The sequence below is a fragment of the Pseudomonas sp. 3HC3 genome (genome assembly GCF_044904505.1).
GTDB lineage: Bacteria > Pseudomonadota > Gammaproteobacteria > Pseudomonadales > Pseudomonadaceae > Aquipseudomonas > Aquipseudomonas putida_Y.
This window is the reverse complement of the sequence record NZ_JADDRH010000024.1, coordinates 1-56332: the sequence shown is the minus strand read 5'-3', so window position 1 is coordinate 56332 and position 56332 is coordinate 1. Positions and strand designations below refer to the sequence as shown.

Sequence of the window (56332 nt, the reverse complement as noted above, 5' to 3'; positions counted from 1 at the left end):
TCGCGAGGTCCAGGCCGAACACGCCCGCCGTTTGCGCGCTGAAGGCTGGACCCTGTTGGGTGTTGCAGGGTTCTTCGTTCCGGGCATCGGCGCGGTGTTGCTGGGGGTGATGGCCTGGGAACTGCTTGAGCAGACGTTCCAGGTTGTAGGGGACTGGCAGGACAACGAACGCAATGCAGCACTGGCGCACCTGCTGAATGTAGGCAAGGGGCTGCTGGCTGTCGGGGCAACCGTTGCCGTCGTTGCCACGGCCCGGCGCGCCTGGAGCGTGGTGGACAAGCTGGTGCCCGCGCAGCTGGAAAACGGTGAGGAAAAACTGTGGAACGCAGACCTCAGCCCCTATCGCTGCGAAAGCCCGCCAGACACGGCGGAGCCGGACATGGAGGGTATGCACCGCCTGGGCGAGCGCCGCTGGATCAGCATGGACGGCCACTGGTATGAGATGACCTGGCACGACCACGATGAACAGTGGCAATTGCTCCCTTATCAGGGCTATGCGCCGCCGCTGCGTCACAATGGGGCCGGTGCCTGGCGGCTGTGGTGCGAGCAGCCCGCCGAGTGGGGCGACACACGCCAGTTGTTCCGCCGCCTGGGCGGGCCATTCAGCGACCTTGACGATGCGCAGATCGACCGGTCGCTGGCGATCCATGGCCTCGATGATCAGCACCTGCGAGCTTGGCATGTGTATGGCCGACCGCCGGAGGCAGCGTTGGCCGACACCGTCACGCGCGTGCGGCTCGCTGGCAGGATTGATACGTTGGTCAACCATTTGCGCGAGGGCGGTGTAACCGCAGACCCGCAACTGCTGCAGCGGGTCATGAGCCTTCCACAGGCGGCCGGCAAGGACGGGGCAGCGTTGGCCGATGTGGCGTGGGCCGGGCGCCGAGAACTGCTACAGGCGATGTACGAGGAGCAGAATCCCGACACGGACACTGGCCGCCTCTTACGACAGAATTTTGCCAGCCTGCACCGCTTGGCCGCTGATGAGGTGTTGCGCGATGCCAGCGAGGATGACCTGCAGCTTTTACGTGAGACGGGGCGCGTGCCGTTGCTGGTGGCTGAGGCTGCAAGGTTGCAGGTTGCGCGAATCCGAATGGCGCGGGTGTATGAGGCGCTGTGCATCGATACGCCGCAAAACCTCGACCTGGCGCGTGTGGTCTTGAATATGCTGGTGCATGTGCCGGGGGCTGGCGGGCCGGGGTGGCGGTTGTTCGACGGTGATGCTGGCGAGCCGTTGTTGACGGTCGAGGGATCGGGGCAGACATTTGACGTGCTTCATCGTCATGGGCTGTTCCGCCTGCGTGCCCGAACGCAAACGGATATTGGTGAGACAGGCGAGTTGTTCGAGACCTTGGCCGCAGCCTATGACGGCGCCTCGCAAGCGGCCATCGGTCAAGGCCAGCCCTTTGTGCCTGCGCTGCGCCAGGCGCTGACCAACCTGGCTTTCGACCAACGCCAGACTGTGGTGAATCTGCTCAGGCTGGAGCAGCCGAGCGGCTCGTTTCTCGCGCCGCAACGTCTGGCTGATGGCCGGATTGGTTACCCCATGGCGGGCGGCAGGCTCTGGGGGGCGTTAGGGCGAAACAGGCCAAGGGCGCTTCAGGCCCGGTTGCGAGACCTGTATCCGGCCTTTACCGACGAACAGATCGGCCGCTGGTTGGCCTCAAGTGACGCGCAGGCCAGGTTATCTATGCTGGAGCAGCAATATGGGGTGCTCAAGAGACACTTGACCCAGTGGGCACGCAGTGCCTTGCTGTCACCAGAACTGGCCGCCCGGCGTGAGTTCAGAAAGGGGCTGATCAACTGCTGGCGCTGTCTTGTGCCGGAATTGCAAGGGCAAGCAGCACTGGAGGACGGGCGCTTCATGCTGACCCAGACCATCAGCCGCTTGCGCCAGCTGCCGGTCCTGCCCGCGCAAGTGGGCTTTCCCCACGTCTCGATCCTGGCCTTGCGCGCCATGCGCGTGGAGCACGTTCCGGACGAGTTTCTGCGGGCGTTTCCCAACTTGCGCAACCTGGAAATCACCAACTGCCGACTCACGCGTTTGCCATTGCCTCTGATGCTTGTCCAGAGGCTGGAGGTACTCGACTTGTCTGGTAACCAGATCACGCTCGACCAAGGCCAGGCGTTGGTCTTGGCAGATTGCCGGTCCCTGGTGTACCTGAACCTTTCGGACAACCCGTTGCGCAGGGCATTTTCCGTCCAGGCAATGATCGAGCTGAATGCCCTCTACCTGTCGAACACTCAGTTACCCGAGTGCCCCTACGGGCTGATGGACGCGCCAGAACTGCACACCCTGAACCTCAGCGACAACCGTATTTCTGAACTGCCCGAGGGATTTCATCAGTCGCAGTTGTGGCGTTCGGGCAGGGTCGAGCTTTCCGGCAATCCGCTGGGGGCAGCATATGACGGGGTTTCAACCTGGCATTTGCTTGAGGCCAGTCGCGTGCCTTACCGGTTGCGCATTCTGGATGCGTTGCCTGGCGAACGTCGAGATGAAATGGCGGCACTGTGGGCCCATCTGGAGGCCGAGGAGCAATCGGAAGAGTTTTTCAATACCCTGTCGATGCTGACAGAATCCGGCGCCTTCAGTTTCTCATCGACGGCATCCGCGTTGGCGGCCCGTGTGTTCGACATGCTCCAGGCGATGTCTGAGCATGATGCCCTCAGGCAAGAGCTGTTCGAGCACGCAGCTGCGACCGGTTGCCAGGATAATGCCACCGCGCGTTTCGCCGACCTGGAACTGCGAGTGATGATATGGCGCACGAGGCACAGCGGATCTGCCCGGCCTGAACGTGCCTTGCTGAAGCTCGGTGCCCGGATGTGGCGGTTGGCGGTGCTTGAGCAAATTGCCGCTGAACATGCTTATCGGGTGGGGGCGGGTGCTGAATCGATCGAATTCGCCTTGGCCTATCGAATCGGCTTGCGCAAGTCTCTGGACTTGCCTGCCCAACCCGATGAAATGCTTTATGCAGGGATCCCTGCCTTGAGTAATCAGGACCTTCTCCTGGCCCGTGAAAGGATCTTGGCGCGACAGACTCGGGAGGGCATTGCTGATTACCTGTCACGCCAGTGGTTCTGGCAGGATTACTTGCGCAAGGCCTCGGCGGTTCGCTTGCAAGTGCCCCAATCCATGCACGCGGAGCTGGAACGGCTGATGGCGCTGGGGAATCGGGACGAGGAAATCGCGCGGCTGCAGATCCGCAATCAGCAACGCGAGCATGCGGTGTTGCTGCAGTTGACGCTGGAGGCGCTGGACCGGAACACGGTGCAGCGTCCGCTCCGCTAGCGGGTTGGCGGTTGTCTGAACGCAGGCATTAGCTATATAGCGCCTGGCGGGGAGCAGGCAACTTAGTCTGGCCTCTTTTCATGAAGAGGCCCCCGCTATGGACACCACTTTGCCGTCAGATGCGCAGGCCGCCATCGACGCTTTCCAGGACGGCATCATCGGCAGGCGCCTGCCACCCTGGTTGCGTCATGCACCTGCTGAGCAACTGCCTGAGATCGGCCGGGCATTGGCAAACAGCCTTCGCTGCTGTGAGCAAGTGAACACGGTGTTGCGAGGTATCGAGGGCATCGACAGTTTCGTCGCATCAGCCCTGGGGAAGGCCCTCGACGAGCGTTATGGGCTTGGCCGTAACCCTTACTCGCTCAGGTTTCTGGAAGGCCGCCGGGAAGCTGTGATCAACAGTCAGCCAGTGGGCGCGCACCTGACGGCCGTGGTCTATGAAGAAAGGCCGCTGCTCGAAGTGGCATTGCGCAACTTCACGGCCGCCCAGGCGCAGGAAGGTGGCCAGCCGCGCGGTAACCGATTGCTGCTTCCACGCCACGGTACGGTCAAACCCCCTACGAGCATCGAGTTTGCCGGACTGTGTCGTGAGCTGGACCTGGGTGAGTGCTATCAACGTCATCTGGATGCCATCCTCACGCCCGCTGGCAGTGCCGAGCGCCTGGTATCACAGCTTGTAGATGCCACGCGCTACACCATGCTTGTGGACGCCTACAAAGCCAGGCAGGAGGGAACGCTGGATGCCAGCGAACTCAATGTGATGGTGGCTGTGTGCGAGAAGGGTGAGCTGCCGCGCTTGGCGGGCGACCTTGTGCAGGCCAGGCAACTGAGTTTGCTGGGCTGCCAGATTGAGCAGGTGACTGTGTTCGTTGTGGTTGAGCAGGGCGTTTTGTTCAACACGACGCGTAGGCTGTTGCTTTACGTGCCTGGGGACCCTTTTTCGCCTTGGCGCGCGTTCGAGAGCCTCGACAAACTGAACCGCGAACTGGGCCGCCGCTTGCGAGACAAGGCCTATCAGCGTTTCTTCAGCCGCTTCGTGCTGCGGCGTGACAGCCAGGCTTTTTTTGCCCAGGTCGCGGAGCGCTTCGATGATCTGCCGAGCTGGGCTTTTCGCGATCTCGAACCGCGTTTGCAGGCTTACCCGCAGCCGTTGTTCATCAGCCTGGCGCAGGCACGTATCCACCAGATCAAGGAGGATGCGGCGATGATCGCGGTCCCTGTGGCCAGGCTGGATCGTGAGGTTCAGCGCCAGCATGACCTGCGCCTTGCAGCCGAAGGCTGGGCGCTGCTCAACCTGGCCAGTTTCTTTGTGCCTGGGGTTGGCCTGGCGCTGCTGGCCGTGACGGCCTGCGAACTGCTGGGCGAGGTCTACCATGGCGTCGAGGCCTGGCAGGAAGGCGATCGCCAGGAGGCGCTCGACCATTTGACCCATGTGGCGACAGACCTTGCCGTGCTGGCGACCACGGTCGCCGGGGTGGGTGTGGCTCGACGGGTTTGGGCACGCTCTGCGAAGGTCGATGCCATGGTGCCGGCGCGGCTGGAGGACGGTACTGAGAAACTCTGGCAACAAGACGTGACCCCGTTTCAAAGCCAGGCACCCGTTGCCGCCTCAAGCCCGGACGCCTTGGGTATTCGGCGTCAGGATGGGCGGGCCTGGATCGAAATGGACGGGCATCACTATCGCGTGACCGAGGCAGGTGATGATCAATGGCAGTTGTATCCAGTCGACGGCCACGGGCCGTTGCTGCGCCACAATGGCGCAGGTGCCTGGCGGTTGTGGAGCGAGCAACCGGCTCGGTGGACTGACAGATACCGCATGTTCCGGCGTTTGGGTGAGCCCTTCAATGGGCTGAATGACGAACAGATTGATCAGGTTCTGCTGTTCCATGGCCTTGATGGCGACGATGTGCGGGGCTTGCATGTACACGCCCAGCCTCCGAGCCCCGGGATGATCGACAGTGTGGAGCGGGTCAGGCTTGATCAACGCATCCGCAGCATGATTGGCCGTCTGCGCAGCGGCGAGCCGGTAGAAGATGCAACAGTGCTCGATCACGCTCGGCGCTTGCCAGGCGCGAGTGGCCTGACAGGTCAGGCACTGGCCGCGCTGGCATGGACGCAACGCCGAACACTGCTGCAGCACCTTTTCGAAGCCTTGCAGCCCAGCGACACCCCTGGCAGCGCGGCGCTGCGTCGGGTGTTCCCGGGGCTGAGCGCGCGCACTGCGCAAGCACTGGTACAGGCCGCCAGCAGCATTGATCGCACGCGGCTGCTGTCCAGCGGCAGGGTTGCATTGGGGCTGGCCGAGGCGGCAAGGGGCAGTGTGCTGGCGACACGCCAGGCTCGGGTATTTGAAGCGTTGTACCTTGATACCCCGCAGCAAGCAGACCTGGCACGGGTGGCCTTGGGCTTGCTGCGGTATCTACCCGGAGGCGACCAAGGTGTGTGCTGGCGTCTGTACGAAGGTAGCCTGGGCGGGCCGATGCTGGCGAAGACTGAGCAAGGGCCGCGAGCGTTCGATCTGGTACACCTGAACGGCAGGTTTCAACTGCATGACAGCCAGGGCACGGCGCTGGGTGAGGCAGGTGAGTTGTTCGACGTCATGGCGCCAGCCTATACCGAAGGGCAACGGCAGGCGATGGGGATCGGCGATCCATTCGCGCACAACCTCAGGGTGATGCTGGCGCGCGAAGCGGTACGCCATCGTGATGAGATCAGCCGTTTGCTTGGCGCGGTACGCCCAGGTGCTGTCCGAGGGCCCATGCGCTTGGCCGATGGGCGTATTGGCTACCCGTTGGGTGGTGGCGGAGTAGGTGGTTTCGCATCAAGGGGCAGTGCCCTGAGGGCAACGCTGCGTGATCTCTTTCCGTGGTTGAGTGATGAGCAGGTCGAGACCTTCGCCGATGACGCCAGGCGTTCAGGGCATCAGATTGAACACGTACTGGCTGACCTTCGCAATGAGTTCGCAGTCCTTCGCGCCACATTGAATACCTGGGTGGCACGAGGGCAGGGCGATGTCAGGGAAGACCGAGAGGCTTTACGCCAGACGTTGTTCAATTGCTGGCGGCGGTCGGTAGGCGTGGGGGAACTGCAAATCAATGCACAGGAAAACCTCCATGTCATGTTCTGCAATTTCAGATCGAGCGGCTTGCCCAACATACCCGCACAGGTCAGCTTCAGAGGTGTGACCAGCCTGTCGCTGCTACACCTTGACCTTCTGGAGGTGCCCAGCAGCCTGCTGCTGGCCTTCCCTAACCTGCAAACCCTCGATCTGGGTGGGAACCTGTTGACGCGCCTTCCTCAGCCGTTGCTGCAGATAGCGCAGCTGCGGCATCTGAGCCTGACCAACAACCGGATCGTCCTGAACATTGCACAAACCGCCACGCTGGCCAGTTGCACGAGCCTGCAGTCTCTCGACCTGTCCTACAACCCCCTGGGGAGCAGGTTCACGTTGGCGGGTTTGGCTGAATTGCGTTGGCTGAACTTGCGCGACACACAGATCTCGCAGTTTCCACTGGGCGTGTTCGACAACGCTCAGTTGGTATCCGTTGACTTGCGGGATAACCGGATCAGGCACATTCCAGAGGGTTTCTACCAGTTGCCCGTGTGGCAGCAGCGGCGGTTCCGCTTGAATGCGAACCCCTTGGGCGAGGCCCAGACGTTACGCTTGCAGGCTTCGTTGAGTAGCGTTGATCCGGCCCTCGACGAGGAGCAAGTGCTTCTGCGGCTGCAGCACGCGCGTGAAGTATGGGGGGATGCCGTGGCCCCGGAGCATCGCGGCTTGATGCTTGCTGCCTGGGACTCGCTGGATTCAGGGCAGGACGCCGAGCGTTTCTTCCGGGTGCTTCGCCAGTTGTTGTTGTCCGAAGACTTTCGTGTCAACGCGCGTGCACTGGGCAATCGGGTCATGGCGGTATTGCAAGCGATGGCCATTACGCCAGAGCTGCGGCAGAACTTGCTGTCAGTGGCAAATGATGAGTGGGGGTGCCAGGATGGTGCAACCTGGTGCTTGAGCAACCTTGAACTGAACTTGCTGGTTTGGCAGGTTGAGCACGCGGCTCAGGGAGAAAGCGAACGTGCTTTGCTAGACCTGGGCAGACGTTTATGGCGCCAGGATGCAGTCGACATGTTCGCTACCCGATGGGCGCTACAGCATGGCAGGACGCTGGAAGGAAGCGAGGTGGGGTTGGCTTTCAGGGTCGGGCTGAGGGAGCGTCTCGACTTGCCGCTGCAGGTGGGAGAAATGAGCTTTCTTGCGATCTCAGGCGTCTTGGATGCGGACCTGGCAGAAGCAGAGGCTGCGGTGCGGGATGCGGAAACGCCGGAAGAGATTGCCCGCTCCATGGTTGACCGTGAATTCTGGCAGGCGCACCTGGAGCGTTCTCATCCTGAACGATTCGCTGCGGTCGACCTGCCGTTCAGAAGGCAACTCGAAAGGGTGCTTGACGACGAAGCGCTGAGCGAAGGGGCCAGGATCGACCAGGCGGATGCCATTCGTGATGCGCAGCGCGCTGCACGCAGAGGGCTGATGCTGGATCTGACGATTCAAGCGATGGAAGTGGGACCCAAGGGGCCATCGATCGATGTGCGTTGACATGCGTTCAGGGCAAGGGCTCGCCTGGCCCTGCCACAGCGGCTTTGGGCTATGCTCAATCAAGCTGACAGTAGTTCTACCAGCGCCGTAGTCTTGGCTTCAGGTGGCTCGGAAATCGACAGTTACTTTTGCACACCCCGCTCTGGAACGAAGTGGTTTAGGCTCCCTGTCGGATTTTTCTCCGTGATCTGTAGTCATTGGTATATCGAGACAATAAGGAGATACGCATGCTTGTCCGGTCACTGACCCTCGCAACCTTGCTTGCTGTTGCCGGCCCCCTGTTTGCCGCAGACAGTGATGCGCCTCTAGCCAAGGAACTGGGCAAGGCCAGACCATTGGTGGTTATCGCTCCCAGCAGTGCCGACCCGACGTTGCGAGGGTTGAACAAGGCGCTCGAGGACCCGGCCACTCAGGCTGCGTTCAAGGAGCGCAACCTTGTCCTGTACAGCGTCGCCAACATGATGGGCAAGCGAGAGGACAAGAACCTCGAGCAGCAGACCACAATGGCCCTGATTCGGGAGCTGAAGCTGGGTGCGAGCAAGGGTACCAAGGTGATTCTGGTGGGCAAGGACGGTGAGCGGCACATGCTCAAGGACGACGACAGCGGCGAGGCCATCGACCCGCAGGTGATCTTCAAGGCGGTCGATGAACTGCCCGCCAGTGAAAAGGCACTGGCGGCGCCCGAGCCCGTAGCGGCGACCCCGCAAGCCAAGGCCAAGGACAGCAAGCCGGCCAAGCCCGCAGCCCCGCCCAAACCGCTGGAAGACTAAACACGGCTCATGGCCCCAGGGCACCTTGGGGCCCGTTGCCGGGTGGTGTGTATCGCACTGTATCTGCCTGTGCTGCAGACCTACTGCCATACAAAAGCGCGCCTGGCACGATACATCCCCGACAAACCGCAACGGCCTAATGGCTCCACTTTCCAACCCAGTGGAGCTGCATCATGACTCAAGCAAAAAACACCCTCGGCTTGCTCGGCGCCGCCCTGATCGGCAGCATGGCATTGAGCAACAGTGCGTTCGCCGTCGAGCCGCTGGCCCAAGGTTACCAACTGGCTTCGGCCAAAGTGGCCGGCGAGGGCAAGTGCGGTGAAGGCAAGTGCGGCGGCAGTGGCAAGGCTTCCCAAAGCGAAGGCAAGTGCGGTGAGGGTAAATGCGGCGCCGGCGCCAAGGCCGGGGCTGAGGGCAAGTGTGGTGAAGGCAAGTGTGGCGACGCCTCGTTCGCCAAAACCGACAGCAATCACGATGGCAAGGTCTCGCGCGATGAGTTTTTGGCGGTGGCCAAGGACCGTGCCCGTGATTTCGACACGATCGACCGCAACCATGACGGTTTCATCTCCGAGCAGGAAGCGGCGGATCACCTCAAGGCGATTTATCAGGCCAATGGCAAGGCCATGCCTGATGGCTTGTTCAGCCACCTGACCGGCAAGCCCTGACTTTCTACCTCATGAAACGCCACAACGCTCCTCCTGCTGGCCAGGTGGGGCGTTGTGCCTGTTGGAGAGCTTTTATGTTTCCCGCAATGTTGAACATCGGGCTAGGCCTGCGTCGCGGCCTGTTGCCGGAACTGCTGGCCATGGAGGCGGATGCAGTGGACTTTCTGGAGTGCGCGCCGGAAAACTGGATTGCCGTGGGTGGCGCCTACGGCAAGGGCCTGGCCCAGCTGGCGGAGCGCTTTCCTGTCACCTGTCATGGGCTGTCTTTATCGCTGGGTGGCAGCGCGCCGCTGGACCGCCATTTTCTTGAGCAGACCCGGCAGTTTCTCGACCGATACCAGGTGCGACTGTACAGCGAGCACCTGAGCTATTGCAGTGATGACGGGCACCTGTACGACCTGATGCCCATCCCGTTCACCGATGAAGCCGTACGCCATGTGGCCGCGCGCATACGCCAGGCTCAGGAGCAGCTGGAGCGGCGCATTGCCGTGGAGAACATCAGCTACTATGCCGCGCCGTATCAGGCGATGAGCGAACTCGACTTCATCCGGGCGGTGCTTGATGAAGCCGATTGTGACCTGCTGCTGGACGTCAACAACGTCTATGTCAACGCCTGCAACCATGGTTACGACGCCCGGCAATTCCTTGCAGGCCTGCCCCAGGCGCGCGTGGCCGGGATGCACGTTGCCGGGCATTACGATGAAGCGCCGGACCTCAAAGTGGATACCCACGGGGCCGCCGTGAAGGAAGATGTCTGGACGCTGTACGCCACCGCTTGTGCGCGCTTCGGCGTACGGCCGACGGTGCTGGAGCGTGATTTCAACTACCCGCCCTTGGCCGAACTGTTGGCCGAGACGGCGCGTATGCGTGCTGTGCAATGCGCTGCCGGAGGGCAAGCAGATGAATGAGACCTTGCGTGCGCAGCAGTATGCCTTGGCCCGTCACCTGCGCGACCCGCAGCGCCATGCCCCGCCGCCCGGCGTCGAGGCCCGCCGCCTGAGGGTTTACCGCGAATTGTTCTATGGCGCCATCGAAGGCTTGCTGGCTGGCAGCTTCCCGGTCATGCGCCAGGCGTTGGGCGAGCAGCGCTGGCATGCGCGAGTAGGTGATTTCTACGCCAGTTACCGTTGCCAGACGCCGTTGTTTACCGAAGTTGCCGAAACGTTCGTCGACTACTTGCAAGGTGTGGCGCTGGACACCCCTTGGCAGTTGGAGCTGGCGCATTATGAGTGGGTCGAGGCGCAGCTGTACCTGAGCGACGCCGAGGACCCGGTGCATGACCCTGATGGTGACCTGCTGGATGGGCAGCCGTTGTTGTCTTGTGTGGCGCGCGTGTTGGCCTATCGTTGGCCGGTGGACAGCATTGGCGTGGACTACCAGCCAACGGCTACCCCGGCGTCGCCTACCTTGCTGCTGGTTTATCGCGATGCCCGGTTGCAGGTGCGCTTTGCCCGGTTGGCCCCTATGGCGTATCGGTTGCTGGCGGAGCAGGGGACTGGAAGAGAGCGGCTGCAGGCATTGGGCGGGGATGTGCAGCAAGGGTTGGCATTGTTGCAGGCATTGCGCGAGCAGGGTGTCATTGTCGGAACCGTTTGAAGGCATTGGGGGCTGCGCAGCAGCCCCCGGTCCTTATCTGCCGAACCGCGTGCCAAGCCAATGATCGAGGCTAAGGCGCCCGGCGCCCTTGAGTAGCAGTGGCAGCAACGCTATCAGGTAGATCAGCGGCAATTTGTAATTGCCGAAGCCCTGGTCGGTAATGGCATAGCCTTGGGCCAGCTCCGCCAGGCCCGACCAGTGCGCCGGCCAGTGCACTGCCGCTATCGCTACAACGGTCACCACCATCAAACCCAGCGATGCCAGCCGGGTACCCAAGCCCAGCAACAGCAGCAACGGCAGTACTAACTCGGCCCACATCGACAGCTGCCAGTTCAGCTCTGCGGGCAGCAGGTTGAAGGGGAACGGGAAGCTGGACTGCAGGTCGGCGAACCAGTTGCTGCCGTTGAATTTCTCCAGGCCGGATTCGAAAAACTCCCAGGCCAGAAATACCCGTAATGGCAAGTCGGCGCTCCAGCTGCCGATGCGATCAACGGTGGTCAGGGTACGGGTCAAGGTCGTCATGTGCGGTGCTCTCTTCAGGCAAGGGCGCGGGTGCTGCGGCGTTGTTTACGGGCCACTTTGGCGGTGAGCTTGATGGCGATGGCGCTGAACATCAGGGCGAACGCCAGCGGGTACCAGCCCCCCATGGGGATGCGTTTGTAGAACGACAGGCAGAACACCCCAGCCAGTACCCACATGCCGCTGCTGTGCAGCGCTTGCCAGGCACGGCCGCCCAACAGCCGCATGGGCGCCTTGAACGAGGTGGCGGTGAGCAGCAGCAAGAACAGGTAGCCGACCGTACCGGGCAGGCTGGACGTGAGCGTGCGGCCTGCCCAGAACAGTTCGGGGAACTGCTGGGCGTAGCGATAAATCAGCACGCCATGCACGGTGTGGGAGAACGCGAATGCCAACCCCAGGTAGCGTCGCTCCTGAAGGATGCGGCGGCTTGAGGTGCCAGGCAGCAAGGTCACCAGCGACGAGGCCAGGAACGCCAGCAAGAACAGTGCGAACGAGCTGCGTGCGGTGGCACGAATGGCACTGCGCAAGCCGTCCGGGTCAGGTTGGCTGGCCAGGACCACGGCGCTCATCGCCAGGGTCAGGCCGGCAAGGGCGGCGAACAGCTTCCAGCCGGAGGGCAAGGTGAAGGCTTTCATGAGGGTCTCCCGGGGTGTGGTTGTGTGACCGGGAGTGTCTCGAGGCGGGGTATCTGCAGTGTGTCAGGGGGATGCAGTTGTGTATCTGTTTGTAGAGGCGACCTCGCTTTTTACAGGAGCGGCCCGATCGAGATCCAAGGCCGTTCCTGCCAACGATCGCAGATGCACTTCAGGTGAGTTCGATCTGCGCGCACAATCCGCCCTGTTCGCGGTTGCTCAGTGTCAGCCGCCCCCCCATGGCCTGGATCAGCTGGTGGGCAATGGCCAGTCCCAAGCCGGTGCCACCCGTGCTGCGATTGCGTGAACCTTCCACCCGGTAGAACGGCTTGAGCACTTCATCCAGCTCGTCACCGGGTATCCCTGGCCCGTTGTCGAGCACGCGGATGATGGTGGTACTGCCCTCGCAGGACACATGCAGCTCGGCAGCACCTGCAAACTTCAGGGCATTGTCGACCAGGTTCACCAGTACCCGACGCAGCGCATGCGGGCGGGTTTCCAGCAGGGTACCGCTGTTGCCGTGGCGTTCGACCTGGGCGCCGCTGTCCTGGTAGTCGAATACCAGGCTGTCGAGAAAGGCATCAAGGTTGACCCGGCATGTCGCTTCGGTGCTGCTGTCCATGCTGCGGGCATACGCCACGCCTTCGCGCACCAGGTGTTCCATTTCATCCAGGTCGTTCCAGAACTTGTCCCTTTCGACCCCCTCATCCATCACTTCGACCCGCAACTTCATGCGAGTGATCGGTGTTTGCAGGTCGTGGGAAATGGCCGCCAGCAACTGCATGCGTTCCTTGAGGTGGGCAGCAATGCGCGCCTGCAGGGCGTTAAAGGCCACGGCAGCGTAGCGCACTTCGCGTGGGCCGCTTTCATCCAGTTGCACGCCGGGCTGGTCCGGGTCGAGGTTGTCCACGGCCTGGGCCAGACGGGTTAGCGGGCCGATGGCCAGGCGTACGGCCAGCCAGGTACACAACAACAGCACAGCGAGCTGAATCAGCAGCACCACGGGCAACCATCGGGCTACCGGGACCGGTGCTGGCGTCACGTCGATGGTCAGGGGCGCGCCGTCGGCCAGGTTCAGATGTGCCTGGAAATGTGCATTGGGCCCAGGGATTTCCAGAAAGGTCAGGCGGTAGTCGCTGCCAATGGCCTTGACGATCGACGCGGCGGCCATCGGTGGGTCACTGCTCGGCATCGCTTCGCCGGCCAGGCCTTGGTCGAGGCGATAGCGATAGGTGCGCCGTTCCAGGCGCGGCAGCCAGGCGGCACGCTCGGCTGCGGGCAGGCGGTCAAGGATGGCAACCGAGGTCGCCACGTCCTGCTCGAGGTTGCTGAGCATCATCGAGCGGCTGCTGATATAGCGCTCGTAGGCCTGCAGGCCAAACGACAGACCATAGGCCAACACCAGGCCGGTGAAGAAGATCAGTGCCAGGCGCGAGGCCAGGGTGCGTGGCCATTTCATGAGGGGGACTCGAGCAGTTGCACCGGCAGCGAGAACACGTAGCCCTCGCTGCGCACGGTCTTGATGCAGCTGGGCTCGCGGGCATCGTCACCCAGGCGCTGGCGCAGGCGGCTGACCAGCAAGTCGATGGAGCGGTCGAAGATGTCGGCTTCGCGGCCCTGGGTCAGGTTAAGCAGCTGTTCACGGCTGAGCACCCGCTGCGGGTGGTCGAGGAACACCCGCAGCAGGCGGTATTCGGCGCCGCTCAGGGCCACCAGGGTGCCTTCGCTGTCGAGCAGGTGGCGCGCGGTGGTGTCCAGGCGCCATTGACCGAAACCCAGCAGGCGGCTGCTTTCACTGATGGTCAGGTTGGGTGGCAGCATGCGTGTGCGGCGCAGCACGGCGTTGATGCGGGCGAGCAGTTCGCGGGCCGAGAACGGTTTGGTCAGGTAATCGTCGGCGCCCATTTCCAGGCCGATGATGCGGTCGGTTTCGTCATTGCGGGCGGTCAGCATCAACACCGGCGTGTTGCGGTGCTTGCCGGCGCGCAGCTCGCGGCACAACAGCAGACCGTCGTCGCCGGGCATCATGATGTCGAGCACGATCAGGTCGACGCTGTTGGCTTCGAGAAAGGCGCGCATCTGCCGGCCGTCGGCGACGATGCTGGTGCGCAGGCCGTTCTTCTTCAGGTAGTTGCCGACCAGTTCGCGGATCTCGCGGTCGTCGTCGACGATCAGGATGTGATCGACGTGTTCCATGCGCTGGGTTCCTGTGCAAAGGGGGTTGGGCGCAGTGTACCGAGCGCGTTCGCCCTTGCCTGCGGGAGTTTGTATTGCAGTGTATCTGGCACGGGCAGGGATACAGCAGGAAGCACATCACAACGTTGGGCGACACATGCGCGATACCTGGCAGGCGTGAAATGGCTCTCGACCGGGGAGCAACACTCCCCACCCCCAAGTGTTACCTAGGAGAGATGCCATGAACGTCAAGACTATCGCCAGCGCCAGCCTGTTCGCCGTGCTCAGCTTCGGCGCCATCGCTGCCCAGGCCGCCACTGCCCCGATGCAGGATGGCGGGGTCATGCAGTACCGCTACGGTGAGCCTCTGGATGTGAAGAAAGTGCTGTCGGTGCAGGATGATCAGAGCAACGCCTGTGGCCTGGTGAATACCCGAATGGACTACCTTGACTCCCATGGCCAGGCGCAGAGCGTGCAGTACCGCACCTACGCCACGGGCGGTTGCCATGACAACTGATCGCCGCCGGATGCTCAAGGCAGGCGGTTTTGCGCTGGCGCTGATGGGGCTTGGATTGGCTGGGCACCTGAAGGCCCGCGACAGCTACGGCGCCATGCCGTCGCTGTCCGGCGCCAGCCAGTGGTTGAATTCGGCGCCGCTGGATGCCCCGGGGCTCAAGGGCAAAGTGGTGCTGGTGGACTTCTGGACCTGGGACTGCATCAACTGCCGGCGCAGCCTGCCGCATGTGAATGAGTGGGCGCGGCGCTATGCCGATCAAGGGCTGGTGGTGGTAGGAGTGCACACACCCGAGTACGACTACGAGCATGATGTCGGCACTTTGCGGGACAAGGTTGCCCGGTTGGGTATCGGGTATCCGGTGGCGGTAGATAACGACTACAAGGTGTGGAATGCCTGGGGCAACCAGTTCTGGCCGGCGCATTACTTTGTCGACCGCAAGGGGCAGGTGCGCCATGTGCACTTTGGCGAGGGGGATTATGGCGGGCAGGAACAGGTGATACAGGCTTTGCTGGATGAAAAAGAGTGATTCTCCTGTACCGGACTCTTCGCGGGCATGCCCGCCCCCACAGGGAGCGTGCAATCAGTAACGTTTGCGCAGTACCTGTGGGAGCGGGCGTGCCCGCGAAGAAGCCAACACTTTTCTATCAGGTGAAACTGGCAAAGTGCGCCTGCATCCGCGCCGCATCCGCCTGCCGTCCGCTGAACAGCTCGAATGCCTTCACCGCCTGGAACACCGCCATGTTGCTGCCATCCAGCGTGCGGCAGCCCAGTGCCCGGGCCGCGCGCAGCAGTTCGGTCTCCAGCGGGAAGTAGATGATCTCGGCCACCCACAGGCGGGCATGCAGCAACTCCACCGGCAGTGGCGTGCCCGGTAGCTTGGCCATGCCCACTGGCGTGGTGTTCACTAGCCCGTCCGCCTCGGCCAGGGCTGTGGCCAGGTCGGTGCCAAGCACGGCGCGCCCTGCGCCGAAATGGCCGTTCAGGTTATCCACCAGCGCCTGCGCACGGGCTGCGTCCACTTCGAACAGCACCAGCCGCTCTACCCCTTCACCCAGCAGGGCATGGGCCACGGCCGAGCCAGCGCCACCGGCACCCATCTGCACCACCTGGCGCCGTGCCACACCGGGCAGGCCACGGCGCAAGCCTTCGGCAAAGCCCAGGCAGTCGGTGTTGTGGCCGACGCGCTTGCCGTCCTTGAGCACCACGGTGTTTACCGCGCCGATACCGCGGGCCTCGTCGGACAGTTCGTCGAGCAACGGCAGGATCGCCTGCTTGAACGGGTAGGTAATGTTCAGCCCGGTGAAACCGGTATGTTGCGCGGCTTCGAGCAGGCCGGGTAGGGCGCTGTCGTCCAGTTGCAGCTGGTCGGCGTCGATCAGCCGGTACAAGTAGCGCAGGGCCTGGGCGTCGCCTTCGTGTTCGTGCAGGGCCGGCGTACGTGACAGTTGGATGCCGCGGCCGATCAGGCCGGCGAGGATGGCTTGCTGGCTCATGCTGTACGCTCCTGCAGCAACTCGGCGAAGTGGCTCAGCGCCATGCGGTAGCCGTGGCTGCCCAGGCCGCAGATGACACCGACGGCGATGGACGATACGAACGACAAGTGACGGAACGGCTCGCGTTTGTGCACATTGGACAGGTGCACCTCGATCACCGGCAGTTCGCTGGCCACCAGGGCATCGCGGATGGCGACCGAGGTGTGCGTCCAGGCGCCGGGGTTGATCACGATGCCGGCGCAGCGGCCACGGGCAGCGTGGATCCAGTCGATCAGTTCGCCTTCGTGGTTGGTTTGGCGAAACTCGATTTCCAGGCCGTGGGCGTGGGCAGTGTCGGCACATCCCTGAGCCAGGTCAGCGAGGGTTTCGTGGCCGTACTGGGCAGGCTCGCGGGTGCCCAGCATGTTCAGGTTGGGGCCGTTGAGCACGAGAATAAGGGGCTTCATGACGGGCATCGCTTTGTTGTTGTTGAATGCACGTAGTTTTGTACTGACTGGTTAGTTCCGTCAATTGGACAAGATCGTCGCACCGGGAAAGTGGGCGATTATCGAACTTCTTGGGCGTTCACCGTCCTGTACCCAGCAGCACAGGGCTGCGCCTGCAAAGGACCGCAGCACGTCATTACAAAATTGTAATCTTGCCGCCACCGCCCCGATAACCGGCCCTTTCTACAGTCCTTCGCCAACGCTTCGCCGAGAGGACCTGTGTCGTGCCCATCCCCCGCAAGATCGCCTTGCTCTGGCTGTTGCTGGCCAGTGCAACCAGCGTCCAGGCCAGCCAAATGCTGAGCCTGCCCCAGGCGCTTGCCGCCGCTTTTGCCCAGAACCCGGAGCTGGCTGCAGCCGGCCGTGAAATTGGCATTGCCGATGGCGAACGGCGCCAGGCCGGGCTGATCCCCAACCCGGAGCTGGCCTGGGAGGTCGAGGACACCCGTCGCGACACCAGCACTACCACCGTCACCCTCAGCCAGCCGCTGGAACTGGGCGGGAAGCGCGGCGCACGCCTCGCCGTGGCGGGGGCCGGCCAGGCCATTGCCCAGCTCGACCTGGAGCGCCAGCGCAACGCCCTGCGGGCCGATGTGGTGCAGGCTTTTCACGCTGCCTTGCGTGCGCAGACCGCGCTGGAGCTGGCGCAGCAGTCGCAGGCATTGACTGAACGCGGCCTGCGGGTGGTGCAAGGGCGGGTTACGGCAGGCCAGTCATCACCGGTGGAGGCCACCCGTGCCCAGGTGCAACTGGCCCAGGCCCAGACCGAAGTGCGCCGCGCGAAAACCCAGCGCAGCGTGGCCTACCAGGCCTTGGCCCGGTTGACGGGCAGCCCGCTGGCAAGCTTCGACCGGTTACAGGCGGCCAACCTTTCGCCAGGCATCGCGCCGGGTGCCGACACCTTGCTTGAACAGGTCGAACAGACCGTTGAATGGCGCCTGGCCGCTGCCCAGGTCGAGCGCGGCGATGCGTCCCTGGGTTCGGAGAAAGCCCAGCGTATCCCCAACCTCACCGTCAGCCTTGGCAGCCAGTACAGCCGCGAAGACCGGGAGCGGGTGAACGTGGTTGGCCTGTCCATGCCGTTGCCGCTGTTCGACCGCAACCAGGGCAATGTCCTGGCGGCTGCGCGCCGTGCCGACCAGGCGCGCGACCTGCGCAATGCCGTGGACCTGCGACTGCGCAGTGAAACCCGTAGCGCCATCAGCCAGTGGGAGACGGCGATGCAGGACGTTGAAGCCTATGACCGCACCATCCTGCCGGCTGCGCAGCAGGCCGTGGACACCGCCACCCGCGGTTTTGAAATGGGCAAGTTCGCTTTCCTCGATGTACTCGACGCCCAGCGCACGCTGATCGAGGCGCGCGGGCTGTACCTCCAGGCGCTGGCCTCGGCGACCGACGCCCGCGCACACGTGGAGCGGATCTACGGCGATCTCGATGGCCTGAGCAACAAACCCGATAGCAGGAGCAACAATGACTAACCCACGCAAGCTAGCCCTTCTGGCCACTGCCGTTGCGGCGCTTGGCCTCGCTGGCCTGGCCTGGACCGGCACCCTCGGCCAGGCGTCCAAGGCTCAAGCCCCCCATGACGACCATGGTCAAGACAGCCACGGCCACGCTGCAGAGCAGGCCGCCGAAGGCCATGCAGAGGAGGGGCATGGCGAAGAAGAGGGCCAGTTGCACCTGTCTGTCGCCCAGATCGAAACGGCTGGCGTGCAACTGGCTGCCGCTGGCCCCCGTGAGTTGGGCACCGCCATCAGCTTCCCGGGTGAGATCCGCTTTGACGAGGACCGCACCGCACATGTGGTACCCCGCGTGCCGGGTGTGGTCGAAGCGGTGCAAGCCGAGCTGGGCCAGGCGGTCAGGCGCGGCCAGGTACTGGCGGTGATTGCCAGCCAGCAGATCTCCGACCTGCGCAGCGAACAGCAGGCCGCCCAGCGTCGTCTGGAATTGGCGCGGTTGACCTTTCAGCGGGAGCAACAGCTGTGGCAGGAGCGAATCAGCGCCGAGCAGGATTACCTGCAGGCGCGCCAGGCCCTGCAGGAGGCCGAGATCGCTCTGGCCAACGCTCGGCAGAAGGTCGCGGCGGTGGGCCCGGCCGGTGCCGGCAACCGCTATGAACTGCGCGCACCCTTCGATGCGGTCGTCGTGGAAAAGCACCTGACCGTGGGTGAGGTGGTCGACGCGACCAGCAACGCGTTCACCCTGTCCGACCTGAGCCGGGTGTGGGCCACCTTCGCTGTGGCCCCTCGTGACCTGGACAAGGTGGTAACCGGCCGCGATGTCACGGTCAGTGCGCCGGACCTGGGCGCCCAGGTCCAGGGCAAGGTCAATTACGTCGGCAGCCTGCTCGGCGAGCAGAACCGCGCCGCCACTGTGCGCGCCACACTTGCCAATCCCAATGGCGCCTGGCGCCCCGGGCTGTTCGTCAATGTAGCGGTCAGCGTCGACCGCTTCGATGCCGCCGTGGCGGTGCCGGAAAGCGCCCTGCAAACCTGGGAGGCGCAGACCGTGGTGTTTGCCCGCACTGCGGAAGGCTTCGAGGCGCGCCCGGTGAAGACTGGCCGTCGCGATGCTGGCCAGGTTGAAATCACCAGCGGCCTGGCCGCCGGTACTCAGGTTGCGGCCGCTGGCAGCTTTGTCCTCAAGTCGGAACTGGGCAAGGGCTCGGCCGAGCACAGCCACTGATCACGGGGACACCTGCATGTTCGAACGCCTGATTCAATTTGCCATCGAGCAGCGCCTGGTGGTGATGCTGGCCGTGGTCCTGATGGCCGCGGTGGGTATCCACAGCTACCAGAAACTGCCGATCGATGCTGTGCCGGACATCACTAACGTCCAGGTGCAGATCAACACCGCCGCCCCCGGCTATTCGCCGCTGGAGACCGAGCAGCGCATCACCTTTGCCATCGAAACCGCCATGGCCGGCCTGCCAGGGCTCAAGCAGACCCGCTCGCTGTCGCGCTCGGGCCTGTCGCAAGTCACGGTCATTTTCGATGATGGCACCGATATCTTCTTCGCCCGCCAACTGGTCAACGAGCGCCTGCAGGTGGCCCGCGAGCAATTGCCTGAGGGCATCGAGGCGAGCATGGGGCCGATCTCCACCGGCCTGGGGGAAATCTTCCTGTGGACGGTGGAAGCCCAGGAGGGGGCGCTCAAGGACGACGGTACACCTTACACCCCAACCGACCTGCGGGTGATTCAGGACTGGATCATCAAGCCGCAGCTGCGCAATGTGCCGGGTGTGGCCGAGGTCAACAGCATCGGTGGCCATGCCAAGCAATACCTGATTGCACCAGAGCCCAAGCGCCTGGCGGCCTACAAGCTCACCCTCAACGACCTGATTGCAGCGCTGGAGCGCAATAACGCCAACACTGGCGCTGGCTATATCGAGCGCAATGGCGAGCAGTTGCTGATTCGCGCGCCTGGCCAGGTGGCCTCGGCCGAAGACATTGCCAACATCGTTATTTCCAGCGTCGACGGCACGCCGATCCGCGTCAGCCATGTCGCCCAGGTTGGCCTTGGCCAAGAGCTGCGCTCGGGGGCAGCCACCGAAAACGGTCGGGAAGTCGTGCTGGGCACGGTGTTCATGCTGATTGGCGAGAACAGCCGCACGGTGTCGCAGGCGGTCGCTGCAAAACTGGTCGAGATCAATCGCAACCTGCCCAAGGGCGTAGTGGCAGTGACGGTGTACGACCGCACCCACCTGGTGGAGAAAGCCATCGCCACGGTGAAGAAGAACCTGATCGAAGGTGCAATCCTGGTGATTGCCGTGCTGTTCCTGTTCCTCGGCAACATCCGTGCTGCGCTGATCACGGCCATGGTTATCCCGCTGTCGATGCTGTTCACCTTTACCGGCATGTTCAGCAACAAAGTCAGTGCCAACCTGATGAGCCTGGGCGCGCTGGACTTCGGCATCATCGTCGACGGCGCCGTGGTGATCGTGGAAAACGCCATCCGTCGCCTGGCCCATGCCCAGCAGCGCCACGGTCGCATGCTGACCCGCACCGAACGGTTCCATGAGGTGTTTGCCGCCGCCCGCGAAGCACGCCGGCCGCTGATCTATGGGCAGTTGATCATCATGGTGGTGTACCTGCCGATCTTTGCCTTGACCGGGGTCGAGGGCAAGATGTTCCACCCCATGGCCTTCACCGTGGTCATGGCCCTGTTGGGTGCGATGATCCTCTCGGTCACGTTTGTTCCGGCGGCCATTGCCCTGTTCGTCACCGGCAAGGTCAAGGAGGAGGAAGGCCTGGTGATGCGTACGGCACGTCAGCGCTATGCCCCGGTGCTGGCCTGGGTGCTGGTCCGGCGCAAACTGGCGTTTGCTGCTGCCGCTGCCCTGGTGCTGCTGTCCGGCGTGATGGCCAGCCGCATGGGCAGCGAGTTCATCCCCAGCCTCAGCGAGGGTGACTTCGCCCTGCAGGCCCTGCGAGTGCCGGGCACCAGTCTGTCGCAGTCGGTGGACATGCAGCAGCGCCTGGAGCAGGCGATCATCGCCCAGGTGCCCGAGGTGGAGCGGGTGTTTGCCCGCACCGGTACTGCCGAGATTGCCTCCGACCCGATGCCGCCGAACATTTCCGATGCCTACGTGATGCTGCGCCCACGCGAACAATGGGTTGACCCTGGCAAGCCACGGGATGAACTGATCGCCCAGGTGCAACGCGCCGCTGCCAGTGTGCCGGGCAGCAACTACGAGCTGTCGCAGCCCATTCAGTTGCGCTTCAACGAGCTGATTTCCGGGGTGCGCAGTGATGTGGCGGTGAAGCTGTTCGGTGACGATATGGAGGTGCTCAACCGCACTGCCGCGCAGATCGCCACCAGCCTGCAAGGGGTGTCAGGCGCGTCCGAGGTGAAGGTGGAGCAGACCACGGGCCTGCCGGTACTGACCATCGACATCGACCGTGACAAGGCCGCCCGTCATGGCCTGAATGTAGGTGATGTGCAGGATGCCATCGCCATTGCCGTGGGTGGCCGCACCGCCGGTACGCTGTATGAGGGCGACCGCCGCTTCGACATGGTCGTGCGCCTGTCGGAGACCTTGCGTACCGATGTCGACGGGTTGGCCAGCCTGCTGATTCCCGTACCGGCCAGTGCTGCTGAGGGGGCCGGGCAAATCGGTTTCATCCCGCTGTCGCAGGTAGCCACGCTGAACCTGCAACTGGGCCCGAATCAGGTGAGCCGCGAGGATGGCAAGCGCGTGGTGGTGGTCAGTGCCAATGTGCGTGGACGTGACCTGGGCTCGTTTGTGCAAGAGGCCGAGCAGGCCCTGATCGACCAGGTGCAGGTGCCACCGGGGTACTGGACGCGTTGGGGAGGCCAGTTCGAGCAGTTGCAGTCGGCGGCCGAGCGCTTGCAGGTGGTGGTGCCGGTGGCCTTGCTGCTGGTCATGGCGCTGTTGCTGATGATGTTCAACAACCTCAGGGATGGCCTGCTGGTGTTCACCGGCATCCCCTTTGCCCTGACCGGCGGGGTGCTGGCGCTGTGGGCGCGTGATATTCCGCTGTCCATTTCTGCCGGGGTCGGGTTCATTGCATTGTCGGGAGTGGCAGTGCTGAACGGGCTGGTGATGATTGCCTTTATCCGCGGGCTGCGCGAGGAAGGGCGCACGCTGCGGGCGGCGGTCGAGGAGGGTGCGCTGACCCGATTGCGGCCGGTACTGATGACGGCGCTGGTGGCCTCGCTGGGGTTCATTCCGATGGCCTTGGCCACCGGGACCGGTGCGGAGGTGCAACGGCCACTGGCAACGGTGGTGATTGGCGGGATCTTGTCCTCTACAGCGCTGACGTTGCTGGTGTTGCCGGCGTTGTATCAGTGGGCGTATCGGCGGGAAGAGCAGCAGGAAGGCTGAGCAGTCGGGGCTGCAAGGCAGCCCCGGAAATTTCAAACGGTCTTTCGGGCCCCGGCCTGCACACCGTCCATGCTCATGTCCTCATGCAAAGAAATCCGCGAAGTTTCCGGCAACGCCAAGCCGCCCACCAACGCCACCAGCGCAATCACCACCAGGTAGAACGCCGGTGCCAGGCTGCTGCCGGTTTGGCCGATGAGCCAGGTTGCTACCAGCGGCGCAGTACCGCCAAATAGCGTGTAGGCCACGTTGTAGGTAATCGCCGAAGCGGTGTAGCGGGTACGGGTAGGGAAGCTTTCAGACAGCAATGCCGCGGTAACCACGCCACTGCACAGTGCCCCCACCGCTAGCAGGATCACCCCCAGCAACGCACCCGACATCGAGCCAGAGCTGGCCAGCCAGTACGCCGGGAACACGCTAAGCATCATCCACAGGCAGGTAAAACCGATGGTCTTGCGCCGCCCCACCCGGTCCGAAAATGCACCGGCCAGCGGGCAGCCGACGGCGGCGAACAGCAGGGCCACGGTGGTCACCAGCAGTGACTGCGCACGGGTCAGGTTGCCGACCAGTTGCAGGTAGGTGGCGAAGTAGGTGGTGAACATGTAGAACGACAACGCGGTCAGCGAAATGAACGCCCCCAGGTTGCGAATGACCCGGCCATGGTGGCGCAGGGTTTCCTTCAGCGGTGAGTGCTCGTGCTCCTTGCCCTGGGCGACGGCTTCGCGGAACGCCGGGGTTTCCTCCATGCGCCAGCGCAGGTACAGGCCGACCAGGCCCAGCGGTGCGGCAATCAGGAACGGAATGCGCCAGCCCCAGGCATTCATTGCCTCGGTCGACAGGCTGGCCTCCAGGCCATAAGCGATTACCGCTGCGCAGGCAAAGGCGGAAAAGGTCGACACAGGTACGAAGCTGCCATAAAAGGCGCGCTTGTCGTCAGGCGCGTGCTCCATCAGGTAGGCGCAGGCCCCGGCATATTCGCCGCCGGCAGAAAACCCCTGCAGGCAGCGGGCCAGGGTCAGCAGCGCCGGGGCTGCCAGGCCGATGCTGGCGTAGGTCGGCAGCAGGCCGATCAACGTGGTGGAGCCGGCCATCAGCAGGATGGTCAGCGACAGGATGCGCTTGCGACCCAGTCGGTCGCCCAAGGCACCGAAGACGATGCCGCCCAAGGGGCGCAGGGCGAAGGCCACGGCGAACACCGCGAAGGTTTTGAGCAAGGCCACGCTGGCGTCTTCGCTGGCAAAGAACTGGCTGGCGATCAGCGTGGCGAGAAAGCCGTACACGGCGAAGTCGAACCATTCGACGAAGTTGCCGATGGCCGAGGCGGCAATCACCCTGCGCAGGGTGGCGGGGGATACCTCATGATGTGCGGACATGCGGGAGCTCTCCGGTTTCCTTTGGCAGCCATGATGAAAGTGGCGCGGTAGGGCCGCGCCATCGTTATTGTGCTTGCCAGTAGATAGCCGGGCGCTGCAAGGCGCTTTGTCGAGGGCGACCTCGGTATACCTGATTCGACCGGTGCAGCAGGTTACAGCCGGAGTGACCCAAAGGCCTGTCAGGCCGCACGCTCAAGCACATCCAGCAAATCGACAAATTCCAGGGCCAGTTTATGCCGTGGCGCCAAATGCACCAGTGGCACCGAGGCATGGTGCGATTCACGCATCTTGATCGAACTGCTCAGGTACACCGGCAGCACCGGCAGGCCTTCGCTGCGCAGTTGATCGACCAGGGTCTGGTGCAGTGCGGTGCGGCCGGCGAACTGATTGACCACCACACCTTCCACCTGCAGCGCGGGGTTGTGGTCCTGGCGCAGTTCTTCGACTTCGGCCATGACACTGTGCAGGGCCTGGCGCGAGAAACTGTCGCAGTCGAACGGAATCAACAGACGCTCGGCCGCCACCAGCGCGCTGAAGGTATAGAAGTTCAGCGCGGGCGGGGTGTCGATGTAGATCCGCTCATAGTCCTCGCCCAGCGTCACCAGCAACTTGCGCAGCTTGTTGATCTTGAACTTGCTCTCCAGCTTGCTTTGCAGGTCGCTGAGGTCAGGGCTGGCGGTGACCAGGTGCAGGTTGCTGTAGCGGGTTTCGGTGATTGCCACGCGGTGCTTCTTGCCGGCGGCAGTAACCGGCGACAAGGTCTGGCGGAAGAAGTCGGCGATGCCGGCAGGAATGGTGTCGTTGGCCAGCCCGGTCAGGTAGAAGGTGGCATTGGCCTGTGGGTCGAGGTCGACCAGCAAGGTTCGGTAGCCCTCGGCGGCACTGGCTGCGGCGAGGTTGCAGGCAATGCTGGATTTGCCAACGCCACCTTTCTGATTGAAAACCACACGACGCATGAGACGCTCATCCATGAAGTGAAAATGTCAGGTCGGGGTCAATCCTATGACTGAAACGCTGCAGTTTTATGACAGGAATTGTTACAGGGCAGCGATTCATCATTGCCTGTATCGGCATTTTCACGGGCAAGCCCGCCGCCATGGTTACAACACAAGGCGTTCAGGCAAAAGCGACCCGGTTGCGCCCCTCTTGCTTGGCCTGGTAAAGCGCCCGGTCAGCCTCGCCCAGTGCGTTCATGGGCTCGCCGTGCGTCTCCCCATCCCAGTGCGTCACCCCCAGCGAAATTGTCACTGCCCCCACCGGTTCCACCGGCATATCCTGTACGGTCACACGCAACCGTTCAGCCACCGCGGCCGCCACGTTCAGGGGGGCCCCAGGCAGCAATATCAGGAACTCCTCGCCGCCGGTGCGACACAACAGGTCGCCCTCGCGGCAACAACGGCGCATGAGCTCCGCCAGGTGGCGCAGCACCTGGTCGCCCACTTCGTGTCCATGGCTGTCATTTACCCGCTTGAAATGGTCGATATCCAGCGCAATGGCTGCAAACTCCCGGTTTTCAGCTTCCAGTAACGACAGGCTGAATTCCAGGCTGCGGCGGTTGCCCAGGCCGGTCAGCGGGTCGGTCTGGGCGTCCCGATTGAGCCGGCCGATGCGCTCTTGCAGCAAGTTCAGGCCGAACAGTAACGCGCGTTTGAGCTCTGCCGCCTCAAAGTACCAGGCCCGCACCTGATGCAAATGTTCGGCGGTACCGGCGCGGTCCATCGTGCGGGCACTCGCGGCCAGTTTCCACAGCGGCCGGGCGATGGTACGGGCCAGCCACCACAGCAGCAGGCTGCCAACCAGCGCCAAGGGCGCCGAACTGGCGACCACGTTCAGCACCAGATGGTTCAGCGGCGTCACCGTCTGCGCCAATGGCTGCTGCGCTACCACGCCCCAGCCGGCGCTGGGTACAGTGGCGAAGCCGGCGAGCATTTCCACGCCCAGGCTATTGGTCAGCTGCCGGGTACCGCTGTCCAGTGTTCCCAGCTGGTCGACCAGCGCATTGCCCTCCACCACCGTGCCTACCCGTTCGCTATTGGGGTGGTACAGCAGGCGTCGTTTGCGGTCGACCACATACAGGTACGAACCGTCCTTGTAGAAATGCTCACCCAGCAGGCTGTTGAGGATGTTGTGTTCACGCAGGTACAGGCTGCCACCCACATACCCCAGGTAGCGGCCGTTGTCGTCGAAAATGGGTTGCGACAGCACCACCATCAGGTTGTCGGCCGCCGACAGGTAGGGTGTGGAAACCAGTGGACGGCGTTCGTGCAGGGCTTCCTGAGCACCGGGCGACTGCACGTGGGTGCCAAGCAGGTGGCGTAGCGGGGCGGGGGATACCGCCAGCAGTACACCGTTGGCATCGATCACGAAGGTGGAGTTGAAGGCCATGCTCTGGCCCAGTATGCGGTCGGTTTCCACCTGCAGCGCTGCGGTGTCGCTCAGCTGCCGGCTTTGTACGCCGGCGCTGAACATCAGTTGCTGCAAGGCGTTGCCAATGAAGGTGTCGGTAATGCTGGCCAGCTTTCTCGCATACACCCGGTTGGCTTCCAGGGCATTGTCGATCAGTAGCTGGCGCTGCACCCGATAGCTGGCGAAATAGCTGGCGCACAGCATGACCACTGCGGTCAGGGCGCAGAGCACCAGAATGAGTGTACGTAGATCCAGGCGCAATCCGTGCTTGGTGTGTGGCAATCCTGACCTCGGGTGATCGTAAAGGGCGGCTGAACGGGAGTTACCTTAGCGGGTGGCGCTCAAGAGCCTGCCTTGTCCAGCGCATCAAGCTCATCTTCCACCTGTTGCATACGCTGCTCGACCAAGGCCTGCACGTTCACATCCCGGGCGGTTTCGCGCATCAGCGCAGTGAGTTTTTCGCTCAAGCGTTTGCCGCCTTCGGTGTCTTCCAGGGCGCGCGCTTTGGCGGGGTCCTGAGTGGCGGCGACGATGGTGGCGAATTCGGCGTCGCTGAAGTTCTTTTCGCTGTACAGGCGGAACAGGTCCCGGCGCTGGTCCTCGACGGTGAGGTGCTTGCGCAGTACGTCCTGGATGGTCGCTTGCGACAGCTGCGGGTGAGTGCGGCCCAGCAGCGCGGACATGCGCTCGATGTTGTGCGTGTAGGCGTCCTGCAGCGGCAGCTGGGCGAGGATCTGTTCTTCACGGGAGGGTTTCTGGTCGCAGGCGGTGAGTGCAGCAGCCAGCAACAGGGGGAACAGCAACTTCGGGAGGCGAGGCATGGTGTGGCCTGGTCGGGCAGTGAAGACTGCCGATTATACCGGTGTCCGCCTTGCCGCGACGAGCCCTGTGATTTGCCTTGAGCGGCAGGCTGCGGTAGAACCGTGGGCTCCCGATCACACTGGCAACCGCCCGATGCCGAACTGGACCTTGCAACCCGTGGCGCGTGACGCCATTGCCGAAGTGCTGGCGTTTGTCGACAGCGCTCGCCGCACGCTTTTTCCGATGCTCGCCAACGCACCCTTGCCGCGTGACCTGGCGCATTTCGCCGACACTTACCTGGACGGCGCAGGCTGCTTTCTGGAAGCCCGTGAGGGTGGGCGGCTGGTTGCGGTGATAGGTTACTTGCCCTATGACCATCGCTTTGCCCAGCTTGATTACCGCGCAGAGCGGGTAGTCGAGGTGGTGCGGCTGTTCGTGTTGCCGGCCTACCGCAGGCATGGCCTGGCGGCTGCCTTGTTTGGTGCCTTGCGCGAACGGGCGATGCAAGCGGGCGTCGACTGCCTTTACTTGCATACTCATCCGTTTCTGCCGGGCGCCATTGCGTTCTGGGAGCGGCAAGGGTTCACGCTGGTGGATGTGGAGCAAGACCCGGTGTGGCAGACCACGCACATGCAGTTGCGATTACGCTGACCTGTGGGAACGCGCCTGTTGGCGATGACGCAACAGCATGGGCAGGGCTACCGGGATCAGGGGGCGCGAAAGCGCAGGATGCGCGCGCCGTCGAATGGATCGGTGAGGTAGTGGGCGTGGACACCGAAGGTGCTCAGCAGGCGCTTGGGGGTTAGCACCTCGAAGGGTTGGCCGAGGGCGACCAGACGGCCCTTGTCGAGAACCGCGACACGGTCGCAGGTCAGCGCCTGGTTGAGGTCATGCAGCGCCACCAAGGTGGTTACCGGCAGCGCCTGCACTTGTTGCAGCAGGCTTAGCTGATGCTGGATGTCCAGGTGGTTGGTCGGCTCGTCCAGCAGCAGCACCTGCGGCCGTTGGGCCAGCGCGCGGGCGATGTGTACACGCTGGCGCTCGCCACCGGACAGCGACCCCCACAGGCGCGTGCGCAGGTGCAGGGCATCGAGGTCGGCCAGGGCTTGCTCGACGATGGCGCGGTCCTGCCGGGAGAACGGTGCCAGGGCCGAGAGCCAGGGTGTGCGGCCCAAGGCAACCGCGTCGAACACGCTGATCGCATCGAGGGTGTCGGCCTGTTGCTCGACCAGCGCCAGCGTCTGGGCAACACGGCGGCGGGGCATCTGTGCCAGTGGCTCACCCATGAGTTGCACGCTGCCGCAGGCGGGTTTGCGCAGCCCTGCCAGCAACTTCAGTAGCGAGGATTTACCCGAGCCGTTAGGGCCGACAATGCCCAGGGTTTCACCGGCGACAACGCTGAGGTCGATATCGCTGAGCACGGTATTGCCGGCCAGTTGCAGCCCCAGCCCATGGCAGGCCAGCGGGGGGATGCGAACAGTTGTCATGGCGGTCATGGGCGGCCCCGCCGGCTGACCAGAATGAGCGCGAATACGGGGGCACCGATCAGCGCCGTAACCACGCCCACCGGGATCACCTGGCCGGTGATCAACGTGCGTGAAAGAATGTCTGCCGCAATCAGGAACAGCGCACCGCCCAGTGCGCTGGCGGGCAACAGACGGCTGTGCCCGGGGCCGAGCAGAAGGCGCAGGGCATGGGGTATAACCAGCCCGACAAAACCGATGGCGCCGACAATGGACACCATCACCGCCGTCACCAGCGCTGCACAACTGATCAGCAGCAACTGGGTGCGCCGCACCGGGATGCCCAGCGAGGCGGCCGAATCGGTACCGAAGGTGAAGGCATCCAGCGCACGGCGGTGCCACAGGCACACCAGCAAACCGAAAATCGCCACCGGCACAGCCAGCCACACCGAAGGCCAGCGCACGCCGCTCAGGTTGCCCAGCAGCCAGAACAGGATACCGCGCGCCTGCTCGGCGGTGGCCGACTTGGTGATCAGGAAGGCGGTCAGTGCATTGAACAGTTGCGAGCCGGCGATACCGGCAAGGATGACTTGGGCATTGTTGCTGCTGGGGCCGGCCGCGCGAGCCAGCACCAGCACCAGGGCGAATGCGGCCACGGCACCGATGAAAGCCCCTGCGGACATGCTTAACGCCAGGCTACCCAGGCCCAGCAGGCCGACGAGTACCGCGCCGGTCGAGGCACCGGCAGACAGCCCCAGCAAGTAGGGCTCGGCCAGTGGGTTGCGCAACATCGCCTGCAGGATGACACCGCAGGTGGCCAGCCCGGCGCCACAAGCGGCTGCGACCAGGGTGCGGGTCAGGCGGTAGTTCCAGACGATGCCGGCGTCGATCGGGTCCACCGGGAAGTCGGCTTGCCACAGGTGGTTGGCCAGCACCTGGCCGACCACGCTGGGCGACAGGGTGGTTTCGCCGATGGCGGTGCCGGCCAGCAGGGCAGCCAACAGGGCGGCCAGGGCAACGGCGATGCAGGGTAACAGGCGGATCATCACGGGGCTGCTTTACCGCTGGCGAAGGCCGTGGAGAGCGTCTGCACGCCGCGGAACAGGCGGATACCGGCCTGCATGGCGTCGGCGTCAAGGATAATGATGCGGTCGTGCTTCACTGCGTCCATGTTGCGGGTTACCGGATCACTGCGCAGGAATTCGAGCTTTTTCTGGTAGTCGTCGGCGGGAAAACGGCGGCGGTCCATTCGCGCGATGATCAGCCAGGTCGGATTGGCCTTGGCCAGGGTTTCCCAGCCTACGCTTGGCCATTCTTCGCTGGACTCGACCACGTTGCGCACACCGAGGGTGCGCAGCATGAAGTCGGCGACACCCTGGCGGCCGGCCACATAGGGGTCGATGTGAAGGTCGGCGCTGGAGAACCAGAACAGCGCCGTAGTTGCCGACAAGTCCTTGCCGGCCAGCCGCGCCCTGGCGCTGTCCAGATGCCCTTGCAACTCGGCGTTCAGGGCCGCACCGCGGTCCTGAACGTCGAAGATCTCGGCCAGTTGGCTGACGCTCTTGTAGATGCTGTCTACCTGGAACGCTTGCAGGCGGGTGCCGTCTGCACCGACCAGGTTGTCCTTGCCCTCGCAGTCCGATGGCAGCACGTAGGTGGGGATCTTCAGCTCATCGAACTGCTCGCGGGTGGCGACCGAGCCCTGGGCACCGACCATCCATTCGAACTGCACCGCGACCAGCTGTGGTCGCTTGCCGACCACCGCCTCGAAGCTGGGTTCGTTGTCGGCCAGGCGCGGCACCTTGGCGTTCATCGCCTGGTATTCCGGCAATACGTTGTTGAACCACAGCGAGGTGCCCGCCAGCTTGTCACCCAGCCCCAAGGCATAGAGCAGCTCGGTACCGGCCTGGCCGATGGTGACGGCGCGCTGCGGTGCCTGGGTAAAAGTCTGCGGCTTGCCGCAGTTGTCGACCGTCAGCGGGTAGTGGGTGGCAGCGGCCTGGGCCAGGCCAGTGAGGCCTAGGCCCGCGAGCAGGGTGGCGAAACGGGGCAGCATGCTGGGCGATCTCCTATCGGACAGTTCTGGTGAGGAACGCACGGACAGGCATCGCCGAGCCCCAGCGGGTGGCTGGGGCAACACTGACGGCCAATCCCGGACACCCCGCCGGTTGGTGAATGCAGGCCGGCAGGTCTCCTGACTGGTGCGTCATGGCCTGGCTCCGGCCTTCCCGGGCGGTAGGCCCAGTGGCATGGGTGGAGCAGGCTCGGCACCTACAGTTGCGGGGGCAGTTCCGTTTGGCCCGTATTCGCGGGCCTGGGATTCCCTGTTAGTTCCTTGGTGGAAACCGGCGGCCCGCATGGTAGACCATCGCGGCGCCGGGTGAAAACGCTTTTCAGAAGTACTTCAGCCAGCTGATGTCGCGGCGGCGCTGCTTCAGCCGGGCGAACCCGCGCACCGGCAGGTACAGCGAAACCGCCAGCAGCACCGCGCCCAGCCACACCGTTGCAATACTGTCGAAACCGAAGTAGTTGCCATGGTTGAGCCCCAATAGCGCCACGCTGGCCAGGTATAGCAGTTTCAGCACATACAGGTGCAGCAGGTAGAAGAACATTGGTGCCGCACCGAACACCGCTAGTGCCGTGATCCAGCGCGCCTGGCCGGCCCGCTCGAACGCGCGTAACAGCAGCAGGCCACAGCCCAGGGTCAGGGCCAGGAACAGAAGCGACGGTGGGTATTTGGTGATGTTGAAGAAGCTCATCAAGGTTTGCGTGAAGGTTGGATAACCGCTCCACGGCGCCTCACCGTAACCGTTGAACATGCGCAGCAGGGCAAAGCCAAGCAGCGCGAGCAAACCGGCTACCAGCAAGTGTTGCTGGCGTTGTCCGGCATCGCTGCCACGGGCGAACCAGGGCCCCAGGCCGTAACCCAGGGCGATGACGCCGATCCACGGCAGCACCGGGTAAGACGTGCGCAGGTGCAGGGTCTCGGAAAACGCCAGCCAGCCACGATCATGCAGGATTGCCCACGGCACATGCAGGGCTGACTCTGCGCCAAAGTGCACCCCATCGAGCAGGTTGTGGCCGGCGACGATGATGGCGCCCAGGGCGAGCAGCGCGGCGCGTGGCAGCCACACCAGCAGCGACAGGGCGATCATGCTGACGCCGATGGCCCAGATCACTTGCAGGTAGATCACGCTGGGGGGCAGCTGGAAGGTCCAGGCGAAGTTGACCAGGGTGAACTCCAGCACCACCAGGAACAGCCCGCGTTTGAACAGGAACGCCGAGACGTCGCCACGGCCCTGATACTTCTCGCCATACAGCCAGGCCGACAGGCCGGTCAGCAGGACGAACACCGGCGCACACAAGTGGGCGAGGGTGCGGCTGAAGAAAAGCGCCGGTTCCGTGGTGTCGATGGCCATGGGGTCGCTGACCTGGTGGTGCAGGAAGAAAGTCTCGCGGACGTGGTCCAGGAGCATGAACAGGATCACCAGGCCGCGCAGGGCATCGATGCTCTGCAGGCGCTGGGTGATCAGCGTGGGCGTGGCGCTGGCACTTGTCATGGGCTGTCTAATAGGAATGGATTTCATGTGAAACGTTATCGTATAACAAGGCGATGAAAGGGAATAGAGGTTTTTGTGTGGCCTGTGCCGGGCTCTTCGCGGCACAAGCCACCCAGATCAGAAGCTGTAATCCACCGTCGCGAAGTACGACCGCGGCATCCCCATCAACCACTGCTGCCCGCTGAACGCCGACTGCACATACTCGCGATCGAACAGGTTGTTCAACTGCACCCCCAGCTTCACGTCCGGCAACACCTGCCAGGCGATGTTGGCATCGACCACGGTGTAGCCGGGGGCGTTGTGGTTATTGGCGGTATCGGCATAACGCTCATCCACATAACGCGCCCCCAAGCCGGCCTCTACCTGCTGGCCGAAGCCTTTGCTCAACCAAAGGTTGGCGGTACGCCGTGGCACGTTGGCCGGCCGGTTGCCTGCGCGGTCCTGTGGCAGGCCGCCGACCATTTCGTCGAAGTCGTCGTACTTGGCGCGTACCAGCGATGCGTTGGCCGACACCTGCCACTGATGGGCCAGGGCCAGCTCCAGCGTCGCTTCCAGGCCATCGGAGGTCTGCTGCCCGGCTTGTTGCTTCTCGTGCGTGATCGGGTCGTCGACCAGCAGCTTTTTCTTGACGATGTGGTAGGCGGCAAGCGTCCATTCGCCACGCCCCTCCCAAAAGCGCTGCTTGATGCCGGCCTCGGTCTGCTTCGCCTCGGTCAGGTCATAGTGCATCTGCGCGGGGCTGAGGCTGATGAGGTTGTTGACCCCGTCCTCGCTGGTTGAGTACTGGCCGTACAACGACAGGTCGTCGTTGAGTGCATACACCAGCCCCACGCGCCAGTTGCCACCTTGCAGGCTACGATCGCTGCGGCTGTCGTTGGTCAAGTTGTTGCGGTCGATGTGGTTCTGGTCGCGACGCACGCCGGTAACCAGCGACAGGCGATCGCTCAATTGCAGGCGGTTTTCGGCAAACAGGGCAAAGGTATGGGTGGTCGAGAGCGTTTGCGGCCGCAACGGCGAGGCGCTATGGAACCCGCCGGGCTGTGGCTGCCACGGGTCGACGTAGTCGCCGCCGATATCGTTGTAGGGTGAATTGCTGTCGACGTTGAAGCGCACCTTGTTGTACTCGGCACCGAGCACAGTCTTGCTGGCCAGGCCGAAGAGGGTGTGGTCGAAGGTGAAGGTCTGGCGGTCGCCGAACTGCTCCTGGTTGTGCTTGATCTCCAGGTAGCTGCCGCGCAGCAGTTGCTGACGCTCTGCGTCCCAGCTGTAGTCCTCGGCGTTGCGCCAGTGGCGGCGGCTTTTGATGTAGTACAGCTGGTTGCTGGCGCTGATCTGGTCGTTCAGCGCCCAGTCGGTTGTCAGCCGGGTCCATTCATCAACGTACTGCTGCACGTCGTTCTGTACGTTGTAGTTCTTTTTGCGCAGGCTGCTGCGGTAGTGGCCGTCGATCAGCGGGGTGCCATAGTAGTTGGCAGGTTGTGCATCGCCGCGGTCATGGGCCAGCGTGAAGCTGAGGTCATCACTGGCATCGAAACGCAGCGCGGCGCTCATGGCCAGGCTACGTGAAGCGGTGCGGTCGACCCAGCCATTGCCGGTCTGTTGGTTCAGCGTCAGGCGGTAGCTCAGGCGCTCGCTGAGGCTGCCGCCGCTGTCCAGGCCGATCTGCTGGCGGTCCCACGAGCCGTAACCCAGGCGCAGGTGGTTGCGCACTTCGCCGGCAAAAGGTTTTTTCGGGATCACGTTGATCACCGCGCCGGTGGCGCCTTCGCCATGCAGTACCGAGGCCGGGCCGCGAATCACCTCGATGCGTTCGACCATCCACGGGTCGACCGGGAAGGTCTGGGTGCCGGCACCGGTGTACAGGCGCGCGCCGTCGAACAGGGTCATCACCGAACTGTGGCCGGCAAAGCCGCGGGCAGACAGGCCTGTACCGCCGTCCCCCGGTGAGCCGACGAAGGTAATGCCCGGCGAGCGGGTCACTGCATCCTGCACTGTGATGTTGTTGCGCTGCTGAATCTGCCGTTCGCTGATACTGCTGGTGCTGGCCGGCGTCTCCAGGGCACTGAGGCCAAGGCGCGAGCCGGCCTGGGTCGGCGTGGCCAGGTCGATGGTGCGGCTGTCGAGGGTGTCGGTGATGGCCGTGGAAGGCAGGGCCAGAGGCTGCGGGTCGCGGTCATCAGCCAGCGCCGGCAGGGTGACGGCCAGGCAGGCCGCCAGAGGGTGAAGCTTGAACATACGGGACATGTCGTTCCACTGCTGCAGGAATGAATGGATCCCGGTGGAAAACACGCAAAGGCGAACCATGCAGGCAGGCGCGCGCACGGATTCCGGCCTGCGCCCGCCCACCGCGGGTTGCCAAGTGAAGCTCCAGGCCGGTCTCCGGGCTTGCGAGGGGCATGAAACCTTCACCTTCCCATGCCTGAGCACAGTGGTATCTCGAAGGGTTCGCTCGCTTACCGTTGCGGGGGCAGCACCGGACTTGTCGTGGGCAACACGACGCACCGGTTTCCCGTTTCACCCTGCGCGCGGCGGCGCAGGGCACCTGAAACTGGCGCGCATCTGACCACTGAAATGCTGGGGCGTCAAATGTGGGTGTGCTGTGAATGTCGCGAAAAAATCAGGTTTTGAGTTTGAAGGCAGGCTTGCCTGTACAGGCTAGCGCCCGCGGCGTCGCGATACCCGTGCCTCGATGTTCTTGCGCCCGATCAGCAGCGGCGGCTTCTCCACCACCGGCTCATCCGCCAGCCACTTGTACATCACCAGGCAGTCCACCAGCCCCAGGCGGGCATGACGGTAGGCCTTGGGCAAACGGCCGACTGTTTCAAAACCCAGCTTGTGCCATAGCGCCACGGCCACTTCGTTGCTGGCTACCACCGAGTTGAACTGCAATGCCAGAAAGCCTTCCTGGCGCGCCAGCTTTTGCGAGTGCTCGCACATCAAGCGCGCCACGCCCCGGCCGCGTGCCTGTGCGCAGACCATGTAGCCGCAATTGCCCACATGCGCACCAGGCCCGGCAGCATTGGCCTTGAGGTAATACGAACCCAGTAGCTCGCCATCTTCTTCGGCCAGCAGCGTGTGCAAGGGCAACTCCAGCCACAGCTGGCGGGCCTGCGCGAAGCTCAGGGCCGGGTCGAAAGCGTAGGTTTCACGGGCTTGGACAATGGCCTGGAGGGTAGGCCAGAAACGATCAAAATCGTCCGGCATCATGGGGCGAATGTGGATCATGCGGGTTCCTGCGCGGGGTGAGCCGCCCAGTCTGGGTGGCGCGGCGCCGTCGCGCAAGGGCGACGACGCCGTTTGTGCTCAACCGTTGGCCTTGCCCACCGCGTCCATTGCGCGGGCCGAGTACACCAGCGCGGCACCGGCGTTCATGGCCACGGCCACGCCGAGGGCCTCGGCAATTTCCTCGCGGCTGGCACCCTCTTTGACGGCTTGCTGCGAATGCACGGCGATACAGCCGTCGCAGCGGGTGGTCACAGCCACGGCCAAGGAGATCAGCTCGCGGGTCTTGGCATCCAGGTGGTTGGTTTTGGCGCCTGCACCGCTGGCGGTCATGTAGCCGGCTACGGTGTCGGGTGAGAGTTGCTTGAGATCGCCGATGCCGGCCATCAACTGCTTACGGTAGGCGTCCCAGTCCATCATGCTCATCGTCTTCACCTTGGGGTGGTTGCGAGTGGAGCTTTCAGGCTAGTCGAAGCGTGGCACGTGCGAGGCGGTACTTTGGTTGGTAAACGCAGGTCACTCGTACAGTGGCCTGCGTTGAGCCTTCAGATGTAGATGAACACCAGCACCAACGCCGCGACCACTGCCCATTTTTCCAGGTAGTAGCGCATGCGGTTGCGCTTTTTCAGCGCCTTGCCACGCTCGCGGATCTTGTAGATGCGGGTGAACAGGCGGTTGATGCCACCGGTCTTGTCGCTGGCGTCGTTGGGCGCAGCGGCAGCGGCCATCACGTTGCGGCTGAACCAGCGGTTGAACGCAGTTGCCCAGCGGTACTTGAGCGGGCGTTCGACGTCGCAGAACAGGATGATGCGGTTGTGCTCGGTGGTGTTGGCCGCATAGTGGATGTAGGTTTCGTCGAAGATGACCCCCTCACCATCGCGCCATGCGTATTTCTCGCCGTCCACGTCGATGTAGCAGCCGTCGTCATTCGGTGTGTCCAGGCCCAGGTGGTAGCGGTACGAGCCGGCATACGGGTCACGGTGGCGCACCAGCTTGGCACCGGGTGGCAGAGTGGCGAACATGGCCGCCTTGACCGTGCCGATGCCTTGCAGCAGCTCGGTCGTGCGTGGGCAAAGGGCCATTGCCGACGGGTGGCTTTCGCCATACCACTTCAGGTAAAAGCGCTTCCAGCCGGTCTTGAAGAAGGAGTTGAAACCGACGTCATCGTAATTGTCGGACTTCTTGATTTCACCCACGTGCAGCAACTGGCGGCCTTCCTCGCGGATCTCCTGCCAGTGGTCCTGCAGCGGTTTCAGTTCTGGAAAGGCCTCGACCGGCAGGTAAGGCTTGGCCGGGTGTTTGGAGAACAGGTACAGGAAGCTGTTGATCGGGGCCAGGAAGCTGGAGTGGTCGCCCAGCTGGCGAGTCAGCTTGTGGCGAACCCGACCGCGCAGGTGAACATAGGCGATCGAGAGGACGAAGATGAGTACGAGTGCAATTTTCATGGACGTTTACTGGTCGAAGAATGGCCATGCGCCATGGCATGAGCCCGCCAGCATAAACAATCATGGGGGTAGTTTGTACTGATTGTTACGAAACTGTGGGGCGACATTGGTGTAATACCCTACAGTCTTGCGCAAACGTTTCATGTCAGGGAGTTGGTATGGTTCAGGATATACGCCCCAGTGGTAGCCCGTTCAAGCGGCTGTTCTTTGCCTTGCCGGTCAGCGACGCCCAGCGCCGTGACCTGGCCCAGTGGCGGCGAGGGCTGAACCTGCGCAGCGGCAAACCGGTGCCGGCAGCCAACTTCCACGTCACGCTGCTGTTCCTCGGTGAGGTGGACACCGCGCAGGTGCCTGCAATTTGCGCGGCGGTCGACCAACTGGCGCTGCCAGCCTCGGCGCCGCGGCTGTTGCTCGACCGTTTGCAGGTGTGGCAGCGGGCCAGCGCCCTGGTGCTGGAGGCGCAGCAGGTACCGCCGCCCCTGTTGCAACTGGTGTACGGTTTGCAGCAGGCGCTGCTGCCGTTGGGGGTGGAAGCGGCCAAGCGGGAGTATCGACCGCACCTGACGCTGTCCAGGGATTACCGCGGGCAGCCGCCCGAGGCCAGCAGCTCACCGGAGTTTTACCTCACCGCACGACACTTCACGCTTTACGAGTCGCGCAAGGGGGCTTATTGGCCATTGGCGCAGTGGCCGCTGGCGGACTGACGTGCAGGGGCCGTTCAGATCAGGCGATCACACTGGCAGGCTCTGGTAAGGCAGTTCATCCCCCGGGCTACGTTCGAACTGGCGCTTGTACTCGCGACTGAACTGCGAGGTGCTCTGATAGCCCACCCTGTGCGCAGCCTGTGCCACGCCCAGGCCTTCGCCAATCAGCATCTGCTGCGCCTTGAGTAGCCGCAAGCGCTTCAGGTACTGCATCGGCGCCATGTCGGTGCAGCGCTTGAAATGTTCGTGGAAGGTGGAAACGCTCATGTTGGCGCGCGTAGCCAGTGCCTCCACGCTCAGCGGCTCGCTGTAGTGCTCGCGCAGGTGGGCGAGGGCGGCGCCGATGCGGGCGAAGTGCCCCTGTTGCTCCACCAGTGCCCGCAGCACACCGGCCTGCGGGCCGCGCAGGGCGGTGTACAGCACTTCGCGGACACGCCCCGGTCCCAGCACTTTGGCGTCCAGCGGGTCGTGCAGGCAGCGCAGCAGCCGTTCCACGCTTTCGCGCATGGGCGCATCGAGTGCCGCCGATGTCATTGACTGCGGGGTTTGCGCCTGCACTTCAGCGTCCGGTGCCAGGCCCATGCTCTGCACCAACTCGCCCAGCACGCCACGGTCGATGCCCACCGCCACACCCAACAACGGCGCCTCGCGGGTGGCAAAGGTTTCACACATGAACGGCACCGACAACGCCTGCACCAGGTAATGCCCTGCACCGTACTCCAGCGTACGCGGCCCCAGGCGCGCCAGTTTGCTGCCCTGGGCCAGGATCATGAGGCTGGGTTCGTAGATCTGCGGGCTGCTGGCCACATAGTGGTCCCAGCTCAGCACCTGCACCTGGGGCAGGTGCGTGGGCACAAAGCCTGGGCGCGTTGCGAGGCTGCGGATCAGTGCGCAAAGCGGCGCATTGGCATCGACGTGACGGGTCAGTTGCATGGTGGACCAAGGGCAGAGAATCAGACACCTTGATCATCGCAGATTGAGGGCGTGGCGCCAGCTACGGGTTGGCATCTTCGTAGAATCAGGCATGCATGCCGGAGAATCAGCCGTGGGCGAGGCGGCAAACGGCGCGCAGAATGCGTCGCCTGAATCGTTTCACTTCACTGCGAGGCCCTGCATGTATACCGCCATCGGTTACGCCGCTCAAACCCCCACCAGCCCTCTGGCCCCCATGACGTTCCAACGCCGCAGCCCGCGCCCGGACGACGTCGCCATCGACATCCTGTACTGCGGCGTGTGCCACTCCGACATCCACCAGGCGCGCAACGAATGGGGCATTGCCGTGTACCCGCTGATGCCGGGCCACGAGATCATCGGCCGGGTCACGGCGGTGGGCGACAAGGTCACCGCGTACAACGTCGGTGACCTTGTGGGCGTTGGCTGCATGGTCGACTCGTGCCGTACCTGTGAAGCCTGCGCCAAGGACCTGGAGCAATACTGCCTGGAAGGCCCGACCATGACCTACGCCACCCCGGACCGGGTCGATGGCAGCAACACCATGGGGGGGTATTCCAGCAGCATCGTGGTCAGCGAGCACTTCGTGGTGCGCATACCGGCCGGCATGGACCTGCCCAGCGCTGCGCCTATCCTGTGCGCCGGCATCACCACCTATTCGCCGCTCAAGCACCACGGCGTTGGCCCGGGCCACAAGATCGGCATCCTCGGCATGGGCGGCCTGGGCCACATGGGCATCAAACTGGCCAAGGCCATGGGTGCGGAAGTGACCCTGTTCACGCGCTCTCAGGCCAAGGCCGAGGAAGCGCGCCGCCAGGGGGCCGACCATGTGATCGTCTCCACCGATGCCGAGCAGATGCGCGCCGCTGCCGGCCGTTTCGATTTCCTGCTCGACACCATTCCGGTGCAGCACGACCTCAACCCGTACCTGGAAACCCTGAAGTTTGACGGCGTGCACATCTTGGTCGGCCTGATCGAACCGATCGACCCGGCATTGCATGCGGCCAACCTGGTGATGAAGCGCCGGGTGCTGGCGGGGTCGTTGATCGGGGGGATTGCCGAGACTCAGGAAGTGCTGGACTTCTGCGCCGAGCACGACATCCGCTGCGATATCGAGATGCTGGATATCCGCAACATCAACCAGGCCTATGAGCGGATGATTGCCGGTGATGTGAAGTACCGGTTCGTGATCGACATGGCCACGTTACAGGGCTGATTGATCGGTTGCCTGTACGGGCCTCTTCGCTGGCAAGCCCGCTCCTGCAGAGGGGTGATGCAGGGCTTGCCCGCGGTGGGGGCGGTACAGGCAGCAACGATGCAGCTGTTTTACCAGGCCATCGGCTTGTCCCACCCCTTCCAGAACAACCATCGCCGCACCTCACCGTGCGCCCCGGTACCGATCTGCCACTCGGGCCGCCCGCTATCCAGCGCAATCACCGAAATAACCCCCGCATGGCTCGCCGCTACCAGTGTTTGCCCGTCGGCGCTGATATCCATCGCACTGATGGTCGATCCCAGGTAATGCTGCCAATGCTCCTTACCCTCTTCGCCAAACGCCCGCAGGTAGCCATAGGCATCACCCACAATGTACTCGCCATCGCGCGCTACCCCCGCATACACCCTTGCGCCATCCTGCACCAGCGGGGTACGCGGGTCCTGGCTGTAGTAATCGGTATCCAGCCCGTGCAGGTCTGCCACCCTCACGGCCAGCGTGGCACCGCTGTAGAAATGGCAGGCATTGACGATCAACTGGTCACCGGCGCGGTTGAACAAGGCAAAGTGTGGGTATTCGCTGCCCGGGCCGATGTGCGCCAGCGGCTTGAGCTGTTCGTCCAGAACAAGGTGCCGGCTGCCTTGCTCACCCACGACGATCAGCCGGCCATCCGCCGACACCGCACCATGCTCCATGCTCAGCCCCAGGCTGATATCGTCCGGGTCGGTGCCCTCGGCCAACTCATCGAGCACGCGTGCTTGCTGTGGCAGCAGGCGGGTCGCACCTTGGGTGGCCAGCACAAAGATACCTTCGGCACTCACCAGCAGCACGCGCTGGCCGTCGGGGAAGGGGATCAGCGCGGTCGGTGTGGGCGGCAGGTCGAACGGCTCGAACGGGTAACCTGGCGGCAACCCCTCCAGCCCCGTGGGCCAGGCCAGACGTTGCACCTGCGGGCCACCCCAGCCATCGGTCACACGTACGCCCTCGGCATTGGCCAGGGCGAAATAGCGCCGCGCCGGGCAGCGGCCAAAGTGTTCGACGCCGATGACCGGGGTTACCCCTTGGTGGTCTATACGCACCACCTGGCCCTTGTCGTAAGGCATGCCGATACGTGCCAGCAGGCTGCCATCTTCCAGCAGCAGGACACTGCCGATGCCTTGGCCGTGCGCTTCGAGCAACGGTACCAAGGGCTGGTGCGCGGGTGGCCAGGCCTCACGGAATGCCTGGCGCTGCAGTTCGTCGACGTCAGGGTGGTTGGCTGCCTGCAGGGCTGTCAGCCAGGCGTCGAGCAGGTGTTCGGTGGCGGGTGCCTGCGGCTCTTCGAGGTTGTCCCAACCGTGCGCACGGCCCTGCGCGACGTAGTCGTTGACGGCCTGGGCATAGGCGATGACTGCCTGCTGCCACTGCTGCTGGGGGTGCTGCTTGTCCATGAGCGGATCGGGCTCCTTGTTGCACACGCGTTTCACACAAAGCGTGCATGGTACTCCTTCTGCCTGCCCTGCGGTTGTGAGGCCCCAGCTTGACGCGTACCATGCCGGGCATTCCTATCCATAACAAAACGTACGTTGGCACCCCTGCAAGCGGGTCGCTGGCGTGCGACTTGTTGCGTTGCCTGCGGAGAAGCAGTTTCCACCCATGAACGAACCCATCCCCACGCACCTGCCGCCCACTACAGGCAGCGGCAGCTGGCTGAGCGTCATCGCCCTGGCCTTGGCGGCCTTCATTTTCAACACCACCGAGTTCGTCCCGGTGGCGCTGCTCAGTGACATTGGCCGCAGCTTCGACATGAGCACCGCCCAGGTCGGCCTGATGCTGACCATCTATGCCTGGGTCGTGGCACTGGCCTCGTTGCCCATGATGTTGCTGACCCGCAACATCGAACGGCGGCGTCTGCTGCTGTTCGTGTTCCTGGTGTTCATTGTCAGCCACTTGCTGTCGTGGCTTTCGCAGAGCTTCGCCATGCTGCTGGTCAGCCGTATCGGCATTGCCCTGGCGCATGCGGTGTTCTGGTCCATCACTGCCTCGCTGGCGGTGCGTGTGGCGCCGCCGGGCCAGCAGGCCAAGGCGCTCGGCCTGCTGGCCACCGGTACTACCCTGGCCATGGTCCTGGGCATCCCGCTGGGCCGCGTGGTGGGCGAGGCACTGGGCTGGCGCATCACGTTCTTGAGCATCGCCGGGGTAGCGCTTGCCACCATGCTGTGCCTGATGAAATCGCTGCCGCTGCTGCCCAGCCAGAACTCCGGTTCGTTGCGCAGCCTGCCGGTCCTGTTCAAGCGCCCGGCACTGGTCATTACCTACTTGCTGGTGACACTGGTCATTACCGCGCAGTTCACGGCCTACAGCTACATCGAACCGTTCGCCCTGCACGTAGCGCAGATCGGCGGCGACCGTACCACGCTGTTGCTGCTGTTGTTCGGCGGTGCCGGGGTTTTTGGTTCGTTGTTGTTCAGCCGCTACAGCGACCGCTTCCCGCATGGCTTTCTGGTGGGGTCGATCGGGTTGCTCGCCGCGTGCTTGTTGCTGATGTTGCCGCTGTCGGGCAACTTCCATGTGTTCGCAGTGCTGAGCATGTTCTGGGGCGTGGCGATTCTCAGCTTCAGCCTGTCGCTGCAGTCCAGGACCCTGAAGCTGGCGTCCGACGCCACCGATGTGGCCATGGCGCTGTTCTCGGGTATCTACAACATCGGCATTGGCGGTGGTGCGCTGCTGGGCAGTATCGTCAGCAGCCAGATGAATGTGGCGCATATCGGCCTGGTGGGCGGTAGCGTGGCAGTGGTCGGGCTGGTACTGGCCGTTGCCAGTACCCGGCGCTTTCGCGAGGCGCTGACTCGCTGAGCCGAGCCGTTCAGGCCACTTGCAAGCCAAGTAGCGACTCAGGCCAATACTGCAGCCCATGCCGATATCAACAAAACCCCCGCCAACACCTGGTTGAACACCCGCAACCGCCCCGGTGCCTGCAGCCACCGGGCGCTCCCCACCCCCAACAGCGCCCACGTTGCCATGCTCGGCAGAGCGATCAGCAAAAACACCAGCGCCAACTGCCACACTGGCAACGACGGCGCGGCAAATACCCCGACCACCGCCACGGCCATCAACCACACCTTGGGGTTCACCACCTGCAACGAGGCCGCGCTGAGCGCACTGAAGCCTGGCGCCGTGGTCGCGTGGAGCGGGGCGGCGGCGCTGCGCAGCATCTTCCACGCCAGGCTGCTCAGCCACAGCACCCCGGCCCAGCTCATCAGCTGTTGCGCCAGGGGGTAGCGCAGCAGCAGTTCGCCCAGCCCCAGCCCGACGAGCAGCACAATGGCTGCAGCCGCGCCACACGCCGCCACGATCGGCGCCAGGCTTGCGCGCAGGCCCCGGCGGGCGCCATGGGCCAGGATCAACAGGTTGGTCGGCCCCGGGCTGATGCTGGATACCAGGGCAAACAGAATGAAGGGCAACAACGACTGCGACATGGTTCAGGGCTCCGTAACATTGAAGCACCATGCTCGCTGCCTGCCGGCACTCAGTCTGGAAGGTTTGAGCAGCGCCTGCGGTAGTCAGCCGGGGTCAACTGGTAGGCGCGGCGGAACCAGCGGCCCAGGTGGCTCTGGTCGGCAAAGCCCAACGCCACGGCCACTTCGGCAGGTGTCTGACCTTGGGCAAGCAGGCGCCGCGCGCGGGCCAGGCGCAGTTGGATCAGGTAGGCATGGGGTGCAATGCCGAACGCTGCCTTGAACGCACGGGTCAGGCGAAAGCGGTCGATGCCGCAGGCCTGGGCCAGGTCTTCCAGGCCGATGTCGCGCTCCAGGTTGGCGTGCAGGAAGTCCCGGGCACGCTGTGCGGTCAGCGGCAGGCGCGGGTCGGGGTTGATGCGGCGGCGCCAGTGCAAGTGGCGGGTCAGGCAGGCCAGCAAATCGTCCATGGCCGTTTGCCTGACGATGCGCAAGTCCTGGTCATGCACGGCCTGGAAGGCCAGGGCGGTGGCTCGCGTCAGGCGTTCGTCATGGCACAGGGTGTCGGCAAAGCTGGGCAGGCTGTCGCCTGGCGCGTGCTCGTACAGCGCGCGCAGCTGTTGGTCGAGCCAGGCGGGCTCCAGGTACAGCGTCGAATAGGTGAAGCCTTCTTCGGTGGGCGCCAGGCCATCGTGGATGTCGCCAGGCTCAAGTAAAAACACCTGCCCCGGCGTGCTGCGGTGGCGCACCCGGCGGCAGTTGAACTGCTGCACGCCCTGCTCGGTCACGCCGACCAGGAAGCTGTCGTGCCAGTGGGGGTCATAGGCATGCCCGACAAAATGCGCCCGGACCGACTCGATGCCGGTGTCGGCGTCTTGTTTGAAGTCGATCCAGTTGCTCATGGACGTGTACCGTGGGGTAAATCGCTACCTTAGCGCAACGCCCCCGGCTCAGTCTGGAACGATTGTGCAGCCGTTGGTCAGTGCCCGGGCGCGCAGGGCCTCGAAGCGTTCGCGCAGCCACAGGTGCAATTGCGTCACGGCAGGCGTGAGTTGCTTGCGATGAGGGCAAACCAACGTGAGCGGGGTAGACTCGCCGAGCAATTCGGGCAGGACGATTTCCAGTTCCCCGGCCGCAATATTGGCGCTGACATCCAGCCACGACTTGTAGACGATACCTTCCCCCTGGATGGCCAGGCGGCGGATGACGTCGGCATCGTCACTGACCAGCGGCCCACGCACCTGCACCGTGCGATTACCCAACTGCCACTTGTCGTACACCCGGCTGTGCTGCATGTACAGCAGGCAGGCATGCTGCTGCAGCGCGTCGGGGGTGAGTGGGCGGCCGTGGCGGGCCAGGTAGTCGGGCGAGGCCACCAGCACTCGGCGGTTCCATTCGGCCAGCGGCAGGGCGATGTAGTTGGCATCCTGATTGAGGCCATAGCGGATGGCCACATCCACAGGGTCGCGGTTGAGGTCGGCCATCTGGTCGGACAGAAAGAAGCGCAGTTGCAATGCCGGGTGGTCGCGGCGGAAAGCGCTGAGCCAGGGCAGCAGCATGTTGCGGCCCATGTCGGAAGGGGCCGACACCTGCAGGGTGCCGCGCAGGCTATTGGGGTTGCCATGCAGATCTTCATGGCCCTGGCGCAGGCTTTCCAGCACATTCAGCGCGGTTGGCAGGTAGCGCTCGCCCTCGGCGGTCAGGCGCAGGCTGCGGGTGGTGCGGGCGAACAGGCGTACATCCAGGTCGCGTTCCAGGCGTTTGATCGCGGCAGCCACCTGGCCCGGCAGCAGGCCTGCTTCATGGGCGGCGGCAGTGAAGCTCCCCAGCACGCTGCTGCGGGCAAACAGTTCGAGGTCGGTGATGCGCAGCATTTTCATTCCAGGGATGAAAGTGTTGTTACATTGTGCCGCTTTTTCTTTTTTGCTGGAAAGATAAGATGCGCGGCACATCCACTGTTCATTCCGGAGTTGTCGCATGGATACCGTATCGCTGGCCAAGCGCCGTTACACCACCAAAGCTTACGATGCCTCACGCCGCATTCCCCAGGCCACTGTCGACGCCCTGCTCGAACAACTGCGCCACAGCCCGTCGTCGGTCAATTCCCAGCCCTGGCATTTCATCGTCGCCGACACGGCCGAAGGCAAGGCCCGCCTGGCCAAGAGCACGGCGGAGGGTTATGCCTACAACACGCAGAAGCTTCTCGACGCCTCGCATGTGATCGTGTTCTGCACCCGTACCGAAATGACTGAAGAACACTTGAACGCCGTGCTCGATCAAGAGGCTGCCGATGGCCGTTTCCGTGATGAGCAAGCGCGCGCCGGGCAAAACCAGAGCCGACGTCACTATGTCAACCTGCACCGCTTCGACCAGAAGGACGTGCAGCACTGGATGGAAAAGCAGACTTACCTGGCGTTGGGTACTGCCTTGCTGGGTGCGGCGGCGCATGGGCTGGATGCCACGCCGATCGAGGGCTTCGACAGCAAGGTACTGGATGCCGAACTGGGCTTGCGTGAGCGTGGCTTTACCAGCGTGGTGATCCTGAGCCTGGGTTACCGCAGCGAGGCGGACTTCAATGCCGGGCTGAACAAGTCGCGGTTGCCGGCATCGCAAGTCTTCACCTTCCTGTGAGGTTTCCGGGGCCGCGCTGCGGCCCTGGCAATGCTGGCGGTAAACCTGGCAAAGCCCTGGCTTCGACCGCCCAACCCGGCAAACTGGCAATGACCCGGCATATACCGCATACTTGTCGGCAAATGCCGAGATGGAGCGTGCCATGCTTGCCGAAGTGCTTCGCGACAACGGTTACCACAAGTACCGGGCGCGCCTGCAGGCGCTGCTGGACATTCCCGAGCTTGCCAGCGACTTCGAAATTCACACCCGCATCACCGATGGGTTTGCCGCCACCTGGTTGGTAAAGCTGACCGAACGCGGTGTGCTCACGCCGGTGGAGCGCGACCAGATCATTCCGCTGCGCACCCTCAAATCCCGTATCGAGCGTGACCAACCGCTGACCGTGGATGAGAGCGATCGGTTGTTCCGCTCGGCCCACATCACCGCCATGGCCGAGGCCGTGTTCGGTGAAGCGGGCAAGGCCAAGCGCTGGCTGTCCAAGCCCAAGGAACGCTTCTCGGGGCTGACGCCGATGCAGATGCTCACCACCCAGCAAGGCACCACTCAGGTCGAAGAAATGCTGCTGCAGATTGCCGAGGGCTATGGCCTGTGATTTTGTGGCGAATCAGCGCCTATGCAGACTTGAGCGGTACGGGGGGCTTGCGCGTAAGCGGCCGCTGGCACCAGGCGGGTCGGCCGGTGGTGTATGCCGCCACCAGCCCTCCCGGGGCGATGCTGGAAGTGTTGGTGCATCTGGAGATCGACCCCGAGGATTTCCCTACCACCATGCGCTTGCTTCGCATCGAACTGCCTGACACGGTTTCCCAGGCGCAGTTGCCCGCTTTGCAGCCCGGCTGGTCCGCCCAGCCTGAGTTGACCCGTACGCTGGGCAATCGCTTTCTGGATGACTGTTCGGCATTGCTGCTGCCGGTGCCAAGCGCGATCATGCCCAGCACCACCAATTACCTGTTCAACCCACGGCACCCACAGGCGCAGAGCGCGAAAATCCTGGTTGAGGATTTCACGCCGGACAGCCGCCTGTTCTAGGGCGTGGTCACCACAGTGCTGCCGATGCTGACGCCAGCACCCGGCCAAACACTTCGAGCGCCTTGTCCACGTCAGCCTCGGTGCTGAAACGGCCGATGCTCAAGCGCACACTGTTGCGTGCCTGGTGTTCATCCAGCCCCAGTGCCAGCAGCACATGCGAGGCAGCGTTGCTCGCCGAGTTGCAGGCCGAGGTGGTCGACAAGGCCAGTTCGCTGGCCAGCGCCGTGCTGTTGAAGCCCTTGCTGTCGATGCACAGGTTCAAGGTATGGGGAATGCGTTGCTTGGCGCAGCCGTTCAGGGTAATGCCGGGCATGGCCAGCAGGCCTGTGCGCAGGCGTCTTGCCAGTTGCTCGAGGCGCTGGTGTTCGCTGTCGCCAGGTTGGCCGGCCAAGGCAAAGGCGCTGCCCATGCCCGCTATCTGGTGGGTCGCCAGGGTGCCGGAACGCAGGCCCTGCTCATGACCGCCGCCGTGCATCTGCGCACGCATCAGCGCGCGGGCGCGCGGCCCTACATACAGCGCACCGATGCCTTTTGGCCCGTAGACCTTGTGCGCCGAAAAAGACATCAGGTCCACGGCCATTGTATGCAGGTCGATAGCCAGCTTGCCTACGGCCTGCGCTGCATCCACGTGCAGCAGGGCACCGTGGGCACGCACCTGCTCGCCGATCGCGGCAAAATCGGTGACCGTGCCCAGTTCGTTGTTGACCGCCATCAGCGATACCAGGCGGGTGTCAGCACGCAACGCTGCCTGTACGCTTGCGGGCTGGATCAGGCCGGCGGCATCCGCTGCCAGGCGGGTAACGGCCCAGCCCTGGCGTTCCAGTTCGGCCACGGTGTCAAGCACGGCCTTGTGTTCCAGCTGGCTGGTGATCAGGTGTCCGGGCTGGCCGATGCCTTGGGCAATACCCTTGAGCGCCAGGTTGTTGGACTCGGTAGCCCCCGATGTCCACACCAGATGCTCGGATTGCGCACCGATGCACTCGGCCACTTGCTGGCGGGCCTGCTCTACGGCGTGACCTGCAGCTTGGCCGTAGGCGTGGCCGCTGGAGGCCGGATTGCCGAAGTTGGCTTGGCTTCCCAGGCAGGCGAGCATGGTTTCGATGACCCGGTCGTCGACCGGGGTTGTGGCAGCGTAATCGAAGTAGAGTGGGGCGCTAGGCATTGAGGCGGGTCCGTGTCAGTGGCCGTGAAATCGGCAATCATTGACGTAAGCGTACCCGCCAGCAGCGCGATATTTTTCACTTCCTCTGGTTCGATTCTCGATGCTTATAGAAAAATGTTCTCCGCCTAAGACATTGCATGGAATTTTCTACTTTTTTGGGTGAGGTGCCATGAATGGTTCCTCGCCAGCCTTTTCAGGCGGACTCCAGCGCCTTCTCTTCCTCGGCCACCACGCGCTCGCACAACTCGGTGATCTGCTCGCGCATCCAGCGGTTGGCCGGGTCCTGGTCGGTGCTTTCATGCCAGTACAGGTGCGTTTCCAGTGCAGGCACCTCCACCGGCAGCGCCTGATAACGCAACTGATGGCGACGGGCGAAGCGCTCGGGAACCGTCATCGCCATGTCGGTCTGCTGCAACACCTGCGACGCCATGAGGTAGTGTTGCGAACGCAGGGCGACCTTGCGTTGCACACCCATCTTGCCCAGCGCCAGGTCGACGTAACCCAGGCCGTTGCGCCGGCTGGAGATATGGATATGGGTCATGCCCAGGTAGCTGTCGAGGGTCAGCTTGCTGTCGGCCAGCGGGTGGCCCTGGCGCAGGGCGCAGACATAGCGGTCCTGCATCAGTTTGATGTGGCGCACCTGCGGGTCGGTGTTCAGTGGCGCGTCGATGGCAAAGTCCAGGCGGCCGGCGGCGAGTTCCTTGGTGGTCTCGCGGCGCTTGCACAGGAAGCTCTCGATCATTACCGCCGGCGCCAGGCGGCGCAGGCGCTGGAACAGCGGCGGCAAGATGACCGCCTCGGTCAGGTCGGTCATGCTGATGCGGAAGGTCTTGTTGGCCTGCTGCGGGTTGAACGTGCGGCTTTCCTGCACCGAGGTCCGCAGTAGCGCCAGGGCGTTGCGCACCGGGCCGATGATGTTCTGCGCCATGGGTGTGGGCACCATGCCTTGCGCGGTGCGCACGAACAGCGGGTCATTGAAGGTTTCGCGCAGGCGCGACAGGGCATTGGACACTGCCGGCTGAGTAATGCCAACGATCTGCCCGGCGCGGGTCAGGTTGGCTTCGGTGTAGATCGCATCGAACACGATGAACAGGTTGAGGTCGACCTTGCTGAGGTTCATGGGCGCCGCTCTTTGTTGGAGTTATCGGTCGATCATATATCGGTTATGAATGTTTATACACGCGGAAAATAGACTAGGTGGATGGAGCAATGCTGCTCTAGGCTCTGCCCCAAGTACTCCGAACTGTGAAGGTAGCCCTAATGGATTTCGCCTATTCACCCAAGGTCCAGGCACTGCGCGAGCGTGTCACTGCGTTCATGGACGCCCATGTCTACCCTGCCGAAGCCGTGTTCGAGCGCCAGGTCGCCGAAGGTGACCGCTGGCAGCCCACTGCAATCATGGAGGAGCTCAAGGCCAAGGCCCGCGCCGAAGGGCTGTGGAACCTGTTCTTGCCAGAGTCGGAATACGGCGCCGGCCTGAGCAACCTGGAGTACGCACCGCTTGCAGAGATCATGGGCCGCTCGTTGCTCGGGCCGGAGCCGTTCAACTGCTCGGCGCCGGACACCGGCAACATGGAAGTGCTGGTGCGCTATGGCAGCGAGGCACAGAAACGCCAGTGGCTGGAGCCGTTGCTGCGCGGCGAGATCCGCTCGGCGTTTGCCATGACCGAACCGGACGTGGCCTCCTCGGACGCCACCAACATGGCTGCTACCGCCATACGTGACGGTGACGAGTGGGTGATCAACGGCCGCAAGTGGTGGACTTCCGGCGCCTGCGACCCGCGCTGCAAGGTCATGATCTTCATGGGCCTGTCTGACCCTGAAGGGCCACGCCACCAGCAGCATTCCATGGTGCTGGTGCCTACCGACACGCCGGGCGTGAAGATTGTCCGCCCGCTGCCGGTGTTCGGTTATGACGATGCGCCCCATGGTCATGCCGAAGTCCTTTTCGAGAATGTGCGGGTGCCGTACGAAAACGTGATCCTTGGCGAAGGCCGCGGCTTCGAAATTGCCCAGGGCCGACTGGGCCCAGGCCGTATCCACCACTGCATGCGCTCGATCGGCATGGCCGAGCGCGCGCTGGAGCTGATGTGCAAGCGCTCGGTGGAGCGTACTGCCTTTGGTCGGCCACTGGCACGCTTGGGCGGCAACGTCGACAAGATTGCCGACTCGCGCATGGAAATCGACATGGCCCGGCTGCTGACGCTCAAAGCGGCTTACATGATGGACACCGTCGGCAACAAGGTGGCCCGTAGCGAGATCGCCCAGATCAAGGTGGTGGCGCCGAACGTGGCATTGAACGTGATCGACCGGGCTATCCAGCTACATGGCGGGGCAGGGGTAAGCGGCGATTTCCCGCTGGCCTACATGTATGCCATGCAGCGCACCCTGCGCCTGGCTGACGGGCCGGATGAAGTTCACCGGGCGGCGATTGGCAAATACGAAATTGGCAAGTATGTGCCGGTGGAGATGTTGCGTAGCGGGCGGTGAACGCGTCAGCCTGCGCCGGCCCATTCGCGATCAAACCCGCGCCTGCAGTGATTGCGCAAAGTCCTGCAACTTGTAGGACGTATCTGAATTTTGGCTGAGGCCACTTGAATCTCCCTTGCTGGTGATAGGTTTCCAACCTGGATCAAGTACAGGGAGTTCATATATGCGCGTCAATCTAGAGGGGAAAGGTCAGGCGGTAGATGGCGATGTCACCACAACGGATGCTGTCTGTATTGCGACGGGGGCCGGCTATCTAGACGAAGGCCGAATGGTGCTCCGTGAAGGCGACCACACCACGCCATGCCCTCTTTGTGGGCAGGCGGGAACTGTCGCCGAAGGTGTGGATCACTTTATTTCAGATGGCCAGCGGGTGGCTATGGATGGTGCGTTGGTTGTCTGTGGCTGTTCGCCGGGCACCAACCGGGTAGTCGCGCCCTTGTATGAGGCTCCGCCGTCCATGCACTCCATTGCAGGGCGTGCCAATACCCACGCTGCCGAGCTGTCACCCACCTTCAACCCCGAGCGCTTCTCCCAACCGGTAATAGGTGCACTGCCTGGTTCGCTGGAGCCTGGTTTCTACGTGGTTCCACGACGCATGTCGTTTCCCCAGATACTGCTTCAACTGGCCGGACACGATTCCACGTTGCCGGTCTCACGGTTACAGCGGCTCAACCCCACGTATGCGCAAGGGTTCAAAGCTGGGGAAATCTTCGTTATCGGTGATCCTGACAATGGAAATGCCTGCACGCGCGAAGAGGGAGAGCTTATGGCGGCTGCGCAGCATGCGCGGCGTGCGCTGGAGGCACTCGACTACGTCGAAGCGGATTTCATGATGCAGCACCAGGCCGAAATCGCCGGCTTGCTCAGCAACGCCAGTCTGTCCATGGGCGTGGGCAAGGACATGCTGGATCAAGGCTTGAAACAAGTAAGCAATACCTTGACCAGCATCGAGCAATTGCACCAGCGTGAGTTCATGCACCATGGCCATTTGAATAGTCCGGGTTTCTTCGCCGAGCGCAGGCGGTTGTTGCAGCAACTGGATGGCCAGTTGAAAGCGGCGTTGCTTAATAAGCAACTGAATCTGGGGAGCTATGAGCGGCTGAAGAAGAGCTTGAATATCTCTACCAAGAGCCTGGTGCACCATTGGTCGAAAGCGGGCGGACCGGGGCAGATTCCGGGGTATGCGACACATCTTGAGAAGGTGGCGCGGTTAAGTAAGTACCTTCAATACGGAGGGTATGCAGCGATTGGGCTGGGCGGGACCTCGTCTTATCTGAAAGTAAAAGAAGTCTGTCGGGCCGGGGAGACTCGTGCTTGTCGAAAGGTTCGGTTTACTGAAGCGGGAAATTTTGTAGGGGTCTAACGGGAGGGTTGGTAGGCGCCTCTGGTGGAGGTGCTGCAGCAGCTGCGTTATGCGGTATTTTTGCGGTGGGTACCGGTGGGTACCGGTGGGTTTGGTGCAGTGTGCGGGATTGCGATCGTTGGCGCCGCCTCTTCTGCAGGCGCTATTGGTATTGGCGCCCTCGGAGAGCAAACCGGTGAACTCCTTCATGAGGTGACTGATGATTGACTTTGACAATTGGTCCCCATTGTTGCAAATAGGATTCCTGATTGCGCCTTTCGTTCTGGGCCTTGCGGGGATCGCTATCAATGTGAAAATTGCTTTGTCGAGTGATTTTGATGTCGCCCTTTCAGCGATCACGAGCAACCCCTATCTTGAGCAGATGAAACCCGTATGGGGCGGACGAAACCTAAGGCATCGATGCCTACTGATGAGTACAGTAAGCGCTTTGGTCACATTCCCTAGGTTACATTCACGCCTCGGATGGTTGAACGAAGCTGAGCTTGACAATTTTCCCCCAAAGTTGAGGCGAGATATGGGAGCAGCCCTTTGGTTGATCTTGATTGCCTCACTTTGGGGAGCGGTTGGTTACTTCATCATCAAGCAATGATTGCAACTCAGACCCGTAACTGTGGGTCATTCTTTTTTTGCCCCGTTGTTTTCTTATCGTTAGCTGCTTTTTCTATCGTCTTGTCGTCTTTATTCAACGTCTGCCCCCGCGTCTTGATCAACGAAATCACCACCCCACCCAGCAACAACCCGAATGTCACGCCCAGCGACAGCAGCGCCGGCACCTTGCCCACCATGCCGTGGTAGAAAATCTTGCAGCCAATGAAGATCAACACCAGCGCCAGTGCGTACTTGAGGTAAACGAACCGGTGCATCAGCGCCGCCAGCGCGAAATACAGCGAGCGCAGGCCGAGGATGGCGAAGATGTTGGAGGTGTAGACGATGAACGGGTCCTGGGTGATGGCGAAGATCGCCGGCACGCTGTCGACGGCAAACACCAGGTCGGCCAGTTCGATCAGTACCAGCGCCAGAAACAGCGGGGTGGCATAACGCAGCGCCTTGCTGTGCCCGGGCGGGGTTTGGCGTACGAAGAAGTGCGAGCCATGGATCTGGTCGGTAACCCGCATGTGCCGCCGCACGAACTTGAGGATCGGGTTGTTGGCCAGGTCCGGGCGGCTGTCTTCCTTCGACAGCGCCATCTTCACCCCGGTAAACAGCAGGAAGGCACCGAAGATGTACAGCACCCAGGCAAAGTTCTGTACCAGCGCCGCGCCCACGCCGATCATGATGGCCCGCAGGAACACCACGCCCAGGATGCCCCAGAACAGCACGCGGTGCTGGTAGCGACGGGGGATGGCGAAGTAGCTGAAGATCATTGCCATGACGAACACGTTGTCCATCGACAGCGACTGTTCGACCAGGAAGCCGGTGTAGAACTCCAGCGCAGACTGCGCACCCAACTGGTACCAGACCCCCGCGCCGAACAGCACACCGACACTGAAATAGCCCGAATACAGCAGCAGGCTCTCGCGCATTTCAATTTCCCGGTCGTGGCGGTGCAGCATGCCCAGGTCGAGCACCAGCAAACCGATGACGATGGCCATGAACACCAGCCACAACCAGGCGCTGGTCCCGAGGACAGGTGTTGTGAGGAATGCTTGCAGAGCTGTCATGAGTCCCTCCTTGAATGTCGACGTTGCATGGCAACAGTGATCCGACATGGCGGCTTGGCAGCCGTCAGAGGGGCCCGGTATCACATGAGCTTGAGCCTAGACCCGTTTGCCAGTGGTGCCGAATGGGTAGCTGTTACATTTCTTTGCCAGTGCAGCGCTCAAGCCCGCAATCCTTTGCTCAGCCCTTTCCCTTCTATTAAATAACCCCGGTTATAGCCAAAACCAATCGAAAGCATGAGCTTTGCCAATGAGCCTTCCGCGGGATGATTAGTTAGGATTCTATCCATCAACTGATTCCAACCCCATGAAGGAGCGTCTCTCATGCCAATCATCAACAGCCAGGTCAAACCCTTCAACGCCACCGCCTACCACAAAGGCGAGTTCGTTCAGGTCAGCGAAGCCGATCTGAAAGGCAAGTGGTCTGTCGTATTCTTCTACCCGGCCGACTTCACCTTCGTTTGCCCGACCGAGCTGGGTGACCTTGCTGACAACTACGCCGAGTTCCAGAAGCTGGGCGTGGAAATCTACGGTGTTTCCACCGATACCCACTTCACTCACAAAGCCTGGCACGACACTTCCGACACCATCGGCAAGATCCAATACCCGCTGATCGGTGACCCGACTCACGTCATTTCGCGCAACTTCGACGTGCTGATCGAAGAAGCCGGCCTGGCCGACCGCGGTACCTTCGTGATCAACCCGGAAGGCCAGATCAAGATTGTCGAACTGAACGACGGTGGTGTAGGCCGTGATGCTGCCGAACTGCTGCGTAAGGTCAAGGCTGCCCAGTACGTTGCCGCTCACCCAGGCGAAGTGTGCCCGGCCAAGTGGAAAGAAGGCGAAGCCACTCTGGCGCCGTCGCTGGACCTCGTAGGCAAGATCTAAGGTCATGCCCATAACGCGGGCGGTAAGCAGCCGCCAAAGCTGAAATACCCACCGCCCCGTCAAACGCCCGGGCGACCTCGCCTGGGCGTTTTTGTATCCGAGTTTTGAAAAAGGAATCGCCCGTATGTTGGACGCCACGCTTAAATCGCAACTGAAAACCTACCTGGAGCGGGTCACCCAGCCGATCGAGATCGTTGCCTCCCTCGACGACGGCGCGAAGTCCCGCGAATTGCACGACCTGCTGGTGGAAATTGCCGGCCTGTCGAACCTCATTACCTTCAGCGCGGAGGGTACCGATGCCCGTCGCCCTTCGTTCTCGCTGAACCGCCCGGGTGCCGATATCAGCCTGCGCTTCGCCGGCATCCCCATGGGCCACGAGTTCACCTCGTTGGTGCTGGCGCTGCTGCAAGTCGGCGGCCATCCGTCAAAGGCCAGTGCCGAAGTGATCGAGCAGATCCAGGCCCTGGAAGGCGAATTCAACTTCGAAACCTACTTCTCGCTGTCGTGCCAGAACTGCCCGGACGTCGTCCAGGCACTGAACCTGATGGCGGTACTCAACCCCAACGTGCGCCATGTGGCTATCGACGGTGCGCTGTTCCAGGAAGAAGTGGAATCGCGCAAGATCATGGCGGTACCGAGTATCTACCTCAACGGTGAAGTGTTTGGTCAGGGCCGTATGGGCCTGGAAGAAATCATTGGCAAGATCGACACAAACGCCGGCGCCCGCCAGGCCGAGAAGATCAACGCCAAGGATGCCTTTGACGTGCTGGTTGTCGGCGGTGGCCCCGCTGGCGCCGCTGCTGCCATCTACGCTGCCCGCAAGGGCATCCGCACCGGTGTTGCTGCCGAGCGCTTCGGCGGCCAGGTGCTCGATACACTGGCCATCGAGAACTTCATCTCGGTGCAGGAAACCGAAGGACCGAAGCTGGCCACGGCGCTGGAAGAGCACGTCAAGCAGTACGACGTCGACATCATGAACCTGCAGCGCGGTGAAGCGCTGATTCCTGCTGCCGAGGGCGGTCTGCACGAAGTGCGTCTGGCGGGGGGCGCTTCGCTGAAGGCCAAGACTGTGATCCTGGCCACCGGCGCCCGCTGGCGCGAAATGAACGTGCCAGGTGAGCAGGAGTACCGCGGCCGCGGCGTGGCCTACTGCCCGCACTGTGACGGCCCGCTGTTCAAGGGTAAACGCGTGGCGGTGATTGGCGGCGGCAACTCGGGTGTGGAGGCGGCCATCGACCTGGCCGGTATCGTCGCCCAGGTGACGCTGATCGAGTTCGACAGCCAGCTGCGTGCCGATGCGGTGTTGCAACGCAAGCTGCACAGCCTGCCGAACGTTAACGTGATCACCAGCGCGCTGACCACCGAGGTGCTGGGCAATGGCGAGAAGGTGACCGGCCTGCGCTACAAGGACCGCACCACGGATGAACAGCACGAAGTGGCACTGGAAGGCATCTTCGTGCAGATTGGCCTGTTGCCCAATACTGACTGGCTGAAGGGCACCGTCGAGCTGTCGCCGCGTGGCGAAATCATTGTCGACGCCAAGGGCCAGACCAGCATCCCCGGTGTGTTTGCCGCCGGTGACGTGACTACCGTGCCGTACAAGCAGATCGTCATTGCGGTGGGTGAGGGGGCCAAGGCATCGCTGGCGGCCTTTGACCACCTGATTCGGACTTCGGCACCGGCGTAAGCCTGTACCGGCCGCTTCGCCGCTAAAGCCGCTCTCGCAGGACTGCGCAGTTGTTGAAACTGTGAAGATCCCCGTAGGAGCGGGTTTACCCGCGAAGAGGCCGGCCCTGCTGGCCAATTTCCACCCGCCGTTCACCGTTGCCGCCGCGACCGTATTCGCGGGTAAACCCGCTCCTATGTATGGACTCGCCCACACTGTCTAGCTGCTTTTTTGAACATAGGAACCCGGTTGCATCTATGTATCAGGCCTGTTCGAGGAAGCTTTTTGCTTCTGGC

Annotated in this window: 48 protein-coding genes, 1 pseudogene and 2 riboswitches (1 of these 51 cut by a window edge); of the genes and pseudogenes, 23 read left to right on the top strand and 26 right to left on the bottom strand. The window is 63.0% G+C overall.

The window, feature by feature from the left end:
• The 6 genes from INQ47_RS23120 to INQ47_RS23095 all read left to right on the top strand — a co-directional run.
• Nucleotides 1-3289, top strand: the 3' portion of a protein-coding gene (locus tag INQ47_RS23120; RefSeq protein WP_404702683.1) for an NEL-type E3 ubiquitin ligase domain-containing protein. It extends 1133 nt beyond the left edge of the window; 3289 of the gene's 4422 nt are visible here — the last part of the coding sequence; its start codon lies beyond the left edge, outside the window; its stop codon occupies nucleotides 3287-3289.
• Nucleotides 3290-3386: 97 nt separating this feature from the next.
• Nucleotides 3387-7880, top strand: coding sequence for an NEL-type E3 ubiquitin ligase domain-containing protein (locus tag INQ47_RS23115; protein ID WP_404702682.1), 4494 nt, complete (start codon nucleotides 3387-3389; stop codon nucleotides 7878-7880).
• A 227-nt stretch (nucleotides 7881-8107) separates the two neighbouring features.
• Entirely contained in the window at nucleotides 8108-8650 is a 543-nt protein-coding gene (locus tag INQ47_RS23110) for a DUF4174 domain-containing protein (protein WP_252459286.1), read from the top strand.
• A gap of 173 nt (nucleotides 8651-8823) precedes the next feature.
• Nucleotides 8824-9315: a hypothetical protein gene (locus tag INQ47_RS23105; protein ID WP_003250451.1), complete on the top strand. Its 492-nt coding sequence runs from the start codon at nucleotides 8824-8826 to the stop codon at nucleotides 9313-9315.
• A gap of 74 nt (nucleotides 9316-9389) precedes the next feature.
• A complete protein-coding gene (locus INQ47_RS23100; RefSeq protein ID WP_404702681.1) occupies nucleotides 9390-10223 on the top strand; it encodes a DUF692 domain-containing protein in 834 nt (277 codons plus the stop codon).
• The gene (locus tag INQ47_RS23095; RefSeq protein ID WP_404702680.1) at nucleotides 10216-10911 is read left to right on the top strand and encodes a DUF2063 domain-containing protein; all 696 of its coding nucleotides are present in this window, start codon (nucleotides 10216-10218) and stop codon (nucleotides 10909-10911) included. The genes INQ47_RS23100 and INQ47_RS23095 overlap by 8 nt, the downstream gene beginning before the upstream one ends.
• 33 nt (nucleotides 10912-10944) lie before the next feature.
• Here the strand turns inward: INQ47_RS23095 and INQ47_RS23090 are convergent, their stop codons facing one another.
• From INQ47_RS23090 to INQ47_RS23075, 4 genes are all read right to left on the bottom strand, one after another.
• The gene (locus INQ47_RS23090; protein WP_021782826.1) at nucleotides 10945-11433 is read right to left on the bottom strand and encodes a DoxX family protein; all 489 of its coding nucleotides are present in this window, start codon (nucleotides 11431-11433) and stop codon (nucleotides 10945-10947) included.
• Nucleotides 11434-11447: 14 nt separating this feature from the next.
• Nucleotides 11448-12065: a ferric reductase-like transmembrane domain-containing protein gene (locus tag INQ47_RS23085; RefSeq protein ID WP_404702679.1), complete on the bottom strand. Its 618-nt coding sequence runs from the start codon at nucleotides 12063-12065 to the stop codon at nucleotides 11448-11450.
• Nucleotides 12066-12234: 169 nt separating this feature from the next.
• Nucleotides 12235-13521, bottom strand: coding sequence for a sensor histidine kinase (locus INQ47_RS23080; RefSeq protein ID WP_404702678.1), 1287 nt, complete (start codon nucleotides 13519-13521; stop codon nucleotides 12235-12237).
• Complete coding sequence (locus INQ47_RS23075; protein WP_003250463.1) at nucleotides 13518-14258, bottom strand: response regulator; 741 nt, start codon at nucleotides 14256-14258, stop codon at nucleotides 13518-13520. The genes INQ47_RS23080 and INQ47_RS23075 overlap by 4 nt, the downstream gene beginning before the upstream one ends.
• Nucleotides 14259-14478: 220 nt before the next feature.
• On the opposite strand from INQ47_RS23075, the gene INQ47_RS23070 reads away from it, so the two are divergent.
• Nucleotides 14479-14754, top strand: coding sequence for a DUF2790 domain-containing protein (locus INQ47_RS23070; protein WP_252459293.1), 276 nt, complete (start codon nucleotides 14479-14481; stop codon nucleotides 14752-14754).
• A 10-nt stretch (nucleotides 14755-14764) separates the two neighbouring features.
• A complete protein-coding gene (locus INQ47_RS23065) occupies nucleotides 14765-15280 on the top strand; it encodes a thioredoxin family protein (protein ID WP_252459296.1) in 516 nt (171 codons plus the stop codon).
• A gap of 118 nt (nucleotides 15281-15398) precedes the next feature.
• Here INQ47_RS23065 and INQ47_RS23060 read toward each other — a convergent pair whose 3' ends face one another.
• Together INQ47_RS23060 and aroQ are read right to left on the bottom strand one after the other, a co-directional pair.
• A complete protein-coding gene (locus INQ47_RS23060) occupies nucleotides 15399-16247 on the bottom strand; it encodes a shikimate dehydrogenase (protein WP_252459781.1) in 849 nt (282 codons plus the stop codon).
• Nucleotides 16244-16693 carry a type II 3-dehydroquinate dehydratase gene (gene aroQ / locus INQ47_RS23055; RefSeq protein ID WP_021782820.1) on the bottom strand — a complete coding sequence of 150 codons (450 nt, stop codon included), beginning with the start codon at nucleotides 16691-16693 and terminating at the stop codon, nucleotides 16244-16246. Before aroQ ends, INQ47_RS23060 begins: the two co-directional genes overlap by 4 nt.
• A 263-nt stretch (nucleotides 16694-16956) precedes the next feature.
• Between aroQ and INQ47_RS23050 the strand changes: the two genes are divergently transcribed.
• From INQ47_RS23050 to INQ47_RS23040, 3 genes are read left to right on the top strand one after another with little or no spacing between them, the layout of a single operon-like run.
• Nucleotides 16957-18210, top strand: coding sequence for a TolC family protein (locus INQ47_RS23050; RefSeq protein ID WP_404702677.1), 1254 nt, complete (start codon nucleotides 16957-16959; stop codon nucleotides 18208-18210).
• Entirely contained in the window at nucleotides 18203-19417 is a 1215-nt protein-coding gene (locus tag INQ47_RS23045) for an efflux RND transporter periplasmic adaptor subunit (protein WP_404702676.1), read from the top strand. The genes INQ47_RS23050 and INQ47_RS23045 overlap by 8 nt, the downstream gene beginning before the upstream one ends.
• A 16-nt stretch (nucleotides 19418-19433) precedes the next feature.
• Nucleotides 19434-22580, top strand: coding sequence for an efflux RND transporter permease subunit (locus tag INQ47_RS23040; RefSeq protein WP_404702675.1), 3147 nt, complete (start codon nucleotides 19434-19436; stop codon nucleotides 22578-22580).
• Nucleotides 22581-22612: 32 nt separating this feature from the next.
• Here the strand turns inward: INQ47_RS23040 and INQ47_RS23035 are convergent, their stop codons facing one another.
• The 4 genes from INQ47_RS23035 to INQ47_RS23020 form a co-directional block, all read right to left on the bottom strand.
• Entirely contained in the window at nucleotides 22613-23950 is a 1338-nt protein-coding gene (locus tag INQ47_RS23035; protein WP_392488661.1) for an MFS transporter, read from the bottom strand.
• A 179-nt stretch (nucleotides 23951-24129) separates the two neighbouring features.
• Nucleotides 24130-24906, bottom strand: a complete 777-nt coding sequence (locus INQ47_RS23030; protein WP_392522662.1) for a ParA family protein — start codon at nucleotides 24904-24906, stop codon at nucleotides 24130-24132.
• Nucleotides 24907-25066: 160 nt separating this feature from the next.
• Nucleotides 25067-26638 (bottom strand): diguanylate cyclase, encoded by a 1572-nt coding sequence (locus tag INQ47_RS23025; protein WP_404702674.1) that lies wholly within the window; start codon nucleotides 26636-26638, stop codon nucleotides 25067-25069.
• 59 nt (nucleotides 26639-26697) lie between these two features.
• On the bottom strand, nucleotides 26698-27177 hold the full coding sequence (locus INQ47_RS23020; protein ID WP_404702673.1) for a hypothetical protein: 480 nt from the start codon (nucleotides 27175-27177) through the stop codon (nucleotides 26698-26700).
• A gap of 133 nt (nucleotides 27178-27310) precedes the next feature.
• On the opposite strand from INQ47_RS23020, the gene INQ47_RS23015 reads away from it, so the two are divergent.
• Nucleotides 27311-27808: a GNAT family N-acetyltransferase gene (locus INQ47_RS23015; protein WP_404702672.1), complete on the top strand. Its 498-nt coding sequence runs from the start codon at nucleotides 27311-27313 to the stop codon at nucleotides 27806-27808.
• A 56-nt stretch (nucleotides 27809-27864) separates the two neighbouring features.
• Here the strand turns inward: INQ47_RS23015 and INQ47_RS23010 are convergent, their stop codons facing one another.
• The 8 genes from INQ47_RS23010 to lpxO form a co-directional block, all read right to left on the bottom strand.
• Nucleotides 27865-28653: an ABC transporter ATP-binding protein gene (locus INQ47_RS23010; protein ID WP_404702671.1), complete on the bottom strand. Its 789-nt coding sequence runs from the start codon at nucleotides 28651-28653 to the stop codon at nucleotides 27865-27867.
• Nucleotides 28650-29666, bottom strand: a complete 1017-nt coding sequence (locus INQ47_RS23005) for a FecCD family ABC transporter permease (RefSeq protein ID WP_404702670.1) — start codon at nucleotides 29664-29666, stop codon at nucleotides 28650-28652. Before INQ47_RS23005 ends, INQ47_RS23010 begins: the two co-directional genes overlap by 4 nt.
• Nucleotides 29666-30676 (bottom strand): ABC transporter substrate-binding protein, encoded by a 1011-nt coding sequence (locus INQ47_RS23000; protein ID WP_404702669.1) that lies wholly within the window; start codon nucleotides 30674-30676, stop codon nucleotides 29666-29668. The genes INQ47_RS23005 and INQ47_RS23000 overlap by 1 nt, the downstream gene beginning before the upstream one ends.
• A gap of 110 nt (nucleotides 30677-30786) precedes the next feature.
• Nucleotides 30787-30985, bottom strand: a riboswitch (cobalamin riboswitch).
• Nucleotides 30986-31013: 28 nt separating this feature from the next.
• On the bottom strand, nucleotides 31014-32180 hold the full coding sequence (locus tag INQ47_RS22995) for a DUF1624 domain-containing protein (protein WP_404702668.1): 1167 nt from the start codon (nucleotides 32178-32180) through the stop codon (nucleotides 31014-31016).
• Nucleotides 32181-32297: 117 nt separating this feature from the next.
• Nucleotides 32298-34424, bottom strand: a complete 2127-nt coding sequence (locus INQ47_RS22990) for a TonB-dependent receptor (protein ID WP_404702667.1) — start codon at nucleotides 34422-34424, stop codon at nucleotides 32298-32300.
• 108 nt (nucleotides 34425-34532) lie between these two features.
• Nucleotides 34533-34741: riboswitch (cobalamin riboswitch) on the bottom strand.
• A 94-nt stretch (nucleotides 34742-34835) separates the two neighbouring features.
• Nucleotides 34836-35405 (bottom strand): GNAT family N-acetyltransferase, encoded by a 570-nt coding sequence (locus INQ47_RS22985; protein ID WP_404702666.1) that lies wholly within the window; start codon nucleotides 35403-35405, stop codon nucleotides 34836-34838.
• A 78-nt stretch (nucleotides 35406-35483) separates the two neighbouring features.
• Nucleotides 35484-35828 (bottom strand): carboxymuconolactone decarboxylase family protein, encoded by a 345-nt coding sequence (locus INQ47_RS22980; RefSeq protein WP_101196548.1) that lies wholly within the window; start codon nucleotides 35826-35828, stop codon nucleotides 35484-35486.
• Between the two features lie 119 nt (nucleotides 35829-35947).
• Nucleotides 35948-36847 carry a lipid A hydroxylase LpxO gene (lpxO, locus tag INQ47_RS22975; protein ID WP_021782806.1) on the bottom strand — a complete coding sequence of 300 codons (900 nt, stop codon included), beginning with the start codon at nucleotides 36845-36847 and terminating at the stop codon, nucleotides 35948-35950.
• 158 nt (nucleotides 36848-37005) lie between these two features.
• Here lpxO and thpR point away from each other — a divergent pair, with 158 nt between their 5' ends.
• Nucleotides 37006-37551 (top strand): RNA 2',3'-cyclic phosphodiesterase, encoded by a 546-nt coding sequence (gene thpR / locus INQ47_RS22970; RefSeq protein ID WP_404702665.1) that lies wholly within the window; start codon nucleotides 37006-37008, stop codon nucleotides 37549-37551.
• A 27-nt stretch (nucleotides 37552-37578) separates the two neighbouring features.
• Here thpR and INQ47_RS22965 read toward each other — a convergent pair whose 3' ends face one another.
• Nucleotides 37579-38484, bottom strand: a complete 906-nt coding sequence (locus tag INQ47_RS22965) for an AraC family transcriptional regulator N-terminal domain-containing protein (protein WP_404702664.1) — start codon at nucleotides 38482-38484, stop codon at nucleotides 37579-37581.
• Nucleotides 38485-38665: 181 nt separating this feature from the next.
• Here INQ47_RS22965 and calA point away from each other — a divergent pair, with 181 nt between their 5' ends.
• On the top strand, nucleotides 38666-39718 hold the full coding sequence (calA, locus tag INQ47_RS22960) for a vanillin reductase (RefSeq protein ID WP_404702663.1): 1053 nt from the start codon (nucleotides 38666-38668) through the stop codon (nucleotides 39716-39718).
• Between the two features lie 110 nt (nucleotides 39719-39828).
• Here the strand turns inward: calA and INQ47_RS22955 are convergent, their stop codons facing one another.
• Complete coding sequence (locus INQ47_RS22955; protein ID WP_404702662.1) at nucleotides 39829-41145, bottom strand: hypothetical protein; 1317 nt, start codon at nucleotides 41143-41145, stop codon at nucleotides 39829-39831.
• Nucleotides 41146-41350: 205 nt separating this feature from the next.
• Between INQ47_RS22955 and INQ47_RS22950 the strand changes: the two genes are divergently transcribed.
• Complete coding sequence (locus tag INQ47_RS22950) at nucleotides 41351-42550, top strand: sugar transporter (protein ID WP_404702661.1); 1200 nt, start codon at nucleotides 41351-41353, stop codon at nucleotides 42548-42550.
• Between the two features lie 38 nt (nucleotides 42551-42588).
• Here INQ47_RS22950 and INQ47_RS22945 read toward each other — a convergent pair whose 3' ends face one another.
• Genes INQ47_RS22945 through INQ47_RS22935 form a run of 3 tightly spaced genes read right to left on the bottom strand, consistent with a single transcriptional unit; the run spans nucleotide 42589 to nucleotide 45026 of the window.
• The gene (locus tag INQ47_RS22945) at nucleotides 42589-43173 is read right to left on the bottom strand and encodes a LysE family translocator (protein ID WP_404702660.1); all 585 of its coding nucleotides are present in this window, start codon (nucleotides 43171-43173) and stop codon (nucleotides 42589-42591) included.
• 50 nt (nucleotides 43174-43223) lie between these two features.
• Nucleotides 43224-44054: an AraC family ligand binding domain-containing protein gene (locus tag INQ47_RS22940; protein ID WP_404702659.1), complete on the bottom strand. Its 831-nt coding sequence runs from the start codon at nucleotides 44052-44054 to the stop codon at nucleotides 43224-43226.
• Between the two features lie 48 nt (nucleotides 44055-44102).
• Nucleotides 44103-45026 carry a LysR family transcriptional regulator gene (locus tag INQ47_RS22935; protein WP_101196124.1) on the bottom strand — a complete coding sequence of 308 codons (924 nt, stop codon included), beginning with the start codon at nucleotides 45024-45026 and terminating at the stop codon, nucleotides 44103-44105.
• A 103-nt stretch (nucleotides 45027-45129) separates the two neighbouring features.
• On the opposite strand from INQ47_RS22935, the gene INQ47_RS22930 reads away from it, so the two are divergent.
• The 3 genes from INQ47_RS22930 to INQ47_RS22920 all read left to right on the top strand — a co-directional run bounded on the left by INQ47_RS22930 (nucleotide 45130) and on the right by INQ47_RS22920 (nucleotide 46809).
• Nucleotides 45130-45783: an oxygen-insensitive NAD(P)H-dependent nitroreductase NfsB gene (locus tag INQ47_RS22930; RefSeq protein ID WP_014591578.1), complete on the top strand. Its 654-nt coding sequence runs from the start codon at nucleotides 45130-45132 to the stop codon at nucleotides 45781-45783.
• Nucleotides 45784-45925: 142 nt separating this feature from the next.
• The gene (locus tag INQ47_RS22925) at nucleotides 45926-46375 is read left to right on the top strand and encodes an antitoxin Xre/MbcA/ParS toxin-binding domain-containing protein (protein ID WP_252460572.1); all 450 of its coding nucleotides are present in this window, start codon (nucleotides 45926-45928) and stop codon (nucleotides 46373-46375) included.
• Nucleotides 46372-46809 carry an RES family NAD+ phosphorylase gene (locus INQ47_RS22920; RefSeq protein ID WP_209965002.1) on the top strand — a complete coding sequence of 146 codons (438 nt, stop codon included), beginning with the start codon at nucleotides 46372-46374 and terminating at the stop codon, nucleotides 46807-46809. The genes INQ47_RS22925 and INQ47_RS22920 overlap by 4 nt, the downstream gene beginning before the upstream one ends.
• Nucleotides 46810-46816: 7 nt before the next feature.
• Here the strand turns inward: INQ47_RS22920 and INQ47_RS22915 are convergent, their stop codons facing one another.
• Entirely contained in the window at nucleotides 46817-47971 is a 1155-nt protein-coding gene (locus tag INQ47_RS22915; protein WP_404702658.1) for a cysteine desulfurase family protein, read from the bottom strand.
• Between the two features lie 193 nt (nucleotides 47972-48164).
• A complete protein-coding gene (locus INQ47_RS22910; RefSeq protein WP_252460575.1) occupies nucleotides 48165-49091 on the bottom strand; it encodes a LysR family transcriptional regulator in 927 nt (308 codons plus the stop codon).
• A 140-nt stretch (nucleotides 49092-49231) separates the two neighbouring features.
• On the opposite strand from INQ47_RS22910, the gene INQ47_RS22905 reads away from it, so the two are divergent.
• From INQ47_RS22905 to INQ47_RS22895, 3 genes and pseudogenes are all read left to right on the top strand, one after another.
• Nucleotides 49232-50461: an acyl-CoA dehydrogenase gene (locus tag INQ47_RS22905; protein WP_209965006.1), complete on the top strand. Its 1230-nt coding sequence runs from the start codon at nucleotides 49232-49234 to the stop codon at nucleotides 50459-50461.
• Between the two features lie 163 nt (nucleotides 50462-50624).
• A pseudogene (locus INQ47_RS22900) lies at nucleotides 50625-52031 on the top strand (PAAR domain-containing protein).
• The gene (locus tag INQ47_RS22895; RefSeq protein ID WP_064492459.1) at nucleotides 52024-52413 is read left to right on the top strand and encodes a hypothetical protein; all 390 of its coding nucleotides are present in this window, start codon (nucleotides 52024-52026) and stop codon (nucleotides 52411-52413) included. Before INQ47_RS22900 ends, INQ47_RS22895 begins: the two are co-directional and overlap by 8 nt.
• A 7-nt stretch (nucleotides 52414-52420) precedes the next feature.
• Here the strand turns inward: INQ47_RS22895 and INQ47_RS22890 are convergent, their stop codons facing one another.
• Entirely contained in the window at nucleotides 52421-53485 is a 1065-nt protein-coding gene (locus INQ47_RS22890; protein WP_404702657.1) for a TerC family protein, read from the bottom strand.
• Between the two features lie 321 nt (nucleotides 53486-53806).
• Here INQ47_RS22890 and ahpC point away from each other — a divergent pair, with 321 nt between their 5' ends.
• Together ahpC and ahpF are read left to right on the top strand one after the other, a co-directional pair.
• Nucleotides 53807-54370 carry an alkyl hydroperoxide reductase subunit C gene (gene ahpC / locus INQ47_RS22885; protein WP_004375926.1) on the top strand — a complete coding sequence of 188 codons (564 nt, stop codon included), beginning with the start codon at nucleotides 53807-53809 and terminating at the stop codon, nucleotides 54368-54370.
• Between the two features lie 124 nt (nucleotides 54371-54494).
• A complete protein-coding gene (gene ahpF / locus INQ47_RS22880; RefSeq protein ID WP_209965013.1) occupies nucleotides 54495-56057 on the top strand; it encodes an alkyl hydroperoxide reductase subunit F in 1563 nt (520 codons plus the stop codon).
• Nucleotides 56058-56332: the final 275 nt, after the last annotated feature.

What these genes read in the sequence shown, in the direction of transcription:
- INQ47_RS23115 (WP_404702682.1), top strand. Translation starts at nt 3,387, where the DNA reads ATGGACACCACTTTGCCGTCAGATGCGCAGGCCGCCATCGACGCTTTC.
- INQ47_RS23110 (WP_252459286.1), top strand. Translation starts at nt 8,108, where the DNA reads ATGCTTGTCCGGTCACTGACCCTCGCAACCTTGCTTGCTGTTGCCGGC.
- INQ47_RS23105 (WP_003250451.1), top strand. Translation starts at nt 8,824, where the DNA reads ATGACTCAAGCAAAAAACACCCTCGGCTTGCTCGGCGCCGCCCTGATC.
- INQ47_RS23100 (WP_404702681.1), top strand. Translation starts at nt 9,390, where the DNA reads ATGTTTCCCGCAATGTTGAACATCGGGCTAGGCCTGCGTCGCGGCCTG.
- INQ47_RS23095 (WP_404702680.1), top strand. Translation starts at nt 10,216, where the DNA reads ATGAATGAGACCTTGCGTGCGCAGCAGTATGCCTTGGCCCGTCACCTG.
- INQ47_RS23090 (WP_021782826.1), bottom strand. Translation starts at nt 11,433, where the DNA reads ATGACGACCTTGACCCGTACCCTGACCACCGTTGATCGCATCGGCAGC.
- INQ47_RS23085 (WP_404702679.1), bottom strand. Translation starts at nt 12,065, where the DNA reads ATGAAAGCCTTCACCTTGCCCTCCGGCTGGAAGCTGTTCGCCGCCCTT.
- INQ47_RS23080 (WP_404702678.1), bottom strand. Translation starts at nt 13,521, where the DNA reads ATGAAATGGCCACGCACCCTGGCCTCGCGCCTGGCACTGATCTTCTTC.
- INQ47_RS23075 (WP_003250463.1), bottom strand. Translation starts at nt 14,258, where the DNA reads ATGGAACACGTCGATCACATCCTGATCGTCGACGACGACCGCGAGATC.
- INQ47_RS23070 (WP_252459293.1), top strand. Translation starts at nt 14,479, where the DNA reads ATGAACGTCAAGACTATCGCCAGCGCCAGCCTGTTCGCCGTGCTCAGC.
- INQ47_RS23065 (WP_252459296.1), top strand. Translation starts at nt 14,765, where the DNA reads ATGCTCAAGGCAGGCGGTTTTGCGCTGGCGCTGATGGGGCTTGGATTG.
- INQ47_RS23060 (WP_252459781.1), bottom strand. Translation starts at nt 16,247, where the DNA reads ATGAGCCAGCAAGCCATCCTCGCCGGCCTGATCGGCCGCGGCATCCAA.
- aroQ (WP_021782820.1), bottom strand. Translation starts at nt 16,693, where the DNA reads ATGAAGCCCCTTATTCTCGTGCTCAACGGCCCCAACCTGAACATGCTG.
- INQ47_RS23045 (WP_404702676.1), top strand. Translation starts at nt 18,203, where the DNA reads ATGACTAACCCACGCAAGCTAGCCCTTCTGGCCACTGCCGTTGCGGCG.
- INQ47_RS23040 (WP_404702675.1), top strand. Translation starts at nt 19,434, where the DNA reads ATGTTCGAACGCCTGATTCAATTTGCCATCGAGCAGCGCCTGGTGGTG.
- INQ47_RS23035 (WP_392488661.1), bottom strand. Translation starts at nt 23,950, where the DNA reads ATGTCCGCACATCATGAGGTATCCCCCGCCACCCTGCGCAGGGTGATT.
- INQ47_RS23030 (WP_392522662.1), bottom strand. Translation starts at nt 24,906, where the DNA reads ATGCGTCGTGTGGTTTTCAATCAGAAAGGTGGCGTTGGCAAATCCAGC.
- INQ47_RS23020 (WP_404702673.1), bottom strand. Translation starts at nt 27,177, where the DNA reads ATGCCTCGCCTCCCGAAGTTGCTGTTCCCCCTGTTGCTGGCTGCTGCA.
- INQ47_RS23015 (WP_404702672.1), top strand. Translation starts at nt 27,311, where the DNA reads ATGCCGAACTGGACCTTGCAACCCGTGGCGCGTGACGCCATTGCCGAA.
- INQ47_RS23010 (WP_404702671.1), bottom strand. Translation starts at nt 28,653, where the DNA reads ATGACCGCCATGACAACTGTTCGCATCCCCCCGCTGGCCTGCCATGGG.
- INQ47_RS23005 (WP_404702670.1), bottom strand. Translation starts at nt 29,666, where the DNA reads ATGATCCGCCTGTTACCCTGCATCGCCGTTGCCCTGGCCGCCCTGTTG.
- INQ47_RS23000 (WP_404702669.1), bottom strand. Translation starts at nt 30,676, where the DNA reads ATGCTGCCCCGTTTCGCCACCCTGCTCGCGGGCCTAGGCCTCACTGGC.
- INQ47_RS22995 (WP_404702668.1), bottom strand. Translation starts at nt 32,180, where the DNA reads ATGACAAGTGCCAGCGCCACGCCCACGCTGATCACCCAGCGCCTGCAG.
- INQ47_RS22990 (WP_404702667.1), bottom strand. Translation starts at nt 34,424, where the DNA reads ATGTCCCGTATGTTCAAGCTTCACCCTCTGGCGGCCTGCCTGGCCGTC.
- INQ47_RS22985 (WP_404702666.1), bottom strand. Translation starts at nt 35,405, where the DNA reads ATGATCCACATTCGCCCCATGATGCCGGACGATTTTGATCGTTTCTGG.
- INQ47_RS22980 (WP_101196548.1), bottom strand. Translation starts at nt 35,828, where the DNA reads ATGAGCATGATGGACTGGGACGCCTACCGTAAGCAGTTGATGGCCGGC.
- lpxO (WP_021782806.1), bottom strand. Translation starts at nt 36,847, where the DNA reads ATGAAAATTGCACTCGTACTCATCTTCGTCCTCTCGATCGCCTATGTT.
- thpR (WP_404702665.1), top strand. Translation starts at nt 37,006, where the DNA reads ATGGTTCAGGATATACGCCCCAGTGGTAGCCCGTTCAAGCGGCTGTTC.
- INQ47_RS22965 (WP_404702664.1), bottom strand. Translation starts at nt 38,484, where the DNA reads ATGCAACTGACCCGTCACGTCGATGCCAATGCGCCGCTTTGCGCACTG.
- calA (WP_404702663.1), top strand. Translation starts at nt 38,666, where the DNA reads ATGTATACCGCCATCGGTTACGCCGCTCAAACCCCCACCAGCCCTCTG.
- INQ47_RS22955 (WP_404702662.1), bottom strand. Translation starts at nt 41,145, where the DNA reads ATGGACAAGCAGCACCCCCAGCAGCAGTGGCAGCAGGCAGTCATCGCC.
- INQ47_RS22950 (WP_404702661.1), top strand. Translation starts at nt 41,351, where the DNA reads ATGAACGAACCCATCCCCACGCACCTGCCGCCCACTACAGGCAGCGGC.
- INQ47_RS22945 (WP_404702660.1), bottom strand. Translation starts at nt 43,173, where the DNA reads ATGTCGCAGTCGTTGTTGCCCTTCATTCTGTTTGCCCTGGTATCCAGC.
- INQ47_RS22940 (WP_404702659.1), bottom strand. Translation starts at nt 44,054, where the DNA reads ATGAGCAACTGGATCGACTTCAAACAAGACGCCGACACCGGCATCGAG.
- INQ47_RS22935 (WP_101196124.1), bottom strand. Translation starts at nt 45,026, where the DNA reads ATGCTGCGCATCACCGACCTCGAACTGTTTGCCCGCAGCAGCGTGCTG.
- INQ47_RS22930 (WP_014591578.1), top strand. Translation starts at nt 45,130, where the DNA reads ATGGATACCGTATCGCTGGCCAAGCGCCGTTACACCACCAAAGCTTAC.
- INQ47_RS22925 (WP_252460572.1), top strand. Translation starts at nt 45,926, where the DNA reads ATGCTTGCCGAAGTGCTTCGCGACAACGGTTACCACAAGTACCGGGCG.
- INQ47_RS22915 (WP_404702658.1), bottom strand. Translation starts at nt 47,971, where the DNA reads ATGCCTAGCGCCCCACTCTACTTCGATTACGCTGCCACAACCCCGGTC.
- INQ47_RS22910 (WP_252460575.1), bottom strand. Translation starts at nt 49,091, where the DNA reads ATGAACCTCAGCAAGGTCGACCTCAACCTGTTCATCGTGTTCGATGCG.
- INQ47_RS22905 (WP_209965006.1), top strand. Translation starts at nt 49,232, where the DNA reads ATGGATTTCGCCTATTCACCCAAGGTCCAGGCACTGCGCGAGCGTGTC.
- INQ47_RS22895 (WP_064492459.1), top strand. Translation starts at nt 52,024, where the DNA reads ATGATTGACTTTGACAATTGGTCCCCATTGTTGCAAATAGGATTCCTG.
- INQ47_RS22890 (WP_404702657.1), bottom strand. Translation starts at nt 53,485, where the DNA reads ATGACAGCTCTGCAAGCATTCCTCACAACACCTGTCCTCGGGACCAGC.
- ahpC (WP_004375926.1), top strand. Translation starts at nt 53,807, where the DNA reads ATGCCAATCATCAACAGCCAGGTCAAACCCTTCAACGCCACCGCCTAC.
- ahpF (WP_209965013.1), top strand. Translation starts at nt 54,495, where the DNA reads ATGTTGGACGCCACGCTTAAATCGCAACTGAAAACCTACCTGGAGCGG.